Annotated in this window: 37 protein-coding genes (2 of these 37 running past the window's edge); 32 read left to right on the top strand and 5 right to left on the bottom strand. The window is 31.1% G+C overall.

All coding sequences use genetic code 11. The features are described 5' to 3' along the window. From JEY78_RS05715 to JEY78_RS05705, 3 genes are all read left to right on the top strand, one after another. On the top strand, nucleotides 1-243 hold the end of the coding sequence (locus tag JEY78_RS05715; RefSeq protein ID WP_291847868.1) for a (2Fe-2S)-binding protein. It extends 243 nt beyond the left edge of the window; 243 of the gene's 486 nt are visible here — the last part of the coding sequence; the start codon falls outside the window, past its left edge; it ends in the stop codon at nucleotides 241-243. Then, the gene (locus tag JEY78_RS05710) at nucleotides 240-2426 is read left to right on the top strand and encodes a molybdopterin cofactor-binding domain-containing protein (protein WP_291847865.1); all 2187 of its coding nucleotides are present in this window, start codon (nucleotides 240-242) and stop codon (nucleotides 2424-2426) included. The genes JEY78_RS05715 and JEY78_RS05710 overlap by 4 nt, the downstream gene beginning before the upstream one ends. Before the next feature lie 156 nt (nucleotides 2427-2582). Further along, nucleotides 2583-3128: an acyl-CoA thioesterase gene (locus tag JEY78_RS05705; protein WP_291847862.1), complete on the top strand. Its 546-nt coding sequence runs from the start codon at nucleotides 2583-2585 to the stop codon at nucleotides 3126-3128. 108 nt (nucleotides 3129-3236) lie between these two features. On the opposite strand, the gene gltX is transcribed toward JEY78_RS05705, so the two are convergent. Next, on the bottom strand, nucleotides 3237-4766 hold the full coding sequence (gene gltX / locus JEY78_RS05700) for a glutamate--tRNA ligase (protein ID WP_291847860.1): 1530 nt from the start codon (nucleotides 4764-4766) through the stop codon (nucleotides 3237-3239). A 496-nt stretch (nucleotides 4767-5262) separates the two neighbouring features. Here gltX and JEY78_RS05695 point away from each other — a divergent pair, with 496 nt between their 5' ends. The 11 genes from JEY78_RS05695 (at nucleotide 5263) to JEY78_RS05645 (ending at nucleotide 16335) form a co-directional block, all read left to right on the top strand. Further along, complete coding sequence (locus JEY78_RS05695) at nucleotides 5263-5652, top strand: hypothetical protein (RefSeq protein WP_291847857.1); 390 nt, start codon at nucleotides 5263-5265, stop codon at nucleotides 5650-5652. A gap of 289 nt (nucleotides 5653-5941) precedes the next feature. Next, on the top strand, nucleotides 5942-6313 hold the full coding sequence (locus JEY78_RS05690; protein WP_291847854.1) for a hypothetical protein: 372 nt from the start codon (nucleotides 5942-5944) through the stop codon (nucleotides 6311-6313). 49 nt (nucleotides 6314-6362) lie between these two features. Beyond that, entirely contained in the window at nucleotides 6363-6995 is a 633-nt protein-coding gene (locus JEY78_RS05685; RefSeq protein WP_291847851.1) for a hypothetical protein, read from the top strand. Beyond that, the gene (locus JEY78_RS05680) at nucleotides 6988-7767 is read left to right on the top strand and encodes an ATP-binding protein (protein WP_291847848.1); all 780 of its coding nucleotides are present in this window, start codon (nucleotides 6988-6990) and stop codon (nucleotides 7765-7767) included. The genes JEY78_RS05685 and JEY78_RS05680 overlap by 8 nt, the downstream gene beginning before the upstream one ends. Before the next feature lie 9 nt (nucleotides 7768-7776). Next, the gene (locus JEY78_RS05675; protein WP_291847845.1) at nucleotides 7777-8421 is read left to right on the top strand and encodes a response regulator transcription factor; all 645 of its coding nucleotides are present in this window, start codon (nucleotides 7777-7779) and stop codon (nucleotides 8419-8421) included. Nucleotides 8422-8466: 45 nt separating this feature from the next. Further along, the gene (locus JEY78_RS05670) at nucleotides 8467-11748 is read left to right on the top strand and encodes a DUF4175 family protein (protein ID WP_291847842.1); all 3282 of its coding nucleotides are present in this window, start codon (nucleotides 8467-8469) and stop codon (nucleotides 11746-11748) included. Between the two features lies 1 nt (nucleotide 11749). After that, nucleotides 11750-12166: an rRNA maturation RNase YbeY gene (gene ybeY / locus JEY78_RS05665; protein ID WP_291847839.1), complete on the top strand. Its 417-nt coding sequence runs from the start codon at nucleotides 11750-11752 to the stop codon at nucleotides 12164-12166. Between the two features lie 78 nt (nucleotides 12167-12244). Continuing rightward, nucleotides 12245-14116: a tRNA uridine-5-carboxymethylaminomethyl(34) synthesis enzyme MnmG gene (gene mnmG / locus JEY78_RS05660; RefSeq protein WP_291847836.1), complete on the top strand. Its 1872-nt coding sequence runs from the start codon at nucleotides 12245-12247 to the stop codon at nucleotides 14114-14116. Nucleotides 14117-14185: 69 nt separating this feature from the next. Continuing rightward, the gene (locus JEY78_RS05655) at nucleotides 14186-14734 is read left to right on the top strand and encodes a hypothetical protein (protein WP_291847834.1); all 549 of its coding nucleotides are present in this window, start codon (nucleotides 14186-14188) and stop codon (nucleotides 14732-14734) included. A gap of 9 nt (nucleotides 14735-14743) precedes the next feature. Continuing rightward, nucleotides 14744-15610, top strand: coding sequence for a class I SAM-dependent methyltransferase (locus JEY78_RS05650; RefSeq protein ID WP_291847831.1), 867 nt, complete (start codon nucleotides 14744-14746; stop codon nucleotides 15608-15610). 218 nt (nucleotides 15611-15828) lie between these two features. Further along, nucleotides 15829-16335, top strand: coding sequence for an OmpH family outer membrane protein (locus JEY78_RS05645; protein WP_291847828.1), 507 nt, complete (start codon nucleotides 15829-15831; stop codon nucleotides 16333-16335). A 57-nt stretch (nucleotides 16336-16392) separates the two neighbouring features. On the opposite strand, the gene JEY78_RS05640 is transcribed toward JEY78_RS05645, so the two are convergent. The 3 genes from JEY78_RS05640 to JEY78_RS05630 are packed head-to-tail and all read right to left on the bottom strand — an operon-like array spanning nucleotide 16393 to nucleotide 18473. Further along, nucleotides 16393-16917 carry a hypothetical protein gene (locus JEY78_RS05640; protein WP_291847825.1) on the bottom strand — a complete coding sequence of 175 codons (525 nt, stop codon included), beginning with the start codon at nucleotides 16915-16917 and terminating at the stop codon, nucleotides 16393-16395. A gap of 10 nt (nucleotides 16918-16927) precedes the next feature. Next, nucleotides 16928-17323, bottom strand: a complete 396-nt coding sequence (locus tag JEY78_RS05635; RefSeq protein ID WP_291847821.1) for a DoxX family protein — start codon at nucleotides 17321-17323, stop codon at nucleotides 16928-16930. A gap of 7 nt (nucleotides 17324-17330) precedes the next feature. Continuing rightward, complete coding sequence (locus tag JEY78_RS05630) at nucleotides 17331-18473, bottom strand: DNA polymerase III subunit delta' (RefSeq protein ID WP_291847818.1); 1143 nt, start codon at nucleotides 18471-18473, stop codon at nucleotides 17331-17333. A 135-nt stretch (nucleotides 18474-18608) separates the two neighbouring features. On the opposite strand from JEY78_RS05630, the gene pgk reads away from it, so the two are divergent. The 6 genes from pgk (at nucleotide 18609) to ccsA (ending at nucleotide 25563) form a co-directional block, all read left to right on the top strand. Then, the gene (gene pgk, locus JEY78_RS05625; RefSeq protein WP_291847815.1) at nucleotides 18609-19796 is read left to right on the top strand and encodes a phosphoglycerate kinase; all 1188 of its coding nucleotides are present in this window, start codon (nucleotides 18609-18611) and stop codon (nucleotides 19794-19796) included. A 171-nt stretch (nucleotides 19797-19967) separates the two neighbouring features. Then, nucleotides 19968-21005, top strand: coding sequence for an NADP(H)-dependent aldo-keto reductase (locus JEY78_RS05620; RefSeq protein ID WP_291847812.1), 1038 nt, complete (start codon nucleotides 19968-19970; stop codon nucleotides 21003-21005). 132 nt (nucleotides 21006-21137) lie between these two features. Then, nucleotides 21138-21755, top strand: coding sequence for a cytochrome c nitrite reductase small subunit (gene nrfH, locus JEY78_RS05615; RefSeq protein ID WP_291847807.1), 618 nt, complete (start codon nucleotides 21138-21140; stop codon nucleotides 21753-21755). Then, nucleotides 21748-23238, top strand: coding sequence for an ammonia-forming cytochrome c nitrite reductase (gene nrfA, locus JEY78_RS05610; RefSeq protein ID WP_291847803.1), 1491 nt, complete (start codon nucleotides 21748-21750; stop codon nucleotides 23236-23238). Before nrfH ends, nrfA begins: the two co-directional genes overlap by 8 nt. Before the next feature lie 271 nt (nucleotides 23239-23509). Next, nucleotides 23510-24760: a cytochrome c biogenesis protein ResB gene (locus JEY78_RS05605; protein ID WP_291847800.1), complete on the top strand. Its 1251-nt coding sequence runs from the start codon at nucleotides 23510-23512 to the stop codon at nucleotides 24758-24760. Continuing rightward, complete coding sequence (ccsA, locus tag JEY78_RS05600; protein ID WP_291847797.1) at nucleotides 24760-25563, top strand: cytochrome c biogenesis protein CcsA; 804 nt, start codon at nucleotides 24760-24762, stop codon at nucleotides 25561-25563. The genes JEY78_RS05605 and ccsA overlap by 1 nt, the downstream gene beginning before the upstream one ends. Nucleotides 25564-25661: 98 nt before the next feature. Here the strand turns inward: ccsA and trpS are convergent, their stop codons facing one another. Next, nucleotides 25662-26630, bottom strand: a complete 969-nt coding sequence (gene trpS, locus JEY78_RS05595) for a tryptophan--tRNA ligase (RefSeq protein ID WP_291847794.1) — start codon at nucleotides 26628-26630, stop codon at nucleotides 25662-25664. 80 nt (nucleotides 26631-26710) lie between these two features. Here trpS and JEY78_RS05590 point away from each other — a divergent pair, with 80 nt between their 5' ends. The 12 genes from JEY78_RS05590 to JEY78_RS05535 form a co-directional block, all read left to right on the top strand. Then, nucleotides 26711-27454, top strand: a complete 744-nt coding sequence (locus tag JEY78_RS05590) for a 1-acyl-sn-glycerol-3-phosphate acyltransferase (protein WP_291847792.1) — start codon at nucleotides 26711-26713, stop codon at nucleotides 27452-27454. A gap of 28 nt (nucleotides 27455-27482) precedes the next feature. Continuing rightward, complete coding sequence (locus tag JEY78_RS05585) at nucleotides 27483-28139, top strand: hemolysin III family protein (protein ID WP_291847789.1); 657 nt, start codon at nucleotides 27483-27485, stop codon at nucleotides 28137-28139. Nucleotides 28140-28215: 76 nt separating this feature from the next. After that, nucleotides 28216-33783 carry an MG2 domain-containing protein gene (locus JEY78_RS05580; RefSeq protein WP_291847786.1) on the top strand — a complete coding sequence of 1856 codons (5568 nt, stop codon included), beginning with the start codon at nucleotides 28216-28218 and terminating at the stop codon, nucleotides 33781-33783. Between the two features lie 7 nt (nucleotides 33784-33790). Beyond that, a complete protein-coding gene (gene pbpC / locus JEY78_RS05575) occupies nucleotides 33791-36130 on the top strand; it encodes a penicillin-binding protein 1C (protein WP_291847783.1) in 2340 nt (779 codons plus the stop codon). 66 nt (nucleotides 36131-36196) lie between these two features. Further along, nucleotides 36197-36934, top strand: a complete 738-nt coding sequence (locus JEY78_RS05570; RefSeq protein ID WP_291847780.1) for a LytTR family DNA-binding domain-containing protein — start codon at nucleotides 36197-36199, stop codon at nucleotides 36932-36934. A 2-nt stretch (nucleotides 36935-36936) separates the two neighbouring features. Then, a complete protein-coding gene (locus JEY78_RS05565) occupies nucleotides 36937-38268 on the top strand; it encodes a sensor histidine kinase (protein ID WP_291847777.1) in 1332 nt (443 codons plus the stop codon). A 277-nt stretch (nucleotides 38269-38545) separates the two neighbouring features. Then, the gene (locus JEY78_RS05560) at nucleotides 38546-40843 is read left to right on the top strand and encodes a two-component regulator propeller domain-containing protein (protein WP_291847774.1); all 2298 of its coding nucleotides are present in this window, start codon (nucleotides 38546-38548) and stop codon (nucleotides 40841-40843) included. Nucleotides 40844-40845: 2 nt separating this feature from the next. Beyond that, complete coding sequence (gene recO / locus JEY78_RS05555) at nucleotides 40846-41562, top strand: DNA repair protein RecO (RefSeq protein ID WP_291847771.1); 717 nt, start codon at nucleotides 40846-40848, stop codon at nucleotides 41560-41562. A 2-nt stretch (nucleotides 41563-41564) separates the two neighbouring features. After that, nucleotides 41565-44012, top strand: a complete 2448-nt coding sequence (locus tag JEY78_RS05550; protein ID WP_291847768.1) for a TonB-dependent siderophore receptor — start codon at nucleotides 41565-41567, stop codon at nucleotides 44010-44012. Nucleotides 44013-44435: 423 nt separating this feature from the next. Beyond that, nucleotides 44436-48941 carry a LamG-like jellyroll fold domain-containing protein gene (locus JEY78_RS05545; RefSeq protein WP_291847765.1) on the top strand — a complete coding sequence of 1502 codons (4506 nt, stop codon included), beginning with the start codon at nucleotides 44436-44438 and terminating at the stop codon, nucleotides 48939-48941. A gap of 378 nt (nucleotides 48942-49319) precedes the next feature. Continuing rightward, on the top strand, nucleotides 49320-50063 hold the full coding sequence (locus JEY78_RS05540) for a T9SS type A sorting domain-containing protein (RefSeq protein WP_291847761.1): 744 nt from the start codon (nucleotides 49320-49322) through the stop codon (nucleotides 50061-50063). Nucleotides 50064-50195: 132 nt separating this feature from the next. Continuing rightward, a protein-coding gene (locus JEY78_RS05535) for a choice-of-anchor D domain-containing protein (protein ID WP_291847758.1) crosses the window boundary here: on the top strand, nucleotides 50196-57671 show its 5' portion. It continues 1140 nt past the right edge of the window; the window shows 7476 of its 8616 coding nt (coding positions 1-7476); it begins with the start codon at nucleotides 50196-50198; its stop codon lies beyond the right edge, outside the window.

Genomic DNA, 57671 nt, shown 5'->3' with positions numbered 1-57671 from the left:
CCAAACGGAGAATTACATCCAATTCAAAAAGCTTTTGTTGAAATTGATGCGCTTCAATGTGGTTTTTGCACACCTGGAATGATACTAAATGCTTATGGTTTATTATTAAAAAATCCAGCACCAACAAGAGAAGAAGTTTTAATTGGTATGGAAGAAAATTTATGTAGATGTGGTTCTTATAACAGAATTATTGACGCTATTTTAAATGCAGCAAAAGAATTAAACGAAAAAGTAAAAATATGAGACCTGATAAAATTAACGAATTATATTTTAGCGATGTTAATGAACCTGTATTTTACGACAGACGTAAATTTTTGAAGACATTAGGGAAGGGAATTATAGTTATTTTTTCTTTAAGTGAATTGTCCTTATTACAAGGTTGGAGCCAAACTTCTAATAGTGGAAATGAATTAGATTTTAATGCATACATCCATATAAAAGAAGATGGTAGAGTTAATTGCTATACGGGTAAAATTGAAATGGGACAAGGTATTATTACTTCCTTAGCGCAAGTTGTTGCTGAAGAATTAGAAGTCTCTATACAAATGGTTGATATGATTATGGGCGATACAGAATTATGTCCGTATGATGCTGGAACTTGGGGATCTTTAACTACCAGATTTGCGGACCCAGTAATTAGAGCCGCTGCTGCCGAAGCTCGTCAAATTTTATTGAAATTAGCTTCAGAAAAATTACAAGAACCAATTGAAAATTTAGTTGCTAATAATGGAGTTATTTATGTTCAACATAGCGAAACAATTCAAATAACATATGCTGAACTTACCAAAGGAAAAAAAATTGTTGAAACCCTAAAAAATAAACCTACAATTAAAAAATCGGCAGATTTTGAAATAATTGGAAAGCCAATAATTAGTACCGATGCTATTGCAAAAGTTACCGGTAAAGCACAATATTCTGGAGATATAAAATTACCTGGAATGGTGTATGCTACAGTTGTTAGACCAGATGTTTTTGGTTCTAAAAAAATAAGTGTAAACGCTGCTGAACTTTCAATCTTTGAAGGGGTTGAGTTGGTTGAAGAGGGAGATTTGGTTGCAGTTTTACATTCTAATCCTGAAGTTGCTAACAAAGCAGCAAGAAAAGTAAAAGTAGTTTGGGATGCTCCAAAAGCTGAGGCTACCGACAAAACAATTTTTGAACATTTAAATAACACTATTACAGATAGTAAACTATTTGAAGAAGAAGGTGATTTAGAAGCTGGAAAAAAAGCCTCAAAAACTATTGTAGAAGCTGAGTATTATGATGGTTATAAAGCACATGCACCAATGGAAACACATTCGGCTACGTGTTATTTTGAAGGTGATAAATTAATTATGTGGGCATCTACACAAACACCATTTGGTTTGCGTGAGCAATTATCAAAAGAATTGAATATGGCTTTAGAAAAAGTGCATATTAAACAAATATTTTTAGGTGGTGGATTTGGTGGTAAAATTTACAATCAGCAAGCAATAGAAGCTGCAATTATTGCAAAATCTTGTCATAAACCTGTGCAATTGGTTTGGAGTAGAAGAGAGGAGTTTATGTATGATAATTTTAGGCCAGCAGCTTTAATGAAAGCTAAAGCTGGAGTTGATGAAAACGGAAAACTTCAACTGTGGGAATTTGATATTTATTGTGCTGGAACCAGAGGAACTAAACTTTTTTATGAGGTTCCAAATAACAAAACCAGCGTGTTTAACGAAAAAAATGTAAGTGGAAATAGCCATACAAATAAATCAAATAGTATAAGTGTGCATCCTTTTAAAACGGGTGCTTGGAGAGCTCCAGGAAATAATTCAACAACATTTGCACGTGAATCACATTTGGACGTAACTGCTTTTAAATTAGGTATTGATCCATTAGAATTTAGATTGAACAACCTTAAAAATAAGGATATGATTGCCACTTTAAATTTAGCAGCAGAAACATTTAATTGGAAAAGAGCTAAAAAAGAAGGTCATGGTTATGGAATTGCTTTAGGTGAAGATGCAGGAACTTGTGTTGCTATTATTGCTCAAGTTCATGTAGATAAATCTACAGGAATAGTAACACCTATTCATATAGTTTGTGCTCAGGATATGGGACAAGTTGTAAATCCACATGGCGCAACTGTACAAACTGAAGGTGGTGTTACCATGGGATTAGGCTACGCTTTATATGAAGATATTGAGTTTACTGGCGGAAAATTAAAAGCTAAAAATTTTAATAATTATACTATAACTAAATTTTCAGTAACACCAACAATTACTTGTGCATTTATAGATAAAATGGATTCCAAACCACAAGGAGGTGGTGAACCCGCTATAATTTGTGTTGGTGGAGCCATTGCAAACGCTGTATTTGATGCTTGTGGAGCAAGAGTACACCAAATGCCAGTTACACCAGAACGTATCTTGAAAGAAATTAATAAAGTGATAGATTAGAAGTTAATACATTTCTTAAAAATTCACTATTTTAACTTATTTGTAAATAGTGTTAATTGGTTTGTGTAAAGCTTAATAAAAATTTAGTTTTGCTGAAAATAATTTAGTCAAAATATTATTTCATAATAAAAAAATAAGAAAAAATTAAAATAGTATATGAATTCTATATTTAAGAAAACAGAGGATTCTGAAATAATTTTAACGGAGTTAATGTTGCCTTCTCACTCCAATTTTAGTGGAAAAATTCATGGTGGTTTTATATTATCATTAATGGATAAAGCTGCTTTTGCTTCGGCATCAAAGTTTTCTGGGCAATATTGTGTTACTGCTTCTGTAAATCGTGTAGATTTTTTAAATGCTATTGAAGTAGGAGAGTTGGTAACAATGCGCGCTAAGGTCAATTACGTGGGACATTCATCTATGGTGGTAGGAATACGTGTAGAATCTCAAAATATTCGTACAGGAGTTATTAAACACTGTAATTCATCATATTTCTCAATGGTTGCTAGAGATGAAACAGGAAAAGGCATTCAGGTTCCTGGTTTAATTATTTCAAACTTAAATGATATGCGTAGATTTTTACGTTCCATTAAACATATAAAAATGAGAAATGAACGTAAAATGGAGTTTAGTAAAAGCACTTTTGAGCCTGAAAAATATATGGATGCCTTAAAAGAGTATAACGTAAAAATGGAAATATAAAAAAAGGAGCAAATAGCTCCTTTTTTTATTTTAAAAAGTATATTTTTCATCAACCTGAACTTGATTCAGAATGACGTATTTTAGCACTTTTTAGGCTTTATTTTTCTTTTAAAAAGTAGCAATTGCTTTTCTAATTCTGTTAATGGTTTCTTCTTTTCCAATCATTTCAGCAATGTCGAATAGGTGAGGACCTTTCATAGCGCCCACCAAACTCAATCTAAAAGGTTGCATTACTTTTCCAAAACCAATTTCTTGTGAAGTAATCCATTCTTTAACAATGTTTTCAATGTTTAATGAAGAATAATCTTCAATAGATTCTAACGATGAAATAAGCGTTAACATTAGTGAAGCAGTATCTTCTTTCCAGTTTTTTGAAGCTGCTTTTTCATCATAAACAGTTGGAGCTTGAAAAAAGTAATCGCTCAAATCCCAAAAATCATTTACAAAAGTTGCACGTTCTTTAATAGCTGAAACTACCTTAGTAATGTAATTTTTATCTTTTGAAATTCCTTTTTCTTTTAAAACTTCAGTAAATAATTCTGCTAATTCTTCATCAGATTTTAGCATCATATATTGCTGATTGAACCAGTTTGTTTTATCTGGACTAAATTTAGCGCCACTTTTACTAACTCGTGATAAATCAAAGACTTGTGAAAGTTCTTCAAGCGTAAAAATTTCTTGTTCAGTTCCAGGATTCCAACCTAATAAAGCCAACATATTTATAAAGGCATCAGCAAAATAGCCATCTTCTCTATAACCTCTTGAAATATCGCCAGTTTCATCATTTACATATTCTAACGGAAACACTGGAAAACCTAATTTATCACCATCGCGTTTACTTAGTTTTCCTTTTCCTACAGGTTTTAAAATCAATGGTAAATGTGCAAATTCTGGAGCTTTCCAACCAAAAGCTTCATACAAAGCAATGTGTAAAGGCACAGATGGCAACCATTCTTCACCACGAATAACGTGTGTAATTTCCATTAAATGATCGTCAACTATATTAGCTAAATGGTAGGTTGGCATTCCATCACTTTTAAACAAAATTTTATCATCTAAAATTTCTCTTTTAAAAGTTACTTCACCTCTAATTAAATCTGTTGAAGTAATGGTTTCTTTTTCTCCTTCAACTTCTGGTTCGTACATTTTAAAGCGAACTACATATTTTTCACCCGCAGCAATTTTTTGTTCAACTTCTTCTTTACTTAAAGAGATAGAGTTGGTTAATTTTGCTCTGTTGTGCCAGTTGTAAATAAAGGTTTTTCCTTTTTTTTCGTGATCTTCTCTGTGAAAATCTAATTCTTCTGCAGTATCAAAAGCATAGTAAGCTTTGCCTTTAGCTATTAATTCTTCAGCGTATTTCTTATAAATTTCTTTACGTTCTGATTGACGATATGGACCAAATTTTTCGTTTTTATTTGGACCTTCATCAAAAGGAATGTTACACCAATTTAATGCATCAATTATATATTGTTCCGCATTGGCAACGTATCTGGTTTGGTCGGTATCTTCTATTCTTAAAATAAAAGTTCCCTTATGTTTTTTTGCAAATAAGTAATTAAATAAGGCAGTTCTAACACCACCAATATGTAATGGTCCTGTTGGACTAGGAGCAAAACGCACTCTTACATTCGTCATTTTTATCAAGTTTTAGAGTGCAAAGATAATTTATCAGTAGAAATAGGCATATTATATTGCAAAAAAAAGGTTGCTGAATAGCAACCTTTTAAAATCTGCCCAATAAATAGATTTTAAGTACCCTTCAAAATTAATTAAAGAATTTGTTAAAATAAGTGGAAGGGGACGTTTCCAGTTAATCAATTATATAGCTATTCTTTTCTCAATTTTTATTATTGGAGTCGATTCTTTTAAAACATTATTTAATAAGTAAAAGTTTAAACTTACTATAATAATAATGAAAAAACAAAGAGCAATAAATTTAAGGCTTTTTGAGTTGCGGATCTTATTAAACAGCATAATTAAAGAATTTCGATATATCAAAAGTACTTCTTATAGTTATAAATTTGTTAGGGGAAAACCTTGTTTTATTAGGGGAAAAACCCCCTAAAATTATTTATGTAAAAACTAAATTGAAAAAGTTTAACTTTATGCACCTAATTAAAATAATTAAAATATGAGTAAAATTAACTTTAAAGAAGCGCAAGAATTAAATCAAAATTTTGTAAAAACTAGAACGAAAGCAATTGATGGTGCTATAGGTAAAAAAGATGCTATTTCTAGCTGGTTTTCTTTAGCTGAATTGAAAGAATATATTGCTTATGTAGAAGAGCAAGGTAAACTTAAAAATATTGATGTAAATGGTTTACGAGTTTATTTTGGAGCCTATTCTAGTTCTGAAAATGATGTTTCTAAAAAAGATTTATCAACCGTATTTTTTGTGCCAACGCAAGCTAAAATTAAATCTGAAGAAGATGGTGGCGGCGATAATTCTGATATTACTGATATTGATGGATTGAATCGAGGAATTCTTGGTTTTCCACCGTCTGCAACATACCCACAATAGTTTGGAGTATTTTTTTCTTGTTTTTCCAATACTTTATATAACTGTAATTTGTTTTGGAATAAGTAATTACAATAAAATTAAAGATAGTTTGTATTTAAAACTATTTTTAGTCTTTATCACCTATTCTTTAATTACTGAAATTTTAGGATATATTTTTGGCGTTATTTTAAAAAAAAATAGTTTTTTCATTTATAACACTTGGAATTTTATAAATAACTATTTCTTTTTCTTTTTCTTTCTTGGAATACTAGGTAATGGGTTAAAAAAGCAGTTGTTAAAATTCTTAATTTTGAGTTATACCGTTGTAAGTATTATTGATCTGTTATTTTTTACAAGTTTTGTTGAAAACAGTATGAATGTTAATATTATAATTGGAAGTATTATAATTGTAATTGCTGTTTTAATGTATTTAACCAATTTATTAGAAAATGATACTATTTTATATTTTAAAAACTCTATGTTTTTTTGGATAAGTTTAGGTGTATTGTTATTTAATATTGGCTTTGTTCCTGTTTTTGTAGTTGCGGAATTTATTGAATATAAAGGAGCTTATAGATATATATCATTTGCATTAAATATATTAATGAACTTAATATTTATTATAGGCTTTATAGTAAGTAAAAAGGAATATAATTTTCAGAATATCAAAAAAATAATTTAGAAATTGTTTTATGGTTCAAATTAGTTTAATTGAAAATTAACGATAAAAAATGGTACCGACTTATATTATAACAATAATTTACGCGATTACTTTTTTAATTGGAATTATCAATTTAAAAAAGGTTTTAAATAATAATTCTATCTACTTTTTTGTCATAGTTTTATTAGGTTTTTTGGTAGAATTACAAGGAACTTTATCTCAATATGTTTTTGAGCACAACTCCAGAATTGGTTATAATTTGTATAAAATAGCAAGTTTACTACTGTATTTTTTGTTTTTTTATAAATACATCATTAATCGGTTTAAGAAAAAATTAGTGGCTTCAATTGCTGCTATTTTTATTGTTTTCAGCGTATATCATTATCTATTTATTCATCAAACTATATTGGTGTTTAATATGTCGGTTTCACTAATGGGGGCGTTTTGCTTAATTGCAATTATATTAGTTTATTTGGCCGATGTGCTTAATAGTACTAAAATTTTAAAACTTCAGTTTGTTTTACCTTTTTGGGTAGCCATTGGAAATATGTTCTTTTTTATTGGTTATTTACCTGTTTTTGCTCTGGCTAAAAAATTGGGTTTTTATTACATGTATGGTTTAATAGTTTTAACTTTAAATATTATTATGAACTGTATTTTTATTATGGGTTTTCTAAAGTCAAAAAAAGAATTTAATGAATAATTTACAAGAGATTGATATTCTTATTGTTATAACTACTATAATAGTTTTAATATTGTGTTTTACAGTGGTAATTTTCTTTCTATATTTTCAGAAAAAAAAGATTGCCTTTATACTATCTGAAAGAGAAACTAGGCAGCGGTTTGAAGAAGAAATTACCAAATCTAAAATGGAAATTCAAGAGCAAGCGTTGCAAAACATAAGTTGGGAAATACACGATAATGTAGGACAATTATTATCGGTTGCAAAAATGCAATTAAATATTATTCAATATACACTACCTGAAAATCAACAATTTAGTATTCAAGAAACTGGAGATATTATTGGTAAAAGTTTACAAGAGCTTAGAGGTTTGGCTAAGTCTTTAAATCCAGAAACCATTAAAAATAATGGATTAATAGATTCTTTAACACTTGAAATTGAACGATTTAATCGTTTAAAAGTTATTGACGCATCATTAAATATTGTGAATGATCAGTATAATTTATCCAATGAAAAAGAAATTATTTTGTTCCGAATTTTACAAGAATTTTGTAATAATTCATTAAAATATTCACAAGCTAAAAACTTATATATTACAGTAACTTTTAAACTAGACATATTGGAAATTACTGCTGAAGATAATGGAATTGGTTTTGATGTTAATGATGTTGAAAATCATTCGGGAATTGGTTTATTAAATATGAAGAGTAGAGGAAAGCTAATTGGCGCCGAAATAAACCTAGAATCAACTATAAATAAAGGAACTAAATTGTACATTAGTTGTTTGAAATAAAAATTGAAAATGAATAAAATTGATATTATTATTGTAGATGATCATATGCTTTTTTCACAAGCGTTACATGGTTTAATCTCTAACTATGATGAGTTTAATGTAATTAAGGTTTTAAACCACGGAAAGGAGTTAGTTAATTATTTTTCAGAAGAAAATAAACATCCTCACATTGTATTAATGGATATTAAAATGCCACAAATGAATGGTATTGAAGCTACACAATGGTTAAAAGATAATCATCCTACAATTAAAGTTTTAGCTTTATCTATGGAATGTGATGAGGTTACAATTTTACAAATGTTACGCGCCGGAGCAAAAGGATATTTATTAAAAGATATTCATCCAAAAATTTTACATCATGCATTGTTAGAAGTCCATGCAAACGGATTTTATTATACTGAAAACGTGACAAATACCTTGTTAAATTCAGTAGGAATTTTAAATAGTAAATCTTCAGTAACACTTAAAGAACGGGAGCTAGAATTTTTAAAACTAACATGTTCCGAAAGAACTTATAAGGAAATTGCTGATGTTATGTGTTTAAGCCCTAAAACTGTTGAAAATTACAGAGAGGCACTTTTTGAAAAATTGAACGCAAAAACCAGAATTGGTTTGGTGTTGTACGCTATAAAAGAAAAAATAGTTATACTGTAATCTAATTTTGGTTATTTTTAGCGTTAAATAGGTAAAAATAACAATTTGAGCAATTTTAAAAACATACAAGCAAAACTACAACATTTTATAAGAAAGTTTTATGTAAATGAACTTATAAAAGGATTGTTTTTGTTTTTTACAATTGGTTTGTTATACTTAATTTTTACGCTTTTTATTGAATATTTTTTATGGCTGAAACCTGTAGCCAGAACCTTTTTATTTTATCTTTTTATTGGTGTTGAACTCGGACTTTTAGTTGTTTACATACTTTTTCCAATTTTTAAATTATTCGGATTAAAAAAAGGAATTACAGAGTTTGAAGCTTCCAATATTATTGGTAAATATTTTCCTGAAGTTAGTGATAAGTTGTTGAATATGTTGCAGTTAAAGCAAATTCAAGAAAATTCAGAATTAATTGAAGCAAGTATTGAACAAAAATCATTGGAGTTAAAACCCATTCCATTTGTACGGGCTGTAGATTTCAAAAAAAATAAAAAATATATTAAATATGCTAGTATTCCAATTGTTGTATGGGTGTTGGTGTATATCACTGGAAATATCAATGTTTTTAGCGATAGTTTTACGCGTGTTGTAAAGCACAATACACAGTTTGAACCACCTGAACCGTTTACCTTTATAGTATTAAATAAAACAATGAATGTTATTGAAGGACATCTATTTGTGTTAAATGTTGAAACTGTTGGAAATAGTGTTCCGGAAGACGCTAAAATTAATTTTTCAGATGAAAACTATTATTTGGAACATAATGGTTTGGGTGTATTTCAATATACTTTTTCCAACGTAAAATCTACCATTAATTTTACTATGGAAGCCAATGGAGTGGTTTCGAAAGAATACAAAATTAATGTGATTGCTACACCGGTTATTTCTAATTTAATAATGGTGATGAAATATCCAGCTTATACAGGAAAAAAAAGTGAATTGATTCAAAATACGGGAAATGCAGTTGTTCCACAAGGAACTAAAATTTCGTGGCAAATAGAAACGCATCAAACAGAAAATATTTCGTTAAATAGGTTTAATGAAAAACCTGTAAATTTCATCAACAAATCTAAAGATTATTTTTTATTAGAGCATGAAGTTTTGAAGTCCTTTCAATATACCATTGCAACTTCTAATAAACAACTTAAAAATCACGAGTTTTTAAATTTCACCATTGATGTCGTTTCAGATGAGAACCCGAAAATTATGGTAAAGTCTGATATTGATTCTATTAGCCGTGGTCCAGTTCAGTTTATTGGGCAATTAAGTGATGATTACGGAGTAAGTAAATTACAGTTGGTGTATTATGATAAAAATAGTTCAAATGTGGTTAAAACGCATTTAATTTCTATTGAAAAATCTTCTTTAACTGACTTTTATTACGTTTTTCCAGAAGGAATTTCTATTGATGAGGGTGTAGAATATGAAATGTATTTTGAAGTGTTTGATAACGATGCTGTAAATGGAAGTAAAAAATCTAAGAGTAAAATCTTCAATTTTTATAATAAAACTTCAAATGAAATAAAAGAGGAATTGTTAAAAGAACAAAAAGAAACAATTAATACTATTTCTAAAGATTTAGATAAATCAAAAAAGGAGAACGACGATTTAGAAAAGTTTCAAAATGAATTACAAAAAAAGGCGGATATAAATTGGAACGACACCAAAAAATTGCAAGAATTTATTAAACGTCAAAATCAATATGAAAAAATATTTCAAGAGCAAAGAAAACAACTTGAAAAGAATTTGAACGAGCAGCCAGAAATTGAAAGTTTAGATGACAAAAAAGAAGAATTAAAAAAACGTATTGAAGAGGCGAAAGATTTGGCGAAACAAGAAAAAATGTTGGACGAGTTGAAAGTTCTTACCGAAAAATTACAAAAAGAAAATTTGGTCGATAAATTAAAAGAATTGACTAAAAAGAATAAACAGAAGGAACAAAGTTTAGAACGTATTTTGGAATTAGCAAAACGGTTTTATGTAGAACAAAAAGCAAACCAGATTAAAGATAAATTATCTAAATTAGGTGAAGAACAAGAGCAATTAGCTAAAGAAAAATTTCAAGAAAATACTTCTGAAAAACAACAAAAAATTAAAGAGGAATTTGACGCGATAAAAAAAGATTTTAATGAAATGGATAAACAAAACATGGATTTGAAACGCCCCATGAAATTTCCAGATAACAGTGAACAAAAGAAGGAGATTGATAAAAATTTAGAGAATGCTTCAAAGGATTTAGAGAACAAAGATGCTGAAAGTGCAAAGAAAAATCAGAAAGGTGCATCTAAAAAAATGAAAGAAATGAGTAAAACTATGGAGAAATCTATGGAAGCCTCAGAGGGAGAATCTATTGATGAGGATATTGATGATTTACGTAAAATTGTTGAAAATTTAATTGAGTTTTCTTTTCAGCAAGAGGCGTTATTAAATAAATTTTCTGGAATAAATAGTAATCATCCTGAATTTCCAAAAAACCTAAAAGAACAGCAAAAGTTAAAAGTATATTTTGAACATATTGATGATAGTTTATATGTGCTGTCTTTACGTGTTTTTAGTATGGGTTCTGCAATTCAGAAGGAAGTTTCTGATGCCCATTTTAATATGGATGAATCATTACAGAATTTTTCTGAAAATTTAATGGAACAGGGTGTTTCTAATCAACAATTTGTAATTACTGCAGCTAATAATTTATCCAATTCTTTAAGTAATTTATTAGAAAGTTTAATGAATGCATCACCAAGTTTTGGTAAAGGAAAAGGAGAATCACAAGAATTTAGCTTACCCGATATTATTCAGAAGCAAGGAGAATTGAAAGATAAAATTAAAGAGGGTTTAAAGAAGGGAAAAGAAAAGGGAAGCGGTTCGGAAGATGGCAAAGAAAAAGGTGAAAAGACAGGTGATGGAGATGAACAATCTAATAATGAATTGTATGAAATTTATAAACAGCAATCTTTACTAAAAGAAGCTTTAAAAGATATTTTGGAAAACAATAAGAGTGGTAATTCTCCAAATGATTTTGTGAAGGAAATGGAAGAATTGGAAAAGACATTATTAGAAAAGGGTTTTAGTGAAGATGTTTTGAAAAAAATGCAACAGTTAAGTTATGAATTGTTAAAATTAGAAAAAGCAAAAAAAGAGCAAGGTGAAGATCAAGACCGTAAATCTGAAACAAATATTCAGAACTTTGAAAACCGAGCAATTGATAAATTAAAGCTCCAAAATCTGTATTTTAATTATAACGAAATATTAAACAGACAATCATTACCTTTGCGCTCGATTTATAAAAAGAAAGTTCAAGAATATTTTAAAACAGAAGATCAATAAAATGATTGAATTTAATTATGAAACTGATTTCGAATTAAGTAATGAAAGCAGTGTTGAAAAATGGATTTCTAGTACAATTGAAAACTATGGTTTTGAAGAAGGTGAAATAAATTACATTTTTTGTGATGATGAATATTTGCTAAAATTGAATGTAGAATTTCTGGAGCACGACACCTTAACCGATATAATTAGTTTTGATTATACTTTAGGGAAGCTAATTAGTGGTGATATTTTTATTTCTATTGAAAGGGTGCGTGAAAACGCATTAAAATTCAATGAAACTATTGATAATGAGTTAAATAGGGTGATAATTCACGGTATTTTGCATTATTTAGGTTTTAAAGATAAATTACCGCGTGATAAAGAAGTTATGAGAGGGGAAGAAAATAAATGTTTGGCTGAATTTGATAAATTTTAGTGTTCCACGTGGAACATATTTTTCATTTTGAAGTTAAAAAAATACTAACGTTCCACGTGGAACATTATTTTTCAAAATATGTTTAATACAGAATATGATGTAATTGTAGTTGGTGGTGGCCATGCTGGAAGTGAAGCTGCAGCTGCAAGTGCAAATATGGGAGTCAAAACTTTATTGATTACAATGAGTTTGCAGAATATTGCTCAAATGAGTTGTAATCCTGCAATGGGTGGAATAGCAAAAGGACAAATTGTTCGTGAGATTGATGCGCTTGGTGGTTATAGTGGAATTGTAACGGATGAAACTGCTATTCAGTTTAAAATGTTGAATAAATCTAAAGGTCCTGCAATGTGGAGTCCAAGAGCTCAGAGTGATCGTATGCGTTTTGCTGAAACTTGGAGAAATATGTTAGAGCAAACTGAAAATCTGGATTTCTTTCAAGATATGGTAAATGGTTTAGTGTTTGATGGCGGTAATATTGTTGGAGTCAAAACTACACTCGGGATTGAGATAAAAGCGAAAGCTGTTATAATCACAGCTGGTACTTTCTTAAATGGTTTAATTCATATAGGTGATAAAACTTTTGGTGGAGGTAGGGCTGGTGAAAGAGCATCAACTGGTATTACAGAAGATTTAGTGAAAGTTGGTTTTGAAGCTGGAAGGATGAAGACTGGAACACCGCCTAGAGTTGACGGTAGAAGTTTAGATTATTCTAAAATGATTGAACAACCAGGTGATGATAACCCTGAAAAATTTTCGTATTCAATTTCAACAAAACCGCTCGCTAAACAACGGTCTTGTTATATGAGTTATACTTCTCAAGAAGTGCATGATTTGTTAAGAACAGGTTTTGATAGATCTCCAATGTTTAATGGTAGAATACAAAGTATTGGGCCAAGATATTGTCCGTCAATAGAAGATAAAATCGATCGTTTTGCAACGAAAGATAGGCATCAAATATTTGTAGAGCCAGAAGGTTGGAATACTGTAGAGGTTTATGTGAATGGTTTTTCAACTTCGTTACCGGAAGATGTACAAGATAAAGCTTTGCGAAAAGTGGCTGGTTTTGAAAATGTAAAATTCTTTAGATATGGTTATGCTATTGAGTACGATTTTTTTCCACCTACACAATTAACACATTCACTAGAAACAAAATTGATTAAAGGGTTGTATTTTGCTGGTCAAATTAACGGAACTACAGGTTATGAAGAAGCGGCAGCTCAAGGTTTAATGGCTGGAATAAATGCGGCTTTAAAAATTCAAAATCGTGATCCTTTTATCTTAAAAAGAAATGATGCTTATATAGGAGTTTTAATTGATGATTTAATAACTAAAGGAACAGAAGAGCCTTATAGAATGTTTACATCTAGAGCTGAATATAGAACTTTGTTACGTCAAGATAATGCTGATTTGCGTTTAACGCCACTTGGTTTTGAATTAGGTTTAGCTTCAAAAGCGCGAATGGATAGAGTGTTAATTAAGCAGGAAAAAACTGATTTGTTTGTAAAGTTTTTGCAAGATACAAGTGTAAGGCCAGAAGAGATAAATCCAATTTTAGCAGAAAATGAAACTGCTTTAATTGATCAATCTATGAAGCTTTTTAAGATTGCTGCACGGCCACAATTAAACTTTACGGATCTTCAAAAGTTAGAAAGTGTTCAGTTGTTTATTGAAGAGAATGATATGGATTTGGAGATTATTGAACAGACTGAAATTCATGTGAAATACTCTGGTTATATAGATAAGGAAAAGAATCAGGCTGATAAATTAAACCGTTTAGAAAATGTGATTATTCCTGATAATTTTGATTTTAAAAAGGTGAAATCTTTATCAATTGAAGCATGCCAAAAGTTAACTAGAATTCAGCCAAAAACTATTTCACAAGCAAGTAGAATAAGCGGAGTTTCTCCGAGTGATGTTTCTGTATTGTTAGTGTATATGGGTAGATAATTTTTTGATGTTCCACGTGGAACACTTAAAAAAGAATTAACATAAAAGGTTTTAACGTGTAATTTTAAAATGAAAAAGTGGTTATTGATTTCGGTTTTATCGGTTGTTTTAAATTGTTTTCAAAGCTGTATTCCTTTAAAAACGGTGACTGCAATTGATAATTATAAAATAGAAAATGGGAAGCCAACTTCTATAAAAAAGGAGAAACAATTAACTAAATATATTTTTAGTAATAACAATTCTTTTAAAAAATCAATCTCATTTTTAGAAACTAAATATGATGTTTTTATACATAAAAATAAGGTGTATATAACTCATAAATTATTTTCAGATATTGATACTAATTTTAATTTGGAGTTAAAATTTACGGAAGATAAAAGTAAGTATCTTTCACTTTTTAATTTATTTTATAAAGATAGGAGAGATTCATTTGATCCAGGTTATAATAAAGAATTGGATGAGCCAATGCAAGATGGATCTATCTATCATTTTATTGAAATTACAGTTTCTGATGATTCGTATTACGATTATTTAAGCGTAGATTCTTCTTTGAAAAATAGACTGATTAGTTATCTTCAAAATTTAAAACAACAACATAATTTTTATATTCAACCTTAATTCTTCAATTTGAAAACTGATAAAAAACCCTATTTAATTTGTTTAGATTATACTGTTTCACATAAAAAATTTGAATTACAGTACAACGCAACTTTTGATATGTTAGAGACCATTCCAAAACCTCCAATGGAAGAATTGGATTCTTATTATGAAAGTTCCGAATACATTTCTCATACCGATTCAAAAAAATCGATTATTGATAAAGTGTATCAAATTGTAAAAAAATACACATTAAATAAAAAATTAAAGTTGATAAATTCTTTTAATACGGAAACCAAAAATTTGTTAGATGTTGGTTGCGGCACTGGAGATTTTTTAGCGACTTGTAATTCGAATGGATGGAATGTAGTAGGAGTAGAACCAAATCAAAGCGCGAAGAATTTAGCGCGTCAAAAAATAAGTAGTTCTTCTAAAATTCATCAAAATATTTTTGAAATTAAATTGGAACGGTTTGATGTTATTACGCTTTGGCATGTATTAGAGCATGTTCCAGATTTAGAAGAATATATTTCACAACTTCAAAAATTATTAAAACCGAATGGCGTTTTAGTAGTAGCGGTTCCAAATTACAAAAGTTTTGATGCTATACATTATAAACAGTTTTGGGCGGCGTATGATGTGCCTCGTCATTTATGGCATTTTTCAAAAAAATCTATTCAACTACTTTTTTCTAAACACAAAATGCGTGTATCAAAAATTCTTCCAATGAAGTTTGATGCTTTTTATGTGTCCTTGTTAAGTGAAAAATATAAAACTGGGAAAAGTAATTTTTTAACTGCTTTTTTTGTTGGAATGCAATCAAATTTAAAAGCAATGAATAAAATGAACTATTCTTCCCTGATTTATGTGATAAAAAGCGATAAAAAATCATTTTAAAGCGATTTAAGACCCTTTTTTACACTAAACCAAGGTTTGCCTATAGAAAACTATTTAAAAGCGGTTAATTTAAGGTATTGAATCTGTTTTTGATAACTTATTATTATAATGTATATATATTCAATAAATAAAATCAATAATAAAAATAAATCTTATAAATTTCGTTTTTGTTCATATATTCGCAGCAATTTTAAATAGCTAATAAAAATATAATAAAAATGAAAAAATTACTAGTAATAGCTTTTGCAGTTGTTTTAGCATCTTGTAACCAAACCAAAGTTGCCTATGTTGATGTAGAAGTTTTAATGAAAGATTATGAAGGTACAAAATCTTTAGAATCTAAAATGAAAGAAAAGCAAGAAGCAAAAGCAAAAGAATTGGACAGTTTAACAGCTCCTTTTCAAGCTAAAGTTCAAAATTATTACAAAGCTGCACAAACTATGTCTCCTCAAAAAAGAGCAGAAGCTGAAGGAGCCTTGCAACAAGAACAACAATTTTTACAAGCACAACAACAACAAGCTTCTCAAGAATTGCAAAAAGAAACTCAAGAAAGTTACGAAGCAATTACTAAAGTGGTAGATAGTTTAGTTGGTACGTATGCAAAATCTAATGGTTATAATATGATTTTTGGTACTTCAGGAAAAGGTACTGTAATGTATGGGGATGAGAAATTAGATATTACAAAACAAGTTTTGGAAGTTCTTAATAAAGAGTATTCTAAATAACAAATTTGCAAATTCGTAAAAAGCCCATTTAAAATATTTTTGAATGGGCTTTTTATTTTAGTTCGTTTTTGAACCAGTAAACTGCTGTTCTTTAATTTTAAACAGAATATTAAAGGTGGTTAAACTTCCATATATTCTGGTAATATATTGCTGTAAATCAACCTTTTCTTGATCGTCTAATTTACTTGAATTTATTTTTTGTTCCATGACTCTTATTCTATCGCGGACCATTACAATTTTATGGAAAAATGTGTCAATAGGAATTTCTTTACTTTGTAAATTAGTATCTTCTGGCTCTATAATTAATTTTCCACCTTTCCATTTATCCGCAATTGGCACAATTTCAGAAATATCTGACCATTGTTGAAGCATCTTTTTTAATGTATATTCAACATCGTGAAAACTAATTGTATCTACTTCATTTTCAACACTTTCAATAATTTCAAAAGCGCTATCTAAGTCTATAGTTTCTAATCCATTTTCAATAAATGTTACCCAATAATGTTTAGAGCTTACGTTTGTAATTACGCCAATTCCATATTCGGCGTGTTTTATTCTTGAACCTATTCCTAAAAGTTTCATAATCAATATATTAAGTTAATAAAAAAATACCAATACAATTTAAAATAAAGTACACTGTAATATTCATTGCTCCGGGATAATCTTTCGCAATACGTTGTCCTGTTAAAAAAAATAAGAGTGTTAGTGCGGAAAGTTCTAAACCTACTTTTGCAATAATTTGTGAGTCTTCAAAAGTTAAAAAATAGATTCCAATCACTAATAGAATGAAAGTTACCATTTCAAAAATTACGATATTTATTAATAAAGGAGTCATTATTTTCTCAAGGATAGTTCCTTTAAAATGATTGGTGTAATAGACAACAGTTCCTTTCCAATCTGCTAATTTTTCAGTCACTGAAAATAAGTATGTAATTATAAAAAATAATAGAATTAAAAGTTCAGCAGCATGTTGATTGAAAATGGACATAGTTGTTTTATGAGGCTTCTTTTGTATGTAATAATCGCGTTAATTTTATGGATAAATCTAATAAAATTATTTTAGCATTTCCGTTTCTTTCAATGTGGTAAATAGCATCGTTTAATTCTGTATTAATATCTAAAATATTACCACTATGTATAAAAGGAGCAAAGTTTTCTAATTTAAAACCAGTTGTTTTAGGTTCTAAAAAAACTAACTCATCGGCACTGTAATTTAGTAACAAAGCTTGTCTGAAAAATTGTAAACAATAATTTAAAAAACGTTTTTGAGTTTCTCTTCCAGATTTTGCGATAGTTTCGCTCCAGTTAATTAAATCTTGAATAACGGCGGCGTTTCCTTTCGCCTTAAAAGCAGCTCTAATCCAAGTAATAAACCATTGTTCAAACTGCTCATCAGAATTGTCATTATGAAATAAATGCAACGCTTTGTTAAAATTACCATCAGCTTGTTGTGCAATTTGAGCTGCAATTGGCGGATCGGCATCCTCGCGCTCAATTAAACCTTTTGCAATTTCAGCTTCAGGTAATAATGGAAAATGTAATATTTGGCAACGTGATTTAATGGTAGTTATAATTTGTTCATCATCTTCAGCAACCAATAAAAAAACTGTTTTTTCTGGTGGTTCTTCTAATAATTTTAATAATTTATTAGCGGCCGATGTATTCATTTTTTCAGCCATCCAAATAATCATAACTTTATATCCGCCTTCGTAACTTTTTAATTTTAAAGATTTTACAATTTCTTCGGCTTCATCAACACCAATCTGACCTTGTTTATTTTCAATACCAATAGATTGTAACCATTCAAATAAATTTCCATAAGGATTTGTTTTAATAAAAGTACGCCAATCTTCTAAAAATAAATTACTTACAGGGTGCGTTTTTACAACATCGTTTGTTGCTACGGGAAACGCAAAATGCAAATCGGGATGCATTAATTTGGCGCATTTTAATTCAGCAGCTTCTTTGTCGGAGCTTAAGTGACTTAAAATATATTGAGCATATGCAATTGCCATTGGCAAAACGCCTGAACCTTCTTTACCCACAAATAATTGGGCATGAGAAATTCTACCATTATTAGTAGATTTTATTAAATGGTTTTTTAAATGTTCTTGACCTAAAATTTCAGAAAACTTCATTAAAGCGAAAGTAAAACAATTTTTTAATTTTTAAATTGTTTCAGTTTGAATTATTTAACCTGAAATCGCTTTCGTAAAAAACTAAACGCTTTCCTATATTTTCACTTATATTTGTAATATTAATTAAATACAATTATGAAAACAATAAATGACATAAACTTTAAAGGGAAAAAGGCGTTAATTCGCGTAGATTTTAATGTTCCTTTAGATGAAAATTTTAATGTAACAGATACCACCAGAATTGAGGCTGCTAAACCTACAATTATTAAGATTTTAGAAGACGGTGGAGCGGTAATTTTAATGTCGCATTTAGGTCGCCCAAAAGGTGCTGAAGACAAATATTCTCTAAAACATATTGTAGATAAAGTTTCTGAAATTATAGGTATTGAAGTAAAATTTGCTTCAGACTGTGTTGGAGAAATTGCTGAAAATGCAACTGGAAATTTAAAAATGGGTGAAGTTTTATTACTAGAAAACTTACGATTTTATAAAGAAGAAGAAGCTGGTGATGAAGTATTTTCTCAAAAATTAGCAAAGCTTGGCGATGTGTATGTAAATGATGCTTTTGGTACAGCTCACAGAGCGCATGCATCCACAACAATTGTAGCTAAATTCTTTCCAGAAGCAAAATGTTTTGGAGCGTTATTAGCCCAAGAAATTATTAGCCTAAAAAAAATATTAGAAGAAGGAGAAAAGCCTGTATTAGCTGTTTTAGGAGGCTCTAAAGTTTCTTCAAAAATTACAATTATTGAAAATATTTTAGATAAAGTAGACCATTTAATTATTGGTGGAGGAATGAGTTTTACTTTTGTGAAAGCACTTGGCGGAAAAATAGGGAACTCAATTTGTGAAGATGACAAACAAGAGTTGGCTTTAGATATTTTAAAACAAGCTAAAGCAAAAGGAGTTACAATTCATATTCCTGTGGATGTTATTGCTGCTGATGATTTTAGCAACGATGCAAATACACAAGTTTGTGACATAGACAATATACCTGATGGATGGGAAGGTGTTGATGCTGGTCCAAAATCTAGAGAAATGTTTGACGAAGTAGTAAACCAATGCAAAACTATACTTTGGAATGGTCCGTTAGGTGTTTTTGAAATGGAATCTTTTGCTGGAGGAACAATTGCACTTGGTAATTCAATAGCAAATGCAACAAAAAATGGCACTTTTTCACTTGTAGGCGGTGGAGATTCTGTTGCTGCAGTTAAACAATTTGGTTTTGAAGAAAAAGTAAGTTATGTTTCTACTGGTGGAGGAGCAATGTTAGAAAGTTTAGAAGGTAAAGTTTTACCAGGAATTGAAGCAATCTTAAAATAAGAAAAACGTTATTCTGAACTTGCTTCAGAATCTCATCATATAAAAAAACCATTTTCTATGCATTTAGAAAATGGTTTTTTGTTTTAAAAATTTCCTTTTCAACCAATTCAAATTCTTACTTTTGATTTTCAAAAAAATTACGCATTCAAATTCGTCAATAAATAAACAAAAATGATTTATAACAACATACCAAATACGACTATAAAAGTTAGTAAAATTTGTCTTGGAACCATGACCTTCGGGGAACAAAACTCAGAACAAGAAGGCCATGAACAATTGAATTACGCAGTTGAACAAGGTGTAAATTTTATTGATACGGCTGAGGCATATTCCGTTCCAGGAAGAAAGGAAACGCAAGGAAGTACGGAAAAAATTATTGGTACTTGGTTAAAAAAACAGCAACGAGAAAAATTGGTTTTAGCAACTAAAATTGCAGGTCCAAGTGATTATTTTAGTTACATAAGGGAACATATGGAGTTTTCAAAACCTATTATTTTAGAGGCTTTAAATAATAGTTTAAAGCGCTTACAAACTGATTATGTTGATGTTTATCAATTACATTGGCCAGAAAGAAATACCAATTTTTTTGGAAAAAGAAATTACAAACACAATCCAAATGAAGCTTGGGAAGATAATTTTAAAGAAGTTATTGAAACGTTAGATGAGTTAGTGAAAGAAGGTAAAATTCGTCATTACGGAGTTTCTAATGAAACTTCATGGGGATTAATGCGTCAATTATCTGAAAGTAATAACAATAATTTAACGCGTTGTAAAACTATACAAAATCCATATTCATTATTAAACAGATTATTTGAAGTTAATTTAGCCGAAGTTGCAATGCGGGAAAAGGTTGGATTATTAGCATATTCGCCACTAGCATTTGGAACACTTTCAGGAAAATATTTAAATGGTCAACTACCAGAAAATTCTCGTATAAAATTATTCCCACAATATAGCAGATATAGTAATAATCAGGCGCAATTTTTAACTCAAAAATATCAAGCTTTAGCTCAAGAATTAGGAATTAGTTTAACACAGCTTTCTTTGGCATTTGTGAATCAACGAGAATTTTTAACTTCAAATATTATTGGAGCAACAACAATGCAGCAATTAAAGGAGAATATAAGTAGTATTCACGTGGAACTTTCAGAAGAAATTTTGGAAAAAATAGATCAAATTCAAGAATTACAACCAAATCCGGCACCATAAATTTTTCAGTTTTTTATAGAAATTATGATTTTTATCATAGTTTAAAGTTAAAAAATGCATAAAATTTGCATAATGAATAAAGATAGTGGATAAAGTTATCCGAATCTCTTTTTATGAAAATTTTTTAACAATATGAAAAGACTTTTAAAAATATTAATTCCACCCAAAGAATGGCTTGTACCTGTTATTATTTTAGTTGGAGCTATGACAGGTCTTACGTTATATGCACTAATTGAATCAAAGGCTGTTTCGTATTTATCAGACGATCCAAAAACTTGTGCCAATTGCCATGTAATGACACCTCAATATACAACTTGGCAAAATAGTTCTCATAGAGAATGGGCTAGCTGTAATGATTGTCATGTGCCACAAGATAATTTTTTCAAAAAATACCTTTTTAAAGCAAAAGATGGTATATACCATGCATCTGTATTTACTTCACGAACAGAACCTGAAGTGATTAGAATGAAAGAAGCTGGCGTTGAAGTTGTACAAGCTAATTGTATTCGTTGTCATGAAAATCAAGTAACCGATGCCGCTTTAAGCGCTATGGTTGAAGATCATAAAGAATTAAGAACTACACGTAAATGTTGGGAATGTCATCAAGAAGTTCCGCACGGAAGTGTACACAGTTTATCTTCGGTAAAATATTATGGAAAAATACCAGAAGAACATCAAGAAACCGTACCAGATTGGTTAGCTAAATATTTAAAAGAATCAGATAATAAAAAAGATAAAAAAGATGAGTAATACAAGAAAACCGTGGAAAAACTGGGTGCTGTTTTTAGCATCGTTAGTAATAGTGTTTTTGTTAGGACTTTTAGTGTCTTCAATAACAACTCGTAAAATGGAGGCGAAGTTTGCATATACTCCACTTGCAAAAATTAATAAATTAGAACCTAGAAATGAAGTTTGGGGAGAAAATTTCCCACGTGAATTTCAATCATATTATCAAACTGCTGATACAACGTTCCGTTCAAAATACAATGGAAACGCAATGATTGATATGTTAGATGTTGACCCTCGTTTAGTGGTACTTTGGGCCGGATATGGTTTTTCTAAAGATTACAATCAAGGTCGTGGGCACGTGTATGCTATTGATGATGTTACAAATACATTGCGTACAGGCGGACCAACAGGACCAGATGATGGGCCAATGCCGTCAACTTGTTGGACTTGTAAATCTCCAGATGTTCCACGTTTAATGAACGAAATTGGTGTAAATGCATATTACAGCGGAAAATGGGCTAGTAAAGGAGAACAAATTGTAAACCCAATTGGGTGTGCAAACTGTCATGATGAAAAATCTATGAAGTTAACCATTACTCAACCAGCTTTAATTGAAGCTTTCCAACGTCAAGGAAAAGATATAACAAAAGCATCTCATAATGAAATGCGTTCTTTGGTTTGTGCGCAATGTCATGTAGAATATTACTTCAATAAAGATTTACCAGATAGTAAAGGTATTCCATACTTAGTTTTTCCATGGGATGAAGGTCAAACAGTGGAGGATATGGAAAAATATTACGACAAAGTTGGTCACGTAGATTGGGTACATTCAATTAGTAAAGCACCAATGTTAAAAGCACAACATCCAGGATATGAAGTTTATAAAATGGGTATTCACGGAAAAAGAGGAGTTTCTTGTGCAGATTGTCATATGCCCTACAAAACAGAAGGTGGTCAAAAGTTTACCGATCACCATATTCAATCTCCTTTAAACAATGTGGCTAATTCTTGTCAAGTGTGCCATAGAGAGGAAAAGGATGAGTTAATTAAAAACGTATTTGATAATCAAGATAAAATTATTGAAAACAGAGATCAATTAGAAGTATTATTGGTTAGAGCCCACGTTGAAGCTGGAAAAGCTTGGGAATTAGGAGCAACAGAAGCACAAATGAAAGATATTTTAAACGGAATTCGTTTAGGTCAATGGCGTTGGGATTACGTTGCAGCATCACATGGTGGTTCTTTTCATGCACCAGTTGAGTTAGGTAGAGTACTAGGAAAAGGGATTGATATTACGCAAGAAACTAGAATTAAATTAGCTAAATTGTTAATGGAATTAGGTTTTAAAGGTGAAGTTCCTTATCCAGCAATTGAAACAAAAGCCGCGGCTCAAAAGTTCATAGGTTTAGATATGGAAAAATTAAAAGCTGAAAAAGCTACTTTCAAAAAAGAGTTGTTACCAAAATGGAAAGCAGCTGCAAAAGAAAGAGAAGCTAAATATTAATAGAGATTATAGATATTATATTTAAGAAGTGAGTATTGAGAAAAGTAAATCTCAATACTCACTTTTTATTTCTATTAAAAATCAAATTGTATATTCGCTTTTTAATAATATCGTTTTATACACCTTAAAAATGTCAGACGTAGCTATTAAACTGTTAACTCAGTATTGTATGTGATTCTGAAACTGTTTAAGGAGGATGAATATAAAATGTTTTCGGGCAATTAAATAAACTAATAAAAAATATAGGATTCAACTACTAACTACTAATTTAATGAGTGAAAATAATTTTAAAATTCAACGTTATCTTTGGGAAAATCCTTGGGGATATGCTGAATCTTTCTTTATAGGAATTGGATTAATAGTAACAGGCTTTTTTTTAGAAGTTTTTGTTGCTTCAGATACTTCATTTACAATATCTTATCCATTTAATGTATATTTTTTAATTGGGTATGTTATATTATTATTTGTGCTGTACAGGTGGTTTTCTACAACACAATTAATTCGTTGGCTTACCAAAGTTCCAGCTTCAATTTCAAGCATTACATTAGTTACGGTTCTTGTAATGATAATGGGTATTATTCCTCAAATTCCTTCAGAAAATAATATCATAAACAATTTAGGCTTAAATCACATTACTAGTAATTGGGCTTTTTTATTAATAATTTTTCAATTTTTAACTTGTTTAGGCTTAATTTCAATTAAAAGAATCTTGCAATTCAAATGGTCAAATTTCGGATTTATTTTAAATCACACAGGTCTATTTTTAGCACTTATTGCTGGAATCTTAGGAACTGGAGATTTACAACGATTGTCTGTAAATGTGTACGAAAATAAACCAAGTTTTATTGCAACTGACGCTAATAGAAATGAAGTTGAATTACCTTTTGCATTTTATTTAAAAGACTTTTTAATTGATGAATACAATCCAAAATTAGCTTTAGTAGATAATAAAACAGGAAGTATTGCACATAATGATGGTAAAAATTTATACTTGGTTGAAAAAGGCGAAACGTACTATTTCAATAATTTTGAAGTTAAAATCGATGATTTTCTTCCAAATGCCATTCGCTTTGGAATGCGCTATGAAGCTGTAAACGAAATAGGTTCGCCTCCTGCCGCAAAAATTTCAGTAAAAAATATTGAAAACGATTCCATTCAAACTGCTTGGATTAGTAGCGGAAGTTTCCGATACCCATACGAATCTTTAAAAATTAGTGAAGACTATTCTGTAGTAATGACCATTCCTGAAGTAAAGAAATTCAGCTCAGATATTGATATTTTAACTAAACAAGGAGAACGCATTAGTACCATTTTAGAAGTTAACAAACCGTTTAAGTACGATGGTTGGAAAATTTACCAACTTAGTTACGATGATAAAATGGGTAAATGGAGCGATTTAAGCGTTATAGAGCTCGTTAAAGACCCTTGGCTACCTCTTATCTATATTGGAATTTTTATGATGATTGCAGGCGCTATTTATATGTTTTGGATGGGAAATAAAATAACTAAAAATCAAGAATAATGACGTGGATAGACTTTCCTTTATATAGTTCAATAATTGTAGCCTTTTGGCTTATCGGATTAGTGTTTTTAGTTGTTTCCTATAAAAAAAATTCACTTTTTAAGTTTGCTACTTCAGCATTTTTAATTGGTTGGGTAGTTATGATGCTGTTTGTGGTAAAATTATGGTTAGAACTAGATAGACCACCAATGAGAACTTTAGGCGAAACCAGACTTTGGTACGCTACCTTTTTACCGCTTATAGGTTTTGTAACTTATATTCGTTGGAAATATAAATGGTTTTTAGCCTACAGTTTTATAATGGCAAGCATGTTTTTGGCTATTAATTATTTAAATCCAGAAACCTACTCAAAAACCTTAATGCCAGCTTTACAAAGCCCGTGGTTTATTCCTCATGTGTTGGTGTATTTATTTTCGTACGCAGTATTGGCTGCTTCAAGTGTAGTTGCTATTAAAGGTCGGTATGATAGTTATAAAGGCAATTTCAACATAGAAACTTTAAAATTAGCCGATAACTTAGTATACATTGGGTTTGCTTTTTTAACTTTAGGTTTGCTGTTTGGCGCACTTTGGGCCAAAGAAGCTTGGGGTCATTATTGGACTTGGGATCCAAAAGAAGTTTGGGCATTTTTAACTTGGATGGGTTATTTAATATACATTCATTACAGATATTTTCACGCACACAATAGCAAACAAGCTTTAACTATTTTAGCGTTGGCATTTGTTGTGTTGTTGGTATGTTGGTTTGGCGTAAATTATTTGCCAGTTGCAAATACAAGTGTGCATACGTATACGCAATATTAATTTTTTTGGATTAAAACATATAATTAAAATCAATAAAAGCCGAAAGAATTACATAATTCTTTCGGCTTTTATTCACTAAACATTTTATATTTAGTTATTTAATATCCTAATTTTGCTCGTACTCTTTTTAAAACATTACCAGCCACTAATTTTGCCTTTTCTGCTCCAATAGCTAAAGCTTTATCAACTTCGTGTAAGTTTTCCATATAATAATTATAGCGAGTTCTTTCTTCGGCAAATTTTGTAATTAGCAATTCATAAAAAGCTTGTTTGGCAGTTCCGTATCCGTAATTTCCAGCTTCATAATTTGCTTTCATTTCAGCTGTTTGATCAGGAGAAGCAATTAATTTGTATAAAGCAAATAAGTTACACGTTTCAGTATCTTTAGGTTCTTCTAACGGAGTTGAATCCGTTTGAATTTTCATAATTTGTTTACGCAATTGTTTGTCGGGTAAAAATATATTGATAATATTTCCACTTGATTTACTCATTTTTCCACCGTCTGTTCCTGGAACCCACATAGTTCCATCTTGAATTTTAGCATCTGGCGGAACCAAAGTGTCTCCCATTTGATGATTAAATCTATTGGCTACATCTCGTGTAATTTCCAAATGCTGTAACTGATCTTTTCCAACAGGAACAATTTCGGCATCATACAATAAAATATCCGCAGCCATCAATATTGGATAGCTAAATAATCCGGCATTTACATCTTCTAATCTATCAGCTTTATCTTTAAAACTATGCGCTAAAGTCAATCGTTGAAATGGAAAAAAACAGCTTAAATACCAAGAAAGTTCAGTCACTTGTGGAATATCACTTTGTCTGTAAAAAACGGTTTTATTAACATCTAACCCAAAAGCAAGCCAAGTTGCGGCGGTGCTATATGTATTTTGACGCAATTCTTCACCATTTTTAATTTGTGTAAGTGAATGCATATCCGCAATAAATAAAAACGACTCATTTTTTGGATCGTTTGCCATTTTAATTGCAGGAATTATAGCCCCTAATAAGTTTCCTAAATGTGGTGTTCCTGTACTTTGTACACCGGTTAAAATTCTCGACATTTTTTCAAAATTTAAGTGGCAAAAATACATATTTTAAAAAGAAAATTAGAATAGAATTTAAATATGTATTTTTGATACTTATGAAAATTTTAAAATACATATTTTATATTTTTTGGCGTTGCTGGTTTTATGGCTGGGTATTATTTACTATAATTCCAATTTTTCCGGTATTATTAATAGTTACGTCTTCAGATAAATTGTATCCAGCTTTTTTTAAAATTGCGCAGGCTTGGGCAAATACTATTTTATTTGTAATGGGTTTTAAAGTAGATTTATTTGAAGAAGAAATAGTTGACAACACTAAAAGTTATATGTTTTGCCCAAATCATACTTCTATGATTGATATTATGGTTATGCTTTCTGTTGCCAGAAATCCTTTTGTATTTGTTGGGAAAAAAGAGTTAACTAGAATTCCTGTTTTTGGTTTTTTCTACAAACGAACGTGTATTATTGTTGATAGAGGTAATTCTAAAAGCAGATTAGCAGTTTTTGAAGCCGCTAGAAAAAGATTGAGCAATGGATTGGATGTTTGTATTTTTCCTGAAGGTTTAGTTCCTGAAGATGAAAGCGTGGTTTTAAGTGAATTTAAAAATGGAGCTTTTCGCTTGGCAATTGAACATAAAATACCCATTGTTCCAATGACTTTTTACGATTGTAAAAAACGATTTTCGTATACCTTTTTTAGTGGAAAACCAGGGAAATTACGAGTGAAAGTTCATAGGTTTTTAAGTACAAATGAGTTGACACTAAAAAATAGTGACGCATTAAAGAAGCAAACATATAATTTAATATACAATGAACTCGTTAATGATTTAAAAATATAGATTAATTTTCAATTATTCTCATAACACTATGCAAAGAAAAAACGTTAAATATTACGATAAAAAAGAAGAAAAACTGAATGTTTTATCGCACGGAATAGGGTTGGTTTTAAGTATTATTGCATTGGTTTTATTGGTTGTTTATGCCAGTTTAGAAGGAAACTCATGGCATATTGTTAGCTTTAGTATTTACGGCGCAAGTTTAATTGTATTGTACGCTGCATCAACATTATATCATTACGTGCAAAGTCCAAAATTACGATACAGATTAAATATTTTTGACCATGCATCTATTTATATTTTAATTGCAGGAACGTACACACCATTTACTTTAGTTGTTTTAAATGGCTGGGTTGGCTGGACTATTTTTGGTGTTTCGTGGGGTTTGGCCTTAACTGGAGTAATTTTAAAGTTATTTTTTATTGGTAAATATGATAAAATTTCAACAATAGCCTATGTTTTAATGGGTTGGTTAATTATTTTTGCAATTAAACCGTTAGTACATAATTTACCTCTTGATGGTTTACTTTGGTTATTGGCTGGCGGTATTTTTTACACAGTTGGTGCGGTTTTATACAGCATAAAAAGTATTAAATACAATCATGCTATTTTTCATATTTTTGTATTGTTAGGCAGTTTTAGCCATTTTATGGCAGTATTTTTTTATGTGTTACCTATAAAAAAGTAGTGTTTTAAATCTTTTTTTGGTTTAATTTTTTTGTAACTTCATTCAAAATTTGCTAAACCTTTAAATTCATTTCAAAATGAAAGTGAAATTCCTATTTTTAACACTTTTAGTAAGTGCTATTGTGTTTTCGTGTAAAAAAGATTCAAACCAAGAACCAAACAACATTTTTAAATTTAGAGAGTATATTAGCTACACAACTTCTGGGTTGGTTTCTATTGCCGAACCGATAAAAATTGATTTGGTTAAAGAAGTTGATTCTTGGGAGCCAAACATGGAACTTTCCCAAAAAATAATAAGCATTTCACCGGAAATTGATGGGAAATTAATAGCGCTAAATAAAAGAAGTTTACTGTTTCAACCTTCAAAAAATTTGGATGCCAATACAGAATATACAGTAACAATTTTACTTCATAAAATTTATAATAATATTCCTTCAGAATTTAAAACTTTCACTTTTAAATTTAAAACTATTGAGCAAAATTTTAGTGTAAACACTTCAAATTTTCAGTCGTACGATAGGGAATGGAAATATATTGAAGGGATTGTTAGAACCACAGATGTCTTAACCTTAGAAAATGCAAAAACAATACTTTCTGCTTCACAAAAAAATAAAAAGCTTAAAATTAAATGGAATGAATCCGATTCTTTAAGTACACAATTTCAGTTTATTATAGATAGCGTTCAACGCTTTGTGGATGATTCTGAAGTTATGATTTCTTGGACAGGTAAAAAAATGAATGTAGATAATGAAGGAGAAAGTTCCTTTAAAATTCCAGGCAAAAACAATTTCAGTATTATAAATGTGGAGGTTATTCAATCTCCTGAACAGTATTTGAAAATTAATTTCTCTGACCCAATTAAAAAGCAGCAAAATTTTGATGGATTAGTTGAAATTCAAAATGTAAAAAATGTGACTTTTGCTATGGATGGAAATATTTTAAAAGTATTTCCAAGCAACAGAGTTGCAGGTAATGTACGGGTAGATGTTTTTCAAGGAATTTCAAGTACAGATGGCTATAAACTAAAAAATAATTTTTCTGAAATTATTGCTTTTGAACAGTTAAAACCACAAGTTAGATTAATTTCTAGCGGCGTAATTTTACCAAACTCTAACGATTTAAAATTTAATTTTGAAGCTGTTAATTTAAAAGCTGTTGATGTAAGAATTATCAAAATTTTTGAAAATAACATTTTGCAATTTCTGCAAACAGATAATTTAGGAAGCAATGATAGTTACGATATTGTAAGAGTAGGTAGAAGAATTGCTAAAAAAACAATCAATCTTCAAAAAAGTGAGTTGGATGATAATGGTAAATGGAAAGCGTATTCTGTTGATTTATCAACACTTATAAAGGCCGATCCTGGCGCAATTTATAGAGTAGAATTAAGCATAAAACAGGCGTATTCTTTGTATAAATGTGATGGAATTGAGATTGCTTCAGAAGAAAATAATAGCGACGAATATTATGAAGAAGATTTTTATGCTGACGATCAAAACACCGCAGAAATCTCTGAAGATGAAGAGGAAAGAGAAGAACAATATTGGGATAATTTAATTTACAGTTATAACGATGATTATTACAATTGGCGCGACAGAGAAAATCCTTGTAAAAAAGCGTATTATTCGAATAGCGATAATGTAGTTTCAGCAAACATTTTAGCTTCAAACATTGGTGTTATTGCTAAAAAAGGAGAAAATAATTCATACTTTTTTATAGTAACAGATATTTTAACAACCAATCCAATTGGAGGCGCAAAAGTTACTTTGTACAATTATCAGCAACAAGAAATTGCGCAACTAGTGACAGATAATAGTGGCTTTACCGGGGTTGACGCCGACGTAATTGCCAGTTTCGCTATAGTTTCAAACGGAAAAAATAAAACCTACTTAAAATTAGACGATGGAAACGCACTTTCATTAAGCAATTTTAATATTTCTGGTAAAAAACTGCAAAAAGGGTTAAAAGGATTTTTATATGGAGAACGCGGCGTTTGGAGACCTGGAGATTCAATTTATTTAACCTTTGTTTTAAATGACAATGCAAATCCGCTTCCAAAAAATCATCCTATAAAATTACAAGTAACCGATGCGCGTGGAAAACTAGCCTTTAGTGAAGTTACTTCAAGTAGTGAAAATGGTTTTTATAAATTTATGGTACCAACTTCTGACACCGATCCAACTGGAAATTGGAACGGAACAGTTTCTGTTGGAGGTGCTAAATTTTACAAACAATTAAAGGTTGAAACTGTTAAACCTAATAGGCTAAAAATTAATATTGATTTTACCGATGAGGTGCTAAAAAGCAACAATCCAATGAATGGAAAATTAGCGGTAAAATGGCTACACGGAACACCTGCAAAAAACTTAAAGGCAGAAGTAAATGCTAAATTCACCAATAATTACAATGCTTTTTCTGATAAGTTGCCAGATTATATTTTTAACGATCCAACACGCGAATTTTCTTCGGAAGAAATGAAAATTTTTGAAGGAAGTTTAAATGAAAATGGTACAGCAACCATCAATAAAAAAATAAATTTAGAAAACAAAGCTCCCGGAATGTTAAACGTTGCTTTTTTATCAAAAGCATACGAAAACGGCGGCGATTTTTCTATTGATGTTATTTCAAAAAAGTATGCTCCTTACACATCTTTTGTTGGGTTAAAATTACCAAAACCAAAAGCGTATAATTCTTATGATACCGATGAAAATGTTACATTTAATGTTGCTACAATTACCGAAAGCGGAAAGCCAATCGCTAAAAATAATTTAGATATTGAAGTGTATAAAGTAGAATGGCGCTGGTGGTGGAGCGCTTCACCAGATAATTTATCAACGTACGATGGAAGTAGTTTTCATAAGCCATATAAAAAATTAAAAGTTGCTACAAATTCATCGGGAAAAGGAGCATTCAAATTAAATATTCCAGATAACGATGGTGGAAGATATTTAATTCGTGTAATTGATAAAAATGGAGGACATGCAACTGGAGCCACTGTTTATTTTTATAAAAACTGGTGGAAACGTCCTTCTAATGATCCTGAAGGTTCTAATATGTTGGTTTTTTCTTCGGATAAAGACAGCTATAATGTTGGTGAAACCGCGGTAATTACTTTTCCATCAGGTACAAACGGAAACGCTTTAATTAGTATTGAAAACGGAACGGAAGTTTTACAAAAGGTATGGCAAAAAACACAAAAAGGAGAAACAAAGGTAGAAATTCCAATTACCAAAGAAATGGCACCGAATGTGTTTGTAAATATTACGTTATTACAACCACATGCATCAACAGCTAACGATTTTCCGTTGCGTTTGTATGGTGTTATTCCTTTATTGGTTGAAGATGCAAATACACGTTTAGAGCCAATTATTACCATGCCAAAAGTGTTAAAACCTGAAGAAAAATTTACCTTAAAATTAAAAGAAAAATCAGGTAAAAAAATTACTTATACAATTGCAGTTGTTGAAGAAGGTTTGTTAGATTTAACACGCTATAAAACACCTGATATTTGGAATGCTTTTTACACGCGTGAAGCTTTGGGTGTAAAAACATGGGATATTTTTGATGATGTAATTGGAGCTTACGGTGGAAAAATTGGGCAAGTTTTTGGTATTGGAGGCGATGGTGAAGCTGCGCCAGCCAAAAACAACAAAGCTAATAGGTTTAAACCTGTAGTGCGTTATATTGGTCCGTTTACCTTGGAAAAAGGGAAAACAGCCAGTCATATCATTCAATTGCCAAAATACATTGGTTCTGTTAGAACTATGGTAATTGCAGCTGATAACAAAACCGGCGCTTATGGAAATGCAGAATTTACATCACCTGTTAGAAAACCATTAATGGTGTTGGCTTCGCTTCCTCGTAAATTAAGTCCGGGCGAAAAAGTAACCTTACCAGTTACGGTTTTTGCGTTGGAAAATAAGGTTAAAAATGTTCAAATTAGTTTAAAATTATCTAACGGAATTAAAGTAGTTGGCGCTTCATCAAAAAGCATTTCATTTGCAAATCCCGATGAAAAAATGGTGAACTTTGAATTAGATGTTTCAAATGTAAAAGGCATTGGAACTATTGAAGTTATTGCAGAAGGAAACGGAGAAAGATCGACATATAAAGTTGAAATTGATGTGGTAAATCCAAATCCAGTTTCCTCAAAATCAACAAATGTTGAATTGTCACCAAACGCAACTCAAACTATTAATTTTGCAACATTTGGAGTAAAAGGAAGTAATTATGCAACTATTGAATTTTCTACCTTACCTCCAATGGATTTTTCTGGTAGAATGCAGTATTTAATTCAATATCCACACGGTTGTGTAGAACAAACAACGTCAAGTGTTTTTCCACAGTTATTTTTAAGCGATATTCTTGATATAACTTATCAACAAAAACAAGAAATATCAAAAAACATAAAAGAGGCTATTGAGCGTTTAGGAAATTTTCAAACACCTTCAGGTGGATTAAGTTATTGGTTAGGACAAAATTTCGCAAATGATTGGGGAACAAGTTATGCAGGTCATTTTATGATAGAAGCTTCAAAAAAAGGGTATGTGTTGCCGCTAACATTTATATCAAATTGGTTAAAATATCAAAAACAAGCAGCCAGAGATTGGCGTTCAGGAAGTAATTATTCCGATTTATCCCAAGCATACAGGTTGTATACGTTGGCATTGGCTGGTTATCCCGATTTATCATCTATGAACCGTTTACGAGAATATAGTGGTTTATCTAACGATGCAAAATGGCGTTTGGCAGCTGCGTATGCTTTAGCCGGACAAAAAGAAGCGGCGGTAAAAATTTCAAGAACAGCTAATTTAAATTTTGAAGGAAATAATAATGATTATTACACCTATGGTTCTATAGATAGAAATAGAGCAATGGCCATGGAAACCATGTTGTTAACGGGTAATTCAACTTCAAAAGAATTGGCTAAATATATTGCAAAACGTTTATCATCAAATAGTTGGATGAGTACACAAACAACTGCTTATTGCTTGCTTTCAATGGCTAAAATGGTTGAAATGAATGGGGGGAAGTCCATAAAATTGCAATACACGGTGAATGCGAATAAAGCAGAAAGTATCGATTCTAAATTTGCAATTGCGCAACGTGGATTACTAATTAAAGAGGGTAAAAACACCGTTTCAATAGTGAATAAGGATGCTAATTTGGTTTTTGTAAATATTATAACCAGCGGAATTTTACCTTTAGGTGAAGAAATTGTTGAAAAACGAGGTTTGGGAGTGAATGTTGTATATAAAAATACAGAAGGAAAATATATTGATGTTTCTAAATTAGCTCAGGGAACAGAATTTGAAGCGCAAGTCACTATTAGTAATTTGAAACAAGAACAAGTTCAGAATATTGCCCTTACAGAAATATTTCCATCGGGTTGGGAAATTGTAAATACCAGATTTACTGATTTTGGAAGCACAACCGCTGGCAGTGCTAATTATACAGATATTAAAGATGATCGCGTTCATTTTTATTTCGATTTAAAACGAAACGAAACAAAAACTTTTAAAGTGTTGTTAAATGCATCGTATTTAGGAGCTTATTATTTATACGGATTGCAAGCCGAAGCCATGTACGATAATGATTATTTTACACGAACAAAAGGTCAATGGATTGAGGTTTTGAAACCGTAATTTTTTAATGAATTTAATTAAAAAACATAAAATTAAATTAATAATGGCCGTTATATTGTTAACGGCTTATTATTTTATGTTGCCCAAAAAGTTGTTTAAAAACCCAACTTCCACCGTTATTGAAAGTGTTGAAGGTAATTTATTGGGGGCTCAAATAGCCAAAGATGGTCAATGGCGTTTTCCACAAAATGATAGTGTTCCATATAAATTTAAACAATGTATTATTCAGTTTGAAGATGGTTACTTTTATAAACATCCAGGCTTTAATCCAGTATCAATATTTAAAGCTGTTTATCAAAATTTTCAATCGAAGCGGGTAAAAAGAGGCGGAAGTACATTAACGCAACAAGTAATTCGGTTAGCACGTAAAAACCAAAAGCGTACCTATTTTGAAAAATTGATAGAACTAATTTTAGCTACACGTTTAGAAGTTGGCTATTCCAAAGAAGCTATTTTAGCAATGTATGCTTCAAATGCTCCTTTTGGGAGTAATGTTGTGGGTTTAGATGCTGCTTCTTGGCGTTATTTTGGAAATGTACCCGATAATTTATCGTGGGCAGAAAGTGCTACTTTAGCAGTGCTCCCAAACGCTCCAAGTTTAATTTATCCGGGTAAAAACCAAGAACGATTGAAACAAAAACGCAATCGTTTATTAAAAAAATTACAAGAAAAAGGTATTATAGATAAATTAACGTATGATTTGGCGATTGAAGAAGAATTACCGCAGAAAGTAGTAGCTATTCCACAAATTGCACCGCATTTATTGCAAAACGCTTCGTTAAATTATCACGGAAAACGGGTGAGGACATCTGTAAAATATAACTTTCAACAAACAGTAAATCAGATTGTTAAAAATAATTATTTAGATTTAAGTCAAAATCAGATTCATAATATAGCGGTGTTGGTTTTAGATGTTAAAACACGCAAAGTGTTGGCGTATGTTGGAAATGCTCCTACCACAAAAAATCATCAAAAAGATGTTGATATTGTAACAAAAGCTAGAAGTACAGGAAGTATTTTAAAACCATTTTTATTTTCGGCAATGCTAGATGCTGGCGATATTTTACCAAATACACTGGTTGCGGATATTCCTACTCAAATAGGGAGTTACAATCCGCAAAACTTCAACAAGGAATTTGATGGAGCTGTTCCTGCAAGCGTTGCTCTGGGAAGATCGTTAAATGTTCCTGCGGTTAGAATGTTGCAAAGTTTTGGATTGGAAAGATTTCATGAGTATTTACAAAAAATGAAGTTGAAGGATGTGAAATATGGCGCAAATCATTACGGATTATCTTTAATTTTAGGTGGGGCTGAAAGCAATTTATGGGATTTATGTAAAAGCTATGGCGCAATGGCTTCAACCATAAATCATTTTGAAGAAACCAATGGAAATTATTATAAAAATGAATTTTTAGAACCGTCTTATTTAGCGGATTTTGAACCAGACTTAGGGGAAATTTCAACAGAAAAAACAATTTTTAATGCAGGCGCTATTTATTTAACTTTTGAAGCTTTAAATGAAGTAAACAGACCAGAGGGAGAGGATAATTGGGATTTCTTTGATTCCGCTAATAAAATTGCGTGGAAAACGGGTACAAGTTTTGGTTATAGAGATGCTTGGGCTGTTGGAACCACAAAAGATTATGTAGTAGGTGTTTGGGTTGGAAATGCTGATGGAGAAGGAAGACCAGGGTTGGTTGGAATAGTTGCTGCAGCTCCTATTTTATTTGATGTTTTTAATACCTTACCACAGAGTAATTGGTTTTCAAAACCATTTGATGAGTTGGTAGAAGTTGAGGTTTGTAGTAAAAGTGGTTATAGAGCTAGTGAATTTTGCGAAGAAAAGAAATTGACTTTTGTGCAACAATCAGGCTTAAAAACGGCTCCTTGTCCATATCATAAATTAGTTCATTTAGATAAAAATGAAAAATTTCAAGTAAATACATCGTGTGAAACACTAACCAATATAGTGCATAAAAATTGGTTTGTGCTGCCACCTTTACAAGCATATTACTATAAAAAAAGGAATCCTTTTTATAAAAATTTACCAAACTTTAGAAGTGATTGTTACGGTGAAAACACTTCAAATATGGAGTTTTTAGTTCCAAAAGATAATAGTACGTTTTATTTAACAAAAGATTTTAAGGAATCACAAAATGGGTTGGTTTTAAAAATTATTCATTCCAATCCTAAATCACTAATATATTGGTATTTAAATGATGAATTTATAGCTAAAACCGAAAACATTCATGAAATAAATATTACTCCAAAGCAAGGAACCTATGTTATAACAGCAGTTGATAATACAGGGAATGAAATTAAAAGTCGAATTAAAATAAATATTTAACTATTTGAACATATATTCAAAAGTTGTATCTTGCAACCAAAAGAAGCTAACTTCAACCCATAAATTATGTTACAAATTTTACTTGTAGATGACGAAAAAGATGCCTTAGAAGCTCTTGAATGGAAATTAAATAATTACGTTGAAAATATTGAGGTTACCACTTGTAATTCGCCCATTAAAGCAATTGATATTATTAATGAAGAAAAACCAGATGTGGTTTTTTTAGATATTCAAATGCCTGAAATGGATGGTTTTACAATGTTAGAGCATTTGGAAAACAGAGATTTTAATTTAATTTTCACCACTGCTCATGATGAGTTTGCTTTAAAAGCAATTAAAGTTTCAGCAATTGATTATTTATTAAAACCAGTTGATAAAGACGAATTGTTAGCGTCAATGGGAAAAATAATAAAATCTCAAAAAGGTGATTTATTGGAGAATAAATTACAACTTTTATTGAGTAATTTAAATGAAAATACTGACAAAATAAATATTTCAGCAGACGGTAAGGTATATTTGTTAGAAAAGGATGATGTTGTAATGTTGAAATCAGATAAAAGTTATACGACTATCTACCTTAAATCGGAACAAGAAATTGTAGTGTCAAAAACGTTAAAAGAAGTTGAGAAAAAATTTGCTTTCACTCAATTTTTTAGAGTTCATAATTCTTATTTAATTAATTTAAATCATGTGAAGGAATATCTAAAAGGACTAGGAGGCGAGTTGATAATGACAAATGGTTTAACAGCGAGTATTAGTAGAAACAGAAAAGCTGAATTATTTAAAAAATTATATCTGGATTAAGAATGCTTTTAGATTTTCATTCTGAAATATTTTCGTGGATAAGAGGAGGTTTATTCGTTTTATTCGTGTATCATCTATTGATTTTTTTTCAGAATAAAAGTAAGCTGTATTTATACTACAGTTTGTATTTATTAGCCCTATCTGTTTACTTCATAAAACATGTTGTTTCTGCGGAATACTCAGGAATATTTTTATACACAAACTTTGCAGTTCAATTTTTAGCCTACGCTGCATATATAGCCTTTGCTAGAGATTTATTGGATAGTAGAACGCATTTAATAAAATGGGATAGATATTTTGAATTTGCAATAAAAATACTGTTGATGTTGGCGGCATTATTTGTATTAATTCAATTGATTTTTGATTACAATTTTCAAATTAAAGCGTTTTCTATTGTAGCGCCCATTGTATCAATTTTCACCATAATTTCTTATTATATAATTCTTACTAGAATAAAAGATGCTTCTGCATTTTATTTTGTGTTAGGATCATTTATATACGTTTTTTTAGCTAACATTAGCTTTTTAGAATTATTTATTGGACCTGACTTTTTTTTAAATTTAGGAGTACAGCCAATGTTCTTTATTTATTTGGGAGCTATTTTACAGTGTATTATTTTTTCTGTAATTATTGGGTTTATTATTAAAAGAATTGAGCAAAAAAGCAAAAATGCAGAAGTGCGACTAGCAGTGAAATTAAAAGAAATGGAGGAACTTAAAATGACAGCTTTACAAAGTCAAATGAATCCACATTTTTTATTTAATTCATTAAATTCAATAAATAATTTTGTTATAAAAAACGAAGTTGAAAAGGCGTCTGACTATATTACAAAATTCTCTAAACTTATTAGGGTTATTTTAAATAGTTCATCTAGCCCAACTTCAAAACTATCCGAGGAACTTGATATTTTGGCATTGTATGTGAAAATGGAACAAATGCGTGTGAGTGGAGGATTCGATTATGTAGTAAATATTGATAAAAACGTAAATTTAGATAAGATAAAAGTACCTCCATTATTTTTACAACCTTTTATAGAAAATTCTATTTGGCATGGAATCATGAAAATAGAAGGCCATAAGTTTATTGAGCTTAAAATTAAATTGGAAGGAGAAAGTGTTTTGTGTTTGGTAATGGATAATGGAATAGGTATTAATATAGCAAAAGAGCAATCTCATATGTCTCATAAGCGTAAATTTTTCGGTATTGAAGCTACAGAAAATAGGATACGTATGTTATATCAAAATAAAAACGTAAAAATTGAAACAAAAGACATTGGTGATGGGTTTAAAACAGGTACTCAAGTTTTAATTCAATTCCCTTATATTTCAGTTTAAAATACCATTTATTTAGTAAATCTTACCATTTGCATATTTTTTAATTCGTTTTGTATATTTTGTTGAAAAAAAAGAATATTCGTGAGTATATTTGTTATGTATTATTGTCAAGAGGGGTTTTGGCACTATACATTTAAAACATTAAATAAGTCTTTGGGGTTGATTTATTTATTCCTTGAACATTGTAAGTACGTATTACAATGTTCAAGGTTTTTTTTTGCATTTTACTTTACTTTAATTAAATGCTATGAAATAAATAAATATATTTGAATTATTTATGAAAAAATTCACTCAAATACTATTTTTATTTACAATTTTCCAAGCATGGAGTCAAGTGGACTTTTCTAATTCTTGGGAAGATTATTATTCTTATAATAATGTGAAAGATTTTGTGAAAATTGATAATGAAATTTTCGCCATTTCTGATAATGCTTTTTTTACCTACAATCTTTTAGATGGGAATGTGAAAAAAATGTCTTCTATTAACGGCTTGTCTGGGGAATCAACATCAAGTTTTTGCTATAGTAAAAAGTTTAAAAAAACAGTCATTGGTTATGAAAATGGATTAATTGAAATAATTGACTCTAATGGTACAATAAACGTTGCTAAAGACATTGTTAATTTTAATTATTCAGGAAACAAGAAGATTAATGATATTTTTGAATTTGAAAATAAAATATACATTGCAACATCATTTGCAATAATTGTGTATGATTTAGAAAAGTTACAGTTTGGAGATACCTATTTTATTGGAAATCAATCTTCAGAACTATACATTAATCAAATTAAAATCTTTGAAAATAAAATTTATGCAGCCACTGAAAATGGTATTTATATAGCGGATTTAACAAATCCAAACTTAATAGATTTTAATAACTGGGCACACTATTTTTCAGGTAATTTTAGCGCTATAGAGGTTTTTAATAATAAAATGTACGCAGCAAATAATAGGACATTATATAGTATTGAAAACAATGCATTAGTAAATGTTAAAGCATATTCTCAGGCTATAATTAAATTAAGAGCTACTTCGGATTATTTAACAATATCAACAGCTAAAGTTGTATATGTAAATAACATAGACAATGTGGAGCAATTAAAATATACGTCATCTTCCTCAAATCCATATTATTTTAATGTAAATACGGCTTTTTATGAAGATGAATCACTTTTAATTGGAACCATGGAGTATGGCATACTTAAAAGCCATAAAAATGATTTAGAAGATTTTCAAGAAATTCACCCAAATGGGCCTTATACCAATTATCCATTTTCAATTGCAGTTAAAAATAGTGATTTATGGATAGTTTATGGGAGTTATGATCAATCCTATACACCTTTAGGGAAAAGATATGGCGTAAGTCACTTTAACTCCAGTAAATGGGTAAACATTCCATATAATAAATTAAATTTAAGTGATTTAGTACATGTTACATTTGATCCATTAGCTGAAAATAAAGTGTATATAAGTTCTTGGGGCGGTGGAATGCTTGTGCTTGAAAATAATGAAGTAGTAACTCATTGGAACCATTTAAACAGTGGCTTGGAAAAATTGGTGTACTCAAATCCAAACTATGTGAGTATTAGAATAAATGGATCTGCATTTGATTCTCAAGGAAATTTATGGATAGCAAATGCTTGGGTTGATAAACGTGTAAAAAAGTATTCATTAGATGGAACTTGGTCTAGTTTTGATATGAGTGCTGTAATAACTAATAATGCTTTTGGTTTGAACGAGTTAATAGTTGATAATTTAAATACTGTATGGATTGGATCTAGAAGAAATGGCATTTTAGTTTTTAATGAAAATGGAAATAGAAAAAAAGCTTTAACGAGTGAACAGTTTAAAGGATTGTTACCAGATTTAAACGTTAGAACATTACAAATGGATAAAAGTAATAGGCTATGGATTGGTACTTTGGGCGGTTTAGTTGTGCTTTACAATGCAAGTAATGTTTTTGATAGTAATTCTATAGAAGCAGAACCGGTAATATTTTCAGAAAACGGAATACCAAAAAAATTATTGGGAGAGGAAGTTGTAAATTCAATAGCCATTGATGGTGCTGATAATAAATGGTTTGGTACGGCTACAGGAGGCGTTTTACAAACAAATCCAAACGGTACAGTTACTTTAAAAAGTTTTAATAAAGATAATTCACCATTACCTTCAAATAATATTTTAAAAATAGCCATTGACAATAATTCAGGGAAAGTGTATTTTGCTACAGACAAAGGAATTGTTGCTTATAAAAGTAACGTAGCTTCTTATGGAGAAAGCTTAACGGAAGTATATGCATTTCCAAATCCATCAACAAAAAGCAATAACTTTATTACAATAGATGGTAGAAAAGGGGCTCATTTACCGAATAAAACAAATGTAAAAATTTTAGATACAGCAGGGAACTTAGTCTATGAGACAAATGTGAAAGAAGGACAGGAGTTGTATGGTGGTAAAGTTGTGTGGGATAAAACAAATTTAGGAGGGAAGAAAGTGGCCTCTGGAATTTATATTGTATTAGTATCTTCTAGTGATGGCACAGAAACAGCCATAACTAAAATTGCAATTATCAATTAGAAATGATTGAAGCAACCAAAGCCATAGTAATTAACACTATAAAATACGGAGATACAAGCTTAATTGCAACCTGTTATACCGAAAAATGCGGTATAAAAACGTATATGTTAAAGGGAATTTTAACATCTAAAAAAGGAAAAATCAGATCAGCTTATTTTCAACCTTTAAATCAGCTAATTTTAACTGCAAATCATAATAATAAGGGTGCTTTAAATTCCATTAGAGATATTGAAATCATTAATTTTTATAGCTATTTGCATACCGATATTAAAAAACAGTCGATTGCATTATTTTTATCAGAAATTTTATATTATTCAATACGAGAAGAAGAGCAAAACAGCACGTTATTTTCCTATTTAGAAACGTCTTTTTTATGGCTAGATACCCATGAAGATATTTCTAATTTTCATTTGCTCTTTTTATTGAATTTAACCAAATATTTAGGGTTTTATCCAGAAAAACAGCAATTTAATAGCTTGTATTTTGATTTATTAGAAGGGTGTTTTACAAATTCAAGAACTTCTAATACTGTGGAAGGTGAAAATTTAGTTCAATTTAAGAAGCTCTTTGGTATTAATTTTGATGCGTTGCATATGGTTGATTTTAATGCAACAAATAGACAATCAATTTTAACAATTTTAATTCAATATTTTGAATTGCATTTAAGTGGTTTTAAAAAACCGAAGTCTTTAAATGTATTAAAGTCTGTATTTAACTAATTATGAGAGTATTATTTTTACTTTTAATTTTTTCAATTTCTACCTACGCACAACAAGTTAAGGTTGTAGATAGAAGTTCAAACTTTCCAATTCAAGGAGTTACCATTTATAACGATTCAAATAATACGGTTGTTTCAACCAATAAAAATGGAATTGCGGATTTATCCGATTTTAAAGACGTTGATATTATTTCATTCAATCATTTATCGTATTATGAATTTGAAATTTTAAAGCGCGAATTATCAGTTATTGAGTTTGTTGTTTATTTAAATAAGCGATCAGAACAATTAGATGAAATTATTCTATCGGCATCAAAAGGGGAAGAAAAAAGAAGTAGAGTAGCCGAGCAATTTACAATAGCATCGCTACAAGAAATTAAAAAAATTGCGCCACAAACATCGGCTGATTTATTGGCGAATTTACCAGGGATTAGAGTTCAAAAAACCCAATCGGGTGGAGGAAGTCCGGTTTTAAGAGGAATGGAAGCTAATAGAGTTTTATTGGTAGTTGACGGCGTTAGAATGAATAATGCAATTTATAGAACAGGTCATTTGCAAAATTCTATTACAGTATCACCAAACGTTATAGAAAGAACTGAAGTTATTTTTGGACCATCCTCAGTTATTTATGGGTCTGACGCATTAGGTGGGGTCATACATTATTTTACAAAAACGCCAAAAGTTAGTGATATAGAGGAGGTAAATGGCGCGGTATATTCCAGATTTAGTTCCGTTAATAATGAAATTACCAATGAAGCTAATGTAGAAATTAGAAGAAAAAAATGGGCTTCTTACACCAGTGTTTCTTATAGTGAATTTGGAGAAACAAAAATGGGAAAAAACCGAACTCATGGCTTTGAAGATTGGGGAAAAGTAGTTGAATATTCAAATAATACAAACACTTTTTACAATGCAAACTCCGTAATAAATTCAAAGGAATATGTACAAAAAAACACGGATTATAATCAAACTGATATTTTGCAGAAAGTGGTAATACCTTTAAACACAAAAAATGATTTGGTGTTTAATTTTCAGTATTCAACGTCATCAAACATTAATAATTTTGAAGATTTAGCAGAATATTCAAATGGGAAATTAAAAAATGCAGAATCGTACTACGGACCACAAAAAAGATTTCTTTTTTCAACCCAATTAAAGTTAAATTCAAATAAAAAATGGTTAGAGAGTGGAGTTATTACAGCAGCATATCAAGATGTGGAAGAATCTAGAATTCAAAGAAAATTTTTCAGCTTAGATAGAACTTATAGAATTGAAAATGTTGATGTATTTAGTTTAAATGGCGACTTTTTTGTGCCACTTACTTCCGCAAAAAACAGAATTTTATCGTACGGTTTTGAAGGAACTCATAATGATGTAGGTTCTAACGCTTACGGTAGAACTTTAGAAGTTTATGGAGATAAAGTGGTTGGTTTTTCAAATAACTTTGTGGTACAATCAAGATATCCAGATGGAGGTGGAACAAGTACAAGTGTGGCAACCTATGTAAATTACAGACAAGATATTAATAAAAAATCCACCTTAAATACAGGTATTAGATATGTAAATACCAACTTAACCGCTAAATGGATAGATAATACGTTTATAACGCTTCCAGACTCAGATATCTCTTTAAATACTTCGGCAGTAACCGCCACCATTGGTTATGCTTTTAAACCCAAAAATGATTGGCAGTTAAATGGTGTGGTTTCTTCAGGATTTAGAGCACCAAATTTAGATGATATTGGCAAAGTTAGAGAGAAATCTGGTAATGTAACAGTGCCAAATACGAGTTTAGAGCCAGAATATGTCTATAATTTTGAAACCAGTGTTTTAAAATATTTCAAAGAAAAAACATTTCAAACGGGCTTAAATGTTTATTACACCTTATTATCAAATTATATTACGAGAGATTATTATACATTAAATAATAGCCAAACTATTGTGTATGATGGAGAAGTTGGAAACGTTGTGGCAAATGTAAATAAAGACAATGCTTATATTATTGGAGGCACTTTTAGCTTAAAAGGAAGCATTAATGAACAATGGTTTACAAGAGGTTCAGTAACATACACCAAAGGAATGGCTTATGATACAAAAGAGCCGCTTTCTTCCATACCGCCTATATTTGGCTTATTTGAAATTGGTTTTGAAAAAGAGCGCTTTCAAGCGAATGTAAATTTCAAATTCAATCAAAAAAAGAAATTAGAAGATTATAATTTAATTGAAGGTATTGATAGTGTGGAACAAGTGCCATTTATTACTGAAACCAATCAGTATTATGGTTCCCCTAGCTGGAATACCATAAATTTTAATTCTAATTACAAAATTAATAATAGTATTACTTGCTTTGTTAATGTAGACAATATTTTGGATGTACATTACAAAGAATTCGCATCATCCATAAGCGCACCCGGTAGAAATTTATCTCTTTCTTTGTTGTTGAGTATTTAGTAGTTTTATGAGCATTAACTATAAACTAAAAAATAAAGTTTATTAACTATTTTCTCAAGAATTAAATTTAGTATCTTATTATTATTTAGATGGTAATTTTACCATTTACTATATAAAACAAGTTATACATAGTATTTATCCACCTGTTTATTAAAAAAATAAACCGCTTTAAATTAGGAAGTTACATTTTATATTACTACTTTAGTCAGTCCAAAACCCCAACACCATGAAATTTAAAATGATTTTCATTAAAACATAGTTTATATATTAAATTATTGTTAATAACTAGTTCTTTAACTATGTATGAGTTTGAATAAAAAAGAACTCCTACTATAGAGTCAATTTTAATTTAAATAGGAAACATAAAATTCTTCAAAAAGCATTTTATTTAAATTTTCGAAATAACATAGCACCCGTATGTTTATGAAAAAAATTACTACTTTATTTGCATTGTTTATATTATTTTTTACGAATGTTTTTTCGCAAACTACAATTATTCATCAAGCAGACTTTGAATCAAGTGTAGATGGTTGGTTAGATGGGGGTGCAAATGCTTTTCGTTCAAATTCTAATGCTTATAGCGGCACATACGATTTATGTATTGGAGGTAATACAACTTCTTCAAACTGGATAAGCCCGTCATTCGCACTTTCTGCATATGATAAAGTAGATTTCAAGTTTTTCTTTTATGCCAGTGGGTTCGATAATTATGAAGAATTCTATATTGAATATAGAAATATTTCCACAGCTTCTTGGAAAATTATAGCAACTTTTAGAAAAGGAGATATTACATTTACTACAAAAACTGGTGATTTTGGCAATAACTATTTTTTAGCGAAAACAGTTACTCTATTTAAAACAACAAATACTTTTCCAATAACTTCAACTGCTCAATTTAGAGTTAGAAGCAATTCTAGTGATAATAATGAATATATATATTTTGATAAAGTTACTATTTCAGGGACAACTTATAAAACTCCAATAAAAGGCCCTGGAGGAATAACTACCAATTTAGATTTATGGTTAAGAGCTGATAAGCTAGATGGGCTTAACGTGGCATTAGATGGAAGTAATGTAAGCAAGTGGGTTGATATAGGTAAAGGTAATGATGCAGAGGTTGTTGTCCCTGGTGAAGAACCAGTATATCGAAATAGTTTGGCAAGAAATTTAAACTTTAACCCTGTAATTGATTTTGAAAATGATAATAACACTTCGGCTCCGGACATGTCTTATATTAATACAAGAGATGAATTGAAAGGAACAGGAGGTTTTAATAGTAATGACATTTTTATGGTGGTAATACCAGATCCATCAATTACTACCACTATGATTCCGATGGACACTTTTACTAGTACAGACCCTGCAGAAACAACTTATTCTGAAGATGTAACTGGAGTTGGTTATGGAGGATATACAGCTCGTTTTGTTAATGAATATTTTACTTATTGTATAGGTACCACACAGCAAAAAAACCCATCTCCTCCTGAACCTTGGCTTAACAGCGGTTATGGGCGTGCAGACACGAGTGGTTCAACCAATTACAATCAAATAGGCATTATTAATGTTCAACAAAATGCTTCTAATACAAACATGGAAATTTATCTAAACTCAAATATTGTAGGCACAACTACTAGTGATTTAAGCAATTATAAGATGATTAATAACACAAGATATTGGTTAGGTAGAAGTCAGTATTGGAATGGGAGTTTCGATGGAAGAATTGCCGAAGTAATTACATATTCTGTGCGTAAAAATGATGTAACAGAACGAAAAAAAATAGAAAGCTATTTAGCGATTAAGTATGGTATTACTCTAGGTGTAAACGGGACAAGTAAAAATTATGTTGATAGTAATGGGAATGTTATTTGGGACACAACAGCAAACGCTGGATTTAATTATGATATTGCTGGAATAGGTAGAGATGATAATTCGTCATTAAATCAAAAACAATCTAAAAGTGTAAATACAGGTAGTTTAATAACCATTGGATTAGGAGAAGTGGTTAGTACAAATAGTCAAAATGTTAGTAATAACAAATTAAGTTTTACAACAGATAGAGATTTCTTAGTTTGGGGAAACAATAATGGTAACTTTAACACAGCATCTGAAGCTTCCAGAAGTATTAGTTTAAGTGGTGTTACCACTACATTTACACCCGTTTCTAGGAAATGGAAAATTATGGAAAGTAAAAACGATGTGCCAGAGGTAGTGGTGTCAATACCAACAGCAAGTTTAGCAAGTAATATTCCTTTAATAGCAAACGAAGAATATATGTTAGTGGTTTCTGATAACGCAAGTTTTGGAAATGCTAATATTATTGATGTTGTTCCCTTTACGGTTAATGGTTTAACTTCTGAAGTTTGGTATGATTTTGATGGTACTATTGCATTAGGAACAGCAAAATATTTTACCATTGCAAAGGCTACTAGGGTAGTTCAAAAGCGTAGGGTAGATTTTGGAGCAGGCGAATTTCTTTTGGGAGATAGTAGTTTAGAATTAACAACTAATTTTACCGTTTCGGCTTGGGTGCAAAATAATGGAGTTGGAGGAAGTTTTATTTCAAAAGGAACCGGATTTAATTTTAAAATAAATGGCAGCAATCAAGTTGTGGTAGATTGGAATGGAAGTACACAGCTAACATCAACAAACACTATTACCAATAAGTGGCATCATATAGCGCTAAGTTTTAGTGCTGGAACAGCAATGTTGTATTTGGATGGTGTTTTGGATAAAACGGTAACTGGCCTAAGCAACCCAGCAAGTAGCGCGTATAAATTTTCAATCGGCGCTTTATATACCAATAAAAACAGTATTGCATCGTTTAATGGAACTGTAGACGAAGTCCGTATTTGGCATGCCGCTTTAAGCGTGACGGAAATAAGATATATTATGAATCAAGAAATTGAAGTATTTACAACCAAAGTAAATGGTAAAATTCTCCCACAAACAATTACTAAGAATGATATTAAGCTTAGAGATTGGTCTGATTTAGAGGCGTATTACGATATGAATTCCTATTATGGTACTACTGTTGAAGATAATTCATTAAATAAATATTGGGCGCGTATTAAATATTTAACAAAAGATAAACAACTAGTGGAAGCTCAAACAGCACCATTGCCTTATGAATCTGCTACAAATGGAAACTGGGATACCGCGGGAACATGGCTGAATAATACAGTGCAATACCTACCAAATTCAATAATTTATGGAACGCCAGTAGATTGGAATATTGTAGCAACTAATAACAACGTGAATACAACTCGTGGAGTTACTGTTTTAGGATTGCTGAATAATACCAACGAATTATCAATTAATGCCAATAATCACTTAACAATATCACATTATTTATTATTAAACGGCGTCATAGATTTAGATGGAGAGTCACAATTAGTACAAGGTGAAGATAGTGATTTAGATGCTTCAAGTACGGGTTATATAGAAAGGGATCAGCAAGGAGTTGGAAATAGGTACCGTTATAATGATTGGTCATCTCCAGTAATTAGAACTAACACGGCTGCAGGAACACCTTTTACCATTGCCAATGTGTTAAAAGATGGTACAATACCAAGTGCTCCAGGACCAATAGTATTTAACAATACTAGTTATGATGGCGCTACTTCTCCTATGACTTTAAGCACCTATTGGATGTATAAATATGCTAATTCTCCCGATAATGATTATAGTTCATGGCAACAAATTAGAAGCACTGGTAATTTATACCCAGGAGAAGGATTTTTAATGAAAGGAACCGGAAATCCGGGTGCGCCAGATCAAAATTATGTATTTGTTGGAAAACCAAACAATGGAGATATTACATTAGCGGTTTCTGGCACTTATGATTATTTAATAGGGAATCCATATCCATGTGCCATAGACAGTAGAAAGTTTATTATAGACAATGGTCCAACTGGAACATCATCTATTACAGGAGCAATTTATTATTGGGAACATTATGGTGGTGATACACACAATTTAAAAGATTATCAGGCAGGTTACGGAACCTATAGTTTGGGTGGAGGTGTTCAGGCCACAGCACACCCAGCTGTAAGTGCTTCGGGAAGTGCTGTTAAAATGCCAGAACAGTATTTGCCTGTTGCACAAGGGTTCTTTGTACAAGGAGATCCAGATGGAGGAACCATTATTTTTAAAAACAGCCAAAGAGTATTTGAAACTGAAGCAGGGGGAAGTTCAGTATTTATGAAAGGTGAAAATGCGAAGTCTACAGCCTTAAATAAAACAACTGCGGATCTTAGACCAAAATACAGGATTGGTTTTGACGCGCCTAAAATTGATCATAGGCAATTGTTGCTTACAATTGATGAAGTTGCAACTGACGGGTATGATTGGGGCTATGATGCAGAAATATATGAAATTTTTGAAGATGATATGTATTGGATGATTGAAAATAAAAAATATGTAATACAGGCTACTAATTTAGTTGAAATAAATAAAGAAATACCTATTGGAGTGGTCACTACTGAAGGAGGGTTAATAACTATTAAAGTAGATGCATTAGAAAATATAGAAGACAATTTAGGAGTGTTTTTAAAAGATAGGGATACAAATCAAATATATGATATTACAAACACCACCTATCAAACAAATTTACCAGCAGGAGAGTATCATACTAAATTTTCAGTTACTTTTAAAACAAACAATGCGCTTTCTGTTCATAATGAATCATTAAATAAGGATTTTGTAGTCTATTTTAATAAGGACGATAAAACCGTAATAGTAAAGAATAAAAAGTTACTTAAAATTACTGAAATTAGTTTGTTTAGTATTTTAGGACAAAACATTAAAAGTTTTAAAACAACTGGTATTTTACAAGAGGCTGCCTACCCGGTAAATGTTTCAGATGGTATATATGTTCTTAAAGTAGAAACGGAGGATGGTTTTTTCATTAAAAAGCTATTTTTAAATTAAAATTAATCCACGTAAACAAAATAAAGAGGCCAATTGCCTCTTTTTTTTGTTAAAAAGTACCACTCAAACAAGTTTTAGAGGGTGATTTTAGCTGATGTTTGTCACAAAAAGCAAATAAATGGTACGTTTTTATCAATAAATGGTAAATATTTATGTTTTTTGTTTTTTTGTAAGCTTTTTCTTTGTAAATTTATCCTATAATTAAAAAACCTCTTACTAGCCATGAATTTAATACTTATAAAAATTATTTCTCCACCGGAATAAATAAGTTTAACACCAGATTTGATTTTAACTCACTTTAAGTGAATAACCCTTGTTGTTTTTACAGCATGTATGACTATATAATTTAGTTTTTAATAACATATAAAACCCCATGTTATGAAAAAAGCAGTACTTTTTACCTTAGCAATAATAATCACCTCTTTATCTTTCTCACAAATGAAAGATACACGCCAAAAATTTAGAATTGGCTTTGACGGTGACAAAATAGATTACAGACAAATATTACTAACGATTGATAAAAACGCAACCGATGATGTGGATTGGGGCTATGATGGTGAAATGTATCAAGTTTTTGAAGATGATATGTTTTGGGTGATAAAAGATAAAAAATATGTGATTCAAGCAACCAATCTAATACATATAGATAAAGAAATTCCGTTAGGAATCATTTCTTCAGGAGGTGAAATAGCTATAAAAGTAGATGCATTAGAAAACCCTTGCGAAACTATGGTAGTTTATTTAAAAGATAAGGAATTGAATGAAGTGTATGAAATTCAAAATGAAACCTATAAAATAACATTACCAGCAGGAGAATATACCAATAGATTTGCAATTACGTTTAAAGAATATAAAAAGGAAATAGAACAGCCAATTTTTGTAATAAAAGATTTAGATATTTATTACGACGGTTTAAACTCAAGAATTATATTAAACAACCCTAATGAAGTAACATTGGCAAGTGTAAATATGTACAATTCCATTGGGCAACACATTAAAAGTTGGGATAACAATAGCCATGCAAACTACATAGATATTCCTGTAAATGTAAAACCAGGTGTTTATTTTTTACAATCTATTACAGATATAGGGAAATCTACTAAAAAAATAGTCGTAAACTAAAATAAGTAATTTGTTTTAAAAACAAATCCAATAGTACGTAAAAAGGCGCAATTTATTGATTGGGTTATGCAAAATTAGTTTTTTTAAAAAAAAGACGGTAGTTTTGTGTAACCCAATATATTATATTATACTATGCGTACTTTTAAACCCCAATTTAAACAGCTACTGTTTAGCCTCTGTGTTTTTATTTCTTTAAACACATTTTCACAAACAACAATTGCAAGCCAAAATTTTGATACTCCAGGTTTATCCTATGTAGGTTCAGATGCAGGTGTTATTATTGATGCCGGTTCCGGTGTAAGCGGTTCAAATTCGTTATGGTTCGGTAATTCTTCAAGTTCAAATATAATTTTTGATAACGTAAATATCTCATCTTATACTAATGTAGCAGTATCTATTTCTTTTGCTTCTATAAATGCAAACAATGGTAAGGATTTATTTTTAGATATTTCTTATGATAATGGAGTTAATTGGCAACCTGAGGTTAAGTTAATTGAAGGAGAAAATGGTAGTGGAGGTGAGGATTGGCCTTGGGGAACACCGGACAACGATCCTTTAGGTGTTGTTGTAACAACAAACCCTTATATTTATAATGTTCCAAATGGAAATAATCAAGTTAAGATTAGAGTAAGAGCGTCAAGTGCAGATAACAGATATTTTTATATTGACAATATTTTAGTTCAAGGTACATCTACATCTACATGCACTGCTACAGGTACTATATTATTAGAGCGTTATGATGGAATAACAGGGACATCAATAGCAAATTTGCTTGCAGCGCCTAATTACCCAAATAGCCCAACCACAAATTCATTACCAACATCTTTTGAAGCTCCAACGAATATAGCAAATGACTATGGTGTAAGAATTAGAGGTACAATTTGTGCTCCAGAAACAGGCACATATTACTTTTGGGTGGCTGGAGACGATAATGTGGTATTAAATCTTTCTACTGATAATACGGAGGCAAATAAAACACAAATTGCTTATCATAATAATTGGACCAACAGTAGAGAATGGAATAAATATACAACTCAAAAATCTTTAGGTATAACACTCATTGCTGGACAATCATATTATATCGAAGCCTTAATGAAAGAAGGTGCTGGAGGTGATAACTTAGCAGTTGGTTGGCGAAAACCTAGTAATGGAGACGCGGCTTCACCTTTTGAGGTGATACCAGGCACTTATTTGTCACCACCAAAAACCACGTACTGTGATCCAACTTATTCTTCCGGCACAGGATTTGGAGATTATATAGATATTGTAACATTAGGAACTTTAATCAAAACCAGTGGAGCATCTTCTAGTCCGTATTATTCTTTTTTTAATTCGGAAACCATCCCAGATTTAACACAAGGTTCTACGGCTTCAATTTCTATAACTTTTGGTTCAGATGGGAACCAATATGCTGCTGTTTGGATAGATTTTAACCAAGATGGAAATTTCGATGCTTCAGAAGGGTTTCTTGCTTCTGGTAGTACAGGATCAAATGGAACAACTACAATAAATATTACTGTTCCTGCTGCGGCCTTAACTGGAAATACTAGAATGAGAGTTAGAGGTGGTGATGATTCGGCTTTAGGTACCAATCAAGCTTGTGGTGCTTCCAATAGTAGTTATGGAGAAACCGAAGATTATATTGTAAATATTGTAGCTCCAGCACTTATGCCTGAAATTAATATACAAGGAAATGGGGCAAATATAGTAGATGGAAGTGCATCACCAACAACTGCTAATCATACTGATTTTGGAAATGTAAATACATCTGGAGGTACATTAGTACGCACTTTTACCATTCAAAACTCAGGATTAGGGGTTTTAAATTTAAGTGGAACACCACGTGTTGCTATTTCAGGAGCCAATGCCGGTGATTTTACAGTAACAGTTTTACCAAGTGCTACAGTAGTAGGTTCTGGTGGTAGTACTACGTTTCAAATTACTTTTGATCCTAGTGCCGATGGCATAAGAAATGCCACAGTGACTATTGTAAATAATGACTCCAATGAAAATCCATACGATTTTAGCATTAGAGGTACAGGAATAACATCTTGTACAAATCCGGCAGCACCTACATTAGTATTACCAAGTGGAGCAACTTCAATTTGTAACGGTAATAGTTTAAATTTAAATGCTACATCCGCTGGAAATACTATTTATTGGTATACGCAAGCTACTGGTGGTTCAAGTATTGGAAGCTCAGTAAGTGGCGCTAATTTTTCAGTATCACCAACTAGCAATACAACATATTACGCAGAGGCACGCACTATTGCAGGAGGTTGTATAAGTGCAACCCGAACTGCAACGGCATTAATTACGGTGAACAACCCACCCACAGCAACCATAAATTATTCAGGCACTCCTTTTTGTAAATCAGTAAGTACAGCACAAGGAGTAACATTAACGGGCACAGGTTCATATACCGGAGGAACGTATAGTGCGTCGCCATCTGGATTATCAATTAATTCAGGTACAGGCGTTATTACACCAAGTACAAGTACGGCTGGTACGTATACAGTAACGTATACTATTGCTGCTTCAGGCGGTTGTTCAGCAGTTATTGCAACAAGATCGGTTACTATTACGTCAGTTCCGGTAGCAACTTTCAGTTATACAGGAACGCCATATTGTTCTAATGCGGCAAACCCATCACCTACATTTAGTGGAGGAGGAACGGCAGGAACATTTTCATCTACAGCAGGTCTTAATTTTGTAAGCACTTCAACAGGGCAAATAAATTTAGCAACAAGTACGCCAGGAACCTATACAGTTACAAATACCATTACAGCCTCAGGAGGTTGTAGTTTAGTAAGTGCCACTTCAAACATAACTATCAATGCAGCACCCACAGCTGCCATAAATTATTCAAGTACTTCCTATTGTAAATCAGTGAGTACGACACAAGGAGTAACATTAACGGGCACAGGTTCATATACCGGAGGAACGTATAGTGCGTCGCCATCTGGATTATCAATTAATTCAGGTACAGGCGTTATTACACCAAGTACAAGTACGGCTGGTACGTATACAGTAACGTATACTATTGCTGCTTCAGGCGGTTGTTCAGCAGTTATTGCAACAAGATCGGTTACTATTACGTCAGTTCCGGTAGCAACTTTCAGTTATACAGGAACGCCATATTGTTCTAATGCGGCAAACCCATCACCTACATTTAGTGGAGGAGGAACGGCAGGAACATTTTCATCTACAGCAGGTCTTAATTTTGTAAGCACTTCAACAGGGCAAATAAATTTAGCAACAAGTACGCCAGGAACCTATACAGTTACAAATACCATTACAGCCTCAGGAGGTTGTAGTTTGGTAAGCGCAACCTCAAGTGTAACAATTACTCAATCACCAACCATCACAGGCACAACACCTGCTTCAAGACCAGATGCAGGATCACTTACATTAGGAGCAACAGCTTCTTCTGGTACTATTTCTTGGTATGCAAATTTAACTGGGGGTTCACCATTGGCAACAGGCACTAGTTTTATAACACCTGGGATTATTTCCACAACAACATATTATGTGGAGGCAAGTAATGGTTCTTGTGTTTCAACACCAAGAGTTCCAGTAGTTGCAACAATAGATTATGCTGAAATTACAGTATTAGGAAATGGAAATATAATTTATGATGAAGATATTACCCCAATTACAACAGATTATACAAATTTAGGGTCTAGCGGAATTGGAGCTGGTTTAACAAGAACATATACTATTCAAAATTCGGGAACAATAAATTTAACTGTTGGGACAATTACAATTTCTGGTGTTCATGCATCTGAATTTGTTGTAACTGCTGCTCCAGCAGCTTCCGTAGCTCCTTCAGGAAGTACTACTTTTAGCATAACCTTTACACCAACTGCTTTAGGTACTAGAAATGCCAATGTTTCTTTTGTTACCAATGATCCAGATGAAAACCCTTTTAATTTTGATATTGCTGGTACGGGAACAACAGGATTAGTGCCTGAGATTAATCTTAAAGGGCTAGGTGGTAATAACATTAATGATGGAGAAGCGGGGACCTCAACTGCAGCTGGAACTGATTTTGGAAATGTTACATTACCAGGAACGGTAGTTAGAACTTTTACCATACAAAATACAGGAACTGGTCCTTTATTATTAACAGGTGTTCCTATTGTTACAATTACTGGAAGTAGTTATTTTACTGTTACAGCACAACCAAGCAGCAATACTATTGCAGCTGGAAATAGTTTAACATTTCAAATTACATTCAACCCTGCCGTTACAGGTACTGCATTAGGTATTGTTAATATTTATAATAATGACTCTAATGAAAGTATTTATGATTTTGCTATTAAAGGATCGGCTGGAGTTTCAGGTAGAGAAATTGATATACAAGGAAATGAAGTTTCAATTATAGATGGAGACACTACACCAAGCATTTTAGATCAAACAGATTTTGGCGTAACTGATGCGACTACGCCAATATCAATGGTTTATACAGTGCATAATTTTGGAGATAGCTCATTAACTATAAATTCAGTTGTTTCAATAACAGGCGCTAATAGTTCTTTGTTTTCTGCAACACCTTTAAATTCGTCCCTAGCGGCCGGAGGCGTTGACTGGTTCGTGATTACTTTTACACCTACAGCCGCTACAGGCGTTAAAACGGCAACTATTACAGTAACAAGTAATGATGCTGATGAAGGAACCTATGATTTTGTTATTAGAGCTGAGGTACAAAATATTCCAGTGCTTACTGTTGCTCCGGGAGGTGTTACATCTAATCTGAAATTTTGGTTAAAAGCAGATAGTAATATTGGTAGTGTAAGTGATAATAACACAATTTATACGTGGTATGATCAAACCTTTGGAAGTACTAAAAATGCGATATCTAAATTTTCTAAAGAGCCGAAATTTCGCAATAATGCTACCAACAATGTAAACTTCAATCCTGTAGTGTATTTTAATGGAAACAATTACATGTCTGGAGGACAAGGTTTTAATGATATTGATATGTTTGTTGTTGTAAAACCAACAAATAATGTAAACTATACATCAAACGCAATGGATATTTATTGTGGTGATGATATTTCACTAAATGGAAGTAGTCAAGATGTTACAGGTTTTGAAATGGGAAATACTTCAGCTAGACATACCAATGAATTAATGGCGTACAACCAAGGAGCTGGTACAGGAACAGTAGGTTTTGGAGTTGCAGAAATTAGTACCACTAAATTTTATACGGGTGTAAATATTTTTAACCCACGGAGAAATGCCACATATCCAACAGTAAAAATGGATATTTTAAATAATGGAAATACGCTTACCACTTCGGCAGTTAGTAATAGTGCTTATAAAAACATTGTTAACTCAAGATATTGGTTAGGTAGAAGTGAGTATTGGGATGCAAGTTATGATGGGGATATTTTAGAAATTATCAATTACAATGTTAGAAATTCTGATGCTGATAAACGAAAAATTGAAACCTATTTAGCAATAAAATATGGTATTACTTTAGGGAATAATGGAACAAGCGTAGATTATGTGAACTCAGCAGGAACTATTATTTATGGTGCAGGGGCTAGTTTTAATTATAATATTGCAGGAATTGGAAGAGATGATAAATCGCAATTGAATCAAAAACAATCAAAAACTGAAAATACTGTAAATGATATTACAATTGGATTGGGTGATATTTATAGCACGAATTCTAGTAATCCAAATATGTTTACAAATGATAAAGACTTTTTGGTTTGGGGTCATAATAATAATACGTTAAGCGCCCAAACACCTATTATTGTAAATTTAAGTGCTGGAATATCTGGATTATCTACGCCTGTTGATTTTACCCCAATAGGTAGAGTTTGGAGAGTTGTTGAATCTGGGGGAAATGTTCCTGCCGTGAAGGTTTCTATTCCTTCAATTTTGTTAACAGCTACTTTAAATCCACCGGGAGATTTTCTTATGTTTATTTCCGATAGTCCTATATTTAGTCCAAGTGCTGAATATAGAATAATGTCTACAAATGGTTCAAATTTAGAAACTAATTTTGATTTTAATGGAACTAAATATATCACATTTGGATATGCTCCAGAAAGAACATATTCGCGTTCTATTTTCTTTAACGGATCTACCGATTATTTAGATGCAGGGAATAAATTAAATTTAAATAGTGCTTTTACAATTTCTGCATGGATTAAAAAAGCTGCGAATGATAATTCAATAGTTTCGAAACGAAATAGTTCATTTGCCAACGGTGGATATGATTTCAAAATTAATGCAACAGGCCGTCTTGAAATGATTTGGAAAAATGGAACTACACAAACTATTACTTCATCGGTTATTATACCAAACAATATTTGGCATCAAGTTGCTGTGGTTTATAATGGTGTTGAGGCAAAATTATATATTGATGGAGTTGAAGATGTTACGCAAACCAAAAACTTAACGGCTCCTATTTCTAATACGGAATCCTTTTTAATAGCAGCAGCAGACGGATTAGCAACAACGTCCTTTTTTCAAGGAAATATTGATGAAGTTAGAATTTGGAATGTTGCATTAACACAAGAGCAATTGCGTTTTATAATGAATCAAGAAATTCAAAGGGATGGAACAAAAGTATCAGGTTCTTATTTTAAGAATTTAAGTATTACCCCATCAAAAAATGATATTAATTCTGTTGATTGGACAAATTTAAAAGGGTATTATCCAATGAGTACCTATACATTTACAAACTGTAAGGATGCTTCAGATAATGGAAATACCGCTGCAATTAAAAATTTAGTTACTGTTGATTTTCAAACAGCACCGCTACCATATATTTCAGCAGCTAGTACAAGTTGGAATTTAAATTCAACTTGGCAAAATGGGTCTGCGCAAACAATACCTGGCGAAGCTTCCATTATTGCAGCCACTTTTGATAGAAATGGAGATACTTTTATAAATAGCAACGATAATTACACCATTGATTGGAACATTGTTCAAATTAGTAATAATGTTACTTTAGAGAATTCAAGTTTACCATCGGCTAATTTTGGAAATAGAACGGTACTTGGTTTGTTTGTAGATGCTACAAAACAATTAGAAGTTACGGGTACAAATCCAACTAGTACGGACTCATACTCAGGTACTGGAAATGGGATTACCGTAAGTCATTATTTAAATTTAAATGGAAAAATTGACTTGCAAGGGGAATCCCAATTAATCCAATCAACAGATAGTGATTTAGTGGCAGGAACCAATGGTGTATTAGAACGTGATCAACAAGGAGTAGGAAACAAGTACAGATATAACGATTGGTCTTCACCAGTTATTAAAACAGGAGCAACAGTAGGTTCAACTTTTACAGTTGCAGACGTGTTAAGAGATGGAACTAATCCAAATGCATTTCCTCTACCTAACATTTCATTTGTTGGTGGTTACGATGGAGCAATAGGATTTCCATTAAAAATAGCAGAGTACTGGATTTATAAATATGCCAATGATAGTCATAACAATTATAGTAAATGGGACCAAATTAAAAGTACTGGAGCTTTAATTGCTGGAGAAGGATTTTTAATGAAAGGTACTGGAATATCAGGCTCTTCAGATCAGAATTATGCTTTTGTTGGGAAGCCAAATAACGGTGATGTTACCTTA

This window comes from Lutibacter sp., from assembly GCF_016342705.1.
In the GTDB taxonomy this organism is placed as follows: domain Bacteria; phylum Bacteroidota; class Bacteroidia; order Flavobacteriales; family Flavobacteriaceae; genus Lutibacter.
This window is presented reverse-complemented; position numbering and strand designations above follow the sequence as displayed.

What these genes read in the sequence shown, in the direction of transcription:
- gltX (WP_291847860.1), bottom strand. Translation starts at nt 4,766, where the DNA reads ATGACGAATGTAAGAGTGCGTTTTGCTCCTAGTCCAACAGGACCATTA.
- JEY78_RS05645 (WP_291847828.1), top strand. Translation starts at nt 15,829, where the DNA reads ATGAAAAAATTACTAGTAATAGCTTTTGCAGTTGTTTTAGCATCTTGT.
- JEY78_RS05705 (WP_291847862.1), top strand. Translation starts at nt 2,583, where the DNA reads ATGAATTCTATATTTAAGAAAACAGAGGATTCTGAAATAATTTTAACG.
- JEY78_RS05570 (WP_291847780.1), top strand. Translation starts at nt 36,197, where the DNA reads ATGTTACAAATTTTACTTGTAGATGACGAAAAAGATGCCTTAGAAGCT.
- JEY78_RS05620 (WP_291847812.1), top strand. Translation starts at nt 19,968, where the DNA reads ATGATTTATAACAACATACCAAATACGACTATAAAAGTTAGTAAAATT.
- JEY78_RS05585 (WP_291847789.1), top strand. Translation starts at nt 27,483, where the DNA reads ATGCAAAGAAAAAACGTTAAATATTACGATAAAAAAGAAGAAAAACTG.
- JEY78_RS05550 (WP_291847768.1), top strand. Translation starts at nt 41,565, where the DNA reads ATGAGAGTATTATTTTTACTTTTAATTTTTTCAATTTCTACCTACGCA.
- ybeY (WP_291847839.1), top strand. Translation starts at nt 11,750, where the DNA reads ATGATTGAATTTAATTATGAAACTGATTTCGAATTAAGTAATGAAAGC.
- recO (WP_291847771.1), top strand. Translation starts at nt 40,846, where the DNA reads ATGATTGAAGCAACCAAAGCCATAGTAATTAACACTATAAAATACGGA.
- JEY78_RS05580 (WP_291847786.1), top strand. Translation starts at nt 28,216, where the DNA reads ATGAAAGTGAAATTCCTATTTTTAACACTTTTAGTAAGTGCTATTGTG.
- JEY78_RS05710 (WP_291847865.1), top strand. Translation starts at nt 240, where the DNA reads ATGAGACCTGATAAAATTAACGAATTATATTTTAGCGATGTTAATGAA.
- JEY78_RS05685 (WP_291847851.1), top strand. Translation starts at nt 6,363, where the DNA reads ATGGTACCGACTTATATTATAACAATAATTTACGCGATTACTTTTTTA.
- JEY78_RS05590 (WP_291847792.1), top strand. Translation starts at nt 26,711, where the DNA reads ATGAAAATTTTAAAATACATATTTTATATTTTTTGGCGTTGCTGGTTT.
- JEY78_RS05565 (WP_291847777.1), top strand. Translation starts at nt 36,937, where the DNA reads ATGCTTTTAGATTTTCATTCTGAAATATTTTCGTGGATAAGAGGAGGT.
- nrfA (WP_291847803.1), top strand. Translation starts at nt 21,748, where the DNA reads ATGAGTAATACAAGAAAACCGTGGAAAAACTGGGTGCTGTTTTTAGCA.
- JEY78_RS05545 (WP_291847765.1), top strand. Translation starts at nt 44,436, where the DNA reads ATGAAAAAAATTACTACTTTATTTGCATTGTTTATATTATTTTTTACG.
- pgk (WP_291847815.1), top strand. Translation starts at nt 18,609, where the DNA reads ATGAAAACAATAAATGACATAAACTTTAAAGGGAAAAAGGCGTTAATT.
- nrfH (WP_291847807.1), top strand. Translation starts at nt 21,138, where the DNA reads ATGAAAAGACTTTTAAAAATATTAATTCCACCCAAAGAATGGCTTGTA.
- ccsA (WP_291847797.1), top strand. Translation starts at nt 24,760, where the DNA reads ATGACGTGGATAGACTTTCCTTTATATAGTTCAATAATTGTAGCCTTT.
- JEY78_RS05560 (WP_291847774.1), top strand. Translation starts at nt 38,546, where the DNA reads ATGAAAAAATTCACTCAAATACTATTTTTATTTACAATTTTCCAAGCA.
- trpS (WP_291847794.1), bottom strand. Translation starts at nt 26,630, where the DNA reads ATGTCGAGAATTTTAACCGGTGTACAAAGTACAGGAACACCACATTTA.
- JEY78_RS05640 (WP_291847825.1), bottom strand. Translation starts at nt 16,917, where the DNA reads ATGAAACTTTTAGGAATAGGTTCAAGAATAAAACACGCCGAATATGGA.
- JEY78_RS05675 (WP_291847845.1), top strand. Translation starts at nt 7,777, where the DNA reads ATGAATAAAATTGATATTATTATTGTAGATGATCATATGCTTTTTTCA.
- JEY78_RS05540 (WP_291847761.1), top strand. Translation starts at nt 49,320, where the DNA reads ATGAAAAAAGCAGTACTTTTTACCTTAGCAATAATAATCACCTCTTTA.
- JEY78_RS05635 (WP_291847821.1), bottom strand. Translation starts at nt 17,323, where the DNA reads ATGTCCATTTTCAATCAACATGCTGCTGAACTTTTAATTCTATTATTT.
- JEY78_RS05680 (WP_291847848.1), top strand. Translation starts at nt 6,988, where the DNA reads ATGAATAATTTACAAGAGATTGATATTCTTATTGTTATAACTACTATA.
- JEY78_RS05655 (WP_291847834.1), top strand. Translation starts at nt 14,186, where the DNA reads ATGAAAAAGTGGTTATTGATTTCGGTTTTATCGGTTGTTTTAAATTGT.
- JEY78_RS05630 (WP_291847818.1), bottom strand. Translation starts at nt 18,473, where the DNA reads ATGAAGTTTTCTGAAATTTTAGGTCAAGAACATTTAAAAAACCATTTA.
- JEY78_RS05695 (WP_291847857.1), top strand. Translation starts at nt 5,263, where the DNA reads ATGAGTAAAATTAACTTTAAAGAAGCGCAAGAATTAAATCAAAATTTT.
- mnmG (WP_291847836.1), top strand. Translation starts at nt 12,245, where the DNA reads ATGTTTAATACAGAATATGATGTAATTGTAGTTGGTGGTGGCCATGCT.
- JEY78_RS05605 (WP_291847800.1), top strand. Translation starts at nt 23,510, where the DNA reads ATGAGTGAAAATAATTTTAAAATTCAACGTTATCTTTGGGAAAATCCT.
- pbpC (WP_291847783.1), top strand. Translation starts at nt 33,791, where the DNA reads ATGAATTTAATTAAAAAACATAAAATTAAATTAATAATGGCCGTTATA.